This is a genomic window from Turicibacter sanguinis (assembly GCF_013046825.1).
GTDB lineage: Bacteria > Bacillota_I > Bacilli_A > MOL361 > Turicibacteraceae > Turicibacter > Turicibacter sanguinis.
Genome location: NZ_CP053187.1, coordinates 1,837,509 through 1,895,179 on the forward strand (window position 1 = coordinate 1,837,509; position 57,671 = coordinate 1,895,179).

Sequence of the window (57,671 nt, forward strand, 5' to 3'; positions counted from 1 at the left end):
TTTAAACTTGTAACTAGTCCCCCTAATACAGGATATCTTTGCTTTAAACGTTTGGATAGATTCCAACAATATCCTGTTTGCAAATAGAAAGAGTGATAGATATGGTCTTAATTGGATTTTTGCATCATAATAAAAATCCACAAAACGTAGAGAAAGCTGTATATGTAGCCAAAGCAGCCAAAGCACAGCAGGTAGAAATGATTTATTTCGGTACTGAAGATGTTGATTTAAAAGAACAGACAATTAATGGGTATATCTTACAAAAAGATGAATGGGTAAGAGTGACATCTCCATTTCCACAGGTGATTATTAATGCAGGAAGCCCTCATAAATTTGATAATAACATTATCAGTGCTTTAAAACAAAAAATTCCTTTTACAAGTGTTCCAATCGGTAATAAAATGGAAGTTTACACGCGAATTAAACAATCGAAAAAGTTTACATCGTATTTAATTCCAACAGAAAGTGTGTATAAAGTAGAAGATGTTCAACGATTTTTATCAAAGCATCATCAAGCCATTTTAAAACCAATTAATGGTCATCAGGGAGAAAATGTATTATACATAGAGAAAAAAGGGCACGAATATATCATCAATGATAAAGGATATATTAATCAATACAATGAAAGATGGTTCGCTTCTTATATAAAAAAACGATTGGCTAAACGTAAATATTTAATTCAGGTTTATATTCATTCAACAACAAAAGATGGTTTTGCTTATGATATAAGGTTACATATGATTAAAAATAAGGATGGAGAGTGGCAAACTCCTATCATATTTCCACGGGTTTCAACGACAAAGAGTGTTGTAACAAATTGTGCGAGTGGTGGAAAGTATGTAGAACCTTATGAATTTTTATCACAAAATTTTTCGATAAAAAGATATCAAATAAAGCGAACACTTGAAGTGTTTGGAATTGAGTTATCAAAACATTTAGATCAGTTACAGATCCAACAAAAAAAACAAGTCTTTGATGAACTTGGAATTGATATTGGGATTGATAGTCGAAATTATATTTGGATTTATGAAGTCAATTGGCGTCCAGGATTTATTTATCCTACAGAAAATGAAGATAGCGTGATTGCTAAAAATTTAGTAGAGTATGCTATCACCTTAATTAAATAGGCTTAACAAAGAAAGTCTTTTAAGACGAGTTTCGTTTTAGAAGATTTTTTTTGTTAAATCTAATTAAAATTGTCTGAAAAAACCGTATAAAAACAAATTAAATACAAATTTAGACAAATCAAGCGCCTGGCTTTAGATATAATAAAAAAGATGTTTAAAAGGGTATCTTAAATAAAAACATGTAAATGTTTACAATTTAAAAGGATACCTTTACAGGGATGATATTAGTTATAATAAAGATATATTCTGTAAGCAGAATGATGAACAAGGGGGATATCAATTATGATTGAATTTACATCAGGTGATCGTTATTTATTTAATGAAGGAACACATAAACAACTATATAAGAAGTTTGGATCTTTTGTTGTTCGTGATAATGAAGAAGTGTTGGGAACGTATTTTTGTGTTTATGCACCACATGCTTCAAAAGTTTGTGTAGTAGGGGATTTTAATCATTGGAATGGAACGCATCATGAGATGCGAAGAGATGATGGGATTTGGTCATTGTTTATTCCAGGAATTGGTGAAGGTTCTATCTATAAGTATGAGATTGTAACGGCTTTTGGTCAAACCATTTTAAAGGCTGATCCATATGCCTTTTATGCGGAACAACGTCCAAATACGGCTTCTATTGTTTATGATATTGAGGGGTTTGAATGGACAGATGCAGAGTGGGCGAAAAAACGTCAATTTTCGAATATTTTTGAGGAGCCATTAAATATTTATGAACTTCATTTAGGATCTTGGAGACGTAATAAAGAATTAGTAGAGTCTGAAACGTTTCATAGCTATACTGAAATTATGGATGAGTTAATTGAATATGTTTTAGAGCATAGTTATACGCATATTGAATTGATGCCTTTATATGAGCATCCATTTGATGGGTCATGGGGATATCAAGCAACAGGATACTATGCGGCAAGTAGTCGTTATGGTGAACCAAAAGATTTAATGATGTTAATTAATCGTTGTCATGAAGCGGGAATAGGGGTCATTATGGACTGGGTACCAGGACATTTTTGTCGTGATGCTCACGGTTTATTTAAATTCGATGGAGAAGCAGTCTATGAGTATCCATATGAGGATGTAGCCGTTTCAGAATGGGGAACAGGAAACTTTGATTTAGGTAAAGGAACAGTTCGCAGTTTCTTAATTTCAAATGCTCTTTTTTGGATGAAGTATTATCACGTAGATGGTTTCCGTGTCGATGCGGTTGCGAATATGATTTATTGGGATGGAAATAAGTCTCGCGGTGTGAATCATGGCGCTGTAGAGTTTATTCAAAAGTTAAATGAGGCAGTTTTCTTAGAAGATGATAAGATTTTAATGATTGCTGAAGATTCAACCAGTTATCCGTTAGTAACAGCACCAGTATCGGTAGGTGGACTTGGTTTTAGTTATAAATGGAATATGGGATGGATGAATGATACGTTAGATTACATTGAATTAGATAATATTTATCGCCCATATCACCACAATTACATTACTTTTGCAATGGCTTATGCTTACAGTGAAAACTTCGTTCTTCCATTCTCTCACGATGAAGTAGTTCATGGAAAGAAATCATTAGTGGATAAGGCACCAGGTGATTACTGGCAAAAGCTTGCACAATTTAGATTGCTATGTACCTATCAAATGACGTTGCCAGGGAAAAAATTGAACTTTATGGCGAATGAAATTGCACAGTTTCATGAGTGGAAAGATAAAGAACAGGTGGATTGGCATTTATTAAAATATCCGGCACATGATGCTTCGAATCGTTATATTAAAGATTTAAATAAATTGTATTTAAATGAGCCAGCACTTTGGGAACTTGATCACTCATTTGAAGGATTTGAATGGATTGATGTGAATAATAATGAGCAGAGTATTTTCTCTTATATCCGTAAATGTAAGAATGCGGATGAATTTGTTGTAGTGGTACTAAACTTTAAACCAGTTCCATATCATCAATATAGAGTGGGGGTTCCATGCTTTGGAGAGTATACAGAGGCCCTAAATAGTGATCGTGATTATTATCATGGTTCAAATCAATATAATGGATTGCCATTAGTGGCGAAAAAAGGGATGACACATGGGAAACCATATTATATTGAAGTAACGATTCCACCTTATGGAGCAACGATTTTTAAATATCGTCCACTCGAAGAAGAAACAGAGGTAGAAGAAGGGTTAGAAGTTGAACTAGCTTAACACACAAGAAATGGGGGATGGGGTTGGCTGTCAATGTTGTGGCGATTATATTAGCCGGGGGAAAAGGGACGCGCTTAAAAGAATTAACGATTCATCGTCCAAAACCAGCTATTTCGTTTGCTGGAAAGTATCGATTGATTGATTTTGTTTTAAGCAATTGTACGAATTCAGGGATTGAACAAGTAGGGGTTCTAACACAGTATGAACCCCTAGAATTAATTAGTTATATTGGAGAAGGTAGTTCGTGGGATTTAGATGTTCATGGAGCATCTGTTACGGTTATGGGACCATATACTTCACGTGATTATGGATTTTTATGGCAAGGTGGAACGGCCGAAGCTGTCATTATGAATATGCCGTTTATTGAGCAGTATGATCCTGATTATTTACTTGTCTTATCTGCAGATCACATTTATAAAATGGACTATCGTAAACTTATTGACTATCATATTGAAAAGCAGGCTGAGTTAACGATTTCAACGATTCGTGTTCCAAAAGAGGATACCAGTCGTTTTGGAATGTTAAAGGTTAACGATCAAAATCGAATTATTGAGTTTGAGGAAAAGCCAAAGGAGACGGATAGTCAGTTAGCTTCAATGGGAATTTATGTTTTTAATTGGAAGAAGTTTAAAGAGGAGATTGTCCATAAATATTACAAGCATTTGTATGAAGGTGTTGATTTTGCTCAAGATGTGATTCCACATTTTATTGAAGCAGATAGCGCTGTTTATGCATATGAGTATGAAGGGTATTGGCGTGATGTTGGAACAGTAGAAAGTTATTGGAAGGCTCATATGGATTTACTTGGCACTCAAGATGAGCTACAATTACACGATTATAGCTGGCCAATTTTTTCTAAAACACCAAATTTACCCCCACATCATATTCTTCAGGGTGCTAAAGTGAAGAATGCTTGGGTGAATGAAGGATGCATGATTTTTGGCGAAGTGTATAATTCGATTGTTGCTCATCGATGTGTGATTGAAAAAGGTGCTGTTGTTGAAGATAGTGTGATTTTAACGAGCGCATTTATCGAACATGATTGTTATATTAAGTATGCAATTATTGGAGATGAAGTCGTTATTCCGGCGCATACTGAATTGATTGGTCGTGAGGATGAAATTTTACTTGTGACTCATGATAATCTTGAGGAAATACTTGAAACTCAAAGTAGGGGGGATTGAGAGTGAAGAATAAGGCCTTGTGTGTAATTGATGGAACCAATACGTCTCAATCGTTGCAGAATTTATTAAATCAACGTTGTGTAGCCGCCTTACCATTTGCAGGACGCTACCGATTAATTGATTTTGCTTTATCTAATGCAGTGCATTCAGGCATTACGAACGTATCAATCTTTCCAGACGGTGACTATCATTCCTTAAGTGATCATATTCGTTCCGGCAAGTTTTGGGGCCTTGATCGTAAGGTGGATGGCCTATTTTTATTGCCTCCCAAAAAAGAAGTGAGTGCCGTGGCCAATACATTGACATTTGCGAGAATGAGGGAATATATTGAGTATTTTATGCGATCACGGCAACAATATGTTGTGATGTACCATGCGAATATTATTACATCTATTCCTTTTGAAAAATTACTACAATCTCATATTGAATCGAAAGCAGATGTGACACAAGTTTATTATCGAAATCGCTCAGTTGGTATTTTTGTACTATCTCGCGAGTACTTAATTGATTTAATTTTACGGTATGAGATTTCTCCGTATCAGACAGTGACAGATTTAGTCGAAATGTGTGATGGTTTAAAAGTTAATCATTATCACCATTCTACTTATACGAGAACGATTGAATCCATTGTGTCGTATTATCGTGCTAATTTAGATATGTTACATTATGAGTATGGATTTCAAATCTTCTTGTTAGAGCGACCTGTATTAACGAAAACAAAGGACGAATCACCAACGTTTTATAAAAAACAAGCCGATGTTTCAAATTCCTTAATTGCAAATGGGTGTAATATTGAAGGAAAAGTTGAAAATTGTATTATTTTTCGTGATGTAACGATTAAACGAGGTGCGGTTGTTAAAAATTCGGTTATTTTACCAAGGACCATTATTGGTGAAAATAGTATTATTAATAATGTGATTACAGATAAGCATGCTTATATTAATGATGGAGCTCGATTAAGTGGTCAAGATTATGCACCTGTTATTATCGGTAAGGGGCAACGTGTGATGGGGAATAAAGGCATTAGTGTAGCCCAAATTTCAACTGAATGTGTTCCCTTTTATAAAACAGGTGGTTTAGCGGATGTGACTGCTGATTTAACGAAAGAATTGATTAATCAAGGATTAAATGTGGATGTTATTTTACCCTATTTAAGCTCTTTAGCTGAACGTTATAATGAAAATTTAACTCATCAATTTCAATCCTTAATAGCAATTAATGAGTTAGAGATTCCTTATGATGTTTATCGTTATTCAAAAGAAGGGGTAAACTATTTCTTTATTTCATATGGCGAATTATCACGTGAAAATTTATATGGCTATTCAGATGATTGTCGTCGATATGAATTATACTGCTATGTGGCACTCGATTTTATTGAGAAGAGTGGGCTGAAGTATGATGTCATTCATTGTCATGACTGGTTAACAGGACTTGTTCCGTTTTTTATGAAAAATATATTTATGAAGCAGTCTGATCATTTTGCTTATACTAAAACAGTTTTCACGATTCATAATATTCATTATCAAGGGATTTGTGATGTGTCTGATTTAGGGGTTATTTCAACGCTAGCTACGATTCCAAATGAAATTATGCTATTTGAAAAAGTGAATTTTATGAAGACCGCTATTGTAATGAGTGATGAAATTACAACAGTGTCCGAAACGTATTGTAATGAAATTTGTTATCCTTATTTTGCTGAAGGATTAGACCGTTTTATTGTCGCAAGAAAAGATCATCTTCACGGAATTTTAAATGGAATTAACTATGATTATAATAATCCAGCTACTGATTTAAGTATCTTTAAGCGCTACTCTTTTAAAACAATAGAAGTTAAAAAGGAAAATAAAATGCAGATGCAACGTGAGCTAGGATTAGTCGTGAATGCAAATGTACCGATTATCGGGATGGTAACGAGAATGGTAGAACAAAAAGGATTCGATTTGATTTTAAAAGTATTTGAAGAATTAATTCGTGAAGATATTCAGTTTGTTTTACTTGGAGATGGAGAGGCGAAGTATACGAGCTTCTTTAGGAGAATGGCCGAAAAATATCCAACTAAGGTATCTGTTAACATAGGGTTCCATTCCTATAATTCTCAGATGATTTATGCGGGAAGTGATATTTTCCTCATGCCATCACGCTTTGAACCATGTGGCATTAGCCAGATGATTGCACTCAAGTATGGGACCATTCCCGTTGTGCGCGAAACGGGTGGTTTGAAAGATACGATTATTCCGTATAATGAGTTTATTCAATATGGAAATGGATTTGGTTTTGCGCATTATAATGCGCATGATATGTTGTTTACGCTTAAGCGAGCATTAGGATTTTATCGGATGCCAGAACACTGGGGGAAATTAGTTAAAAGTGCAATGGAACAAGATTTGAGTTGGAAAAAATCAACGGAAAAATATATTAATTTATATCGTCATTTAGTAAATGAAGAATAGTTTAGAGGAACTTGTGATTTAATACGGTAAGAGATCGTGTTAAATCATGAGTTTTTTATTTTCAGAATTGTTTCTTAATGAGTAATCTTTAAAATGTTAGGGTTATCATAGAAACAAGTGTTTTATCAAATAATATCGAATCTTCACTATAACAAGAAACGCGTTACATGGGTTAAAACCCTTTATTATCAATGTTTATGTGCTATAATGAGTTTATGAAATGGAAAAAAGTGTGTAACTGTTACATATGTGTTACATAATAATGGAAGGGAGTCATCTCGCTATGGCTAATGTATTTGCTAATAAAAAGACATTTAAGGAAACATTCCAAACACGTGTTGAACAAATTTATGGGATTAAGTTTGAAGAAAGTACACCACACCAACGTTACTTTACGTTAGGAACGCTAGTTCGTGAATATATCTCATCTAACTGGATTGAAACGAATGAAGCAATTGTTGAGGGGAAACACAAGCAAGTTTATTATTTCTCTATGGAATTCCTAATGGGGCGTTTATTAACAAATAATATTATGAACTTAGGAATTCGCCCGGTGATTGAAGCTGGATTAAAAGAGCTAGATATAGAATTAAATGAATTAGAAAAAATTGAAGCGGATGCAGGACTTGGAAATGGAGGTCTTGGTCGTTTAGCAGCATGTTTTATGGATTCAATTGCTTCTTTAGGATTACCAGGACACGGGAATGGTCTTCGTTACCGTTATGGATTCTTTGAACAAAAAATTATCGATGGATACCAAGTTGAAGTTCCAGATAAATGGTTACAACGTGGGTATGTATGGGAAGTTCGTAAATCAAATGAATCAGTTGAAGTTCCATTTTATGGATATGTTAAAGTTGAAAAAATAGATGGGCGTGAAGTTTATACTCATATCCCAGAAGAATATGTTCGTGCTGTTCCTTATGATGTACCAGTTGTTGGAGATATTTCAAATGGAAATAAAACAGTTGATACCTTACGTTTATGGTCATCTGAACCAACTGAAAATGAATATCCAAAAAATATGTCAGCTGTTGAATATGAAAAAGGAGTTCGTAACATCTCTGAATTCTTATATCCAGATGATTCAACAGAAGAAGGAAAAATCTTACGTTTAAAACAACAATATTTCTTCGTTGCAGCGGGAGTTCGTTGGGCAGTTCGCCAACATAAAGAAACATTTGGAACATTAGATAACTTCATGGACAAAAATGTATTACACATCAACGATACTCATCCAGCTTTAATTGTTCCTGAATTAATGCGTATTTTAATCGATGAAGAGGGTTATGATTGGGATAGCGCATGGGCTATTACAAGTAAAACGTGTGCGTATACAAACCATACTATCTTAGCTGAAGCCTTAGAAAAATGGCCTGTACGCTTATTCCAACCATTATTACCACGTATCTATATGATTACAGAGGAAATCAACCGTCGTTATTGTTTAGAATTATTAAATCGTTATGCGGATCAACCACAAAAAGTTGCTGAACTTGCCATTATCGGACATAATCAAGTGCGTATGGCACACTTAGCAATTGTTGGATCATTTAGTATCAATGGGGTAGCGCAATTACATACAGATATCTTAACTCAAATTGAGATGAAAGATTTCAATGAAATGTATCCAGAACGTTTCAATAATAAAACAAACGGTATTACTCACCGTCGTTGGTTATTACACTGTAACCCTGAGTTAACCGCTCTTTTAGATAAAGAAATCGGAACAGGGTATCATACGAATACATTTGAACTTGCGAAGTTTGAAGAAAAAATTAATGATCCAAAAGTTCAAGAGGCCATTGCTTCAATGAAGCATGCAAGAAAACAAGCCTTAGCAGAACGTATTTATCGTGAGCAAGGGGTTCAATTAGATCCAAACTCAATTTTTGATATTCAAGTTAAACGTCTACATGCTTACAAACGTCAGCTATTAAATGCAATGCATATCATGTATTTATATAACCGATTAAAAGAAGATCAAGAGTTCAAAGCTAACTTCCACCCACAATCATTCATCTTCGGTGCTAAAGCAGCTTCAGGATATTACTTTGCGAAGAAAGTTATTAAATTAATTAATTCAATTGCTGAAAAAGTAAATAATGATCCAGATACAAATCAGTTATTAAAAGTTGTATTCGTTGAAAACTATAACGTAACTTATGCTGAATTAATTATGCCGGCTGCAGATTTATCAGAACAAATTTCAACAGCATCTAAAGAAGCGTCAGGAACAGGAAACATGAAATTCATGATGAATGGTGCGATGACAATTGGAACGATGGATGGAGCAAATGTTGAAATTCATGAGTTAGTTGGAGATGAAAATAGCTTTATCTTTGGATTAACTGCTGATGAAGTAAATAATTATTATCAAAATGGAGGATATAATCCATGGGATCTTTATAACTCAGATGCACGTATCCGCCGCGTTCTTGATCAATTGGTTAATGGATTCTTAACACCAGATACAGAAGAATTCCGTGATATCTTCAATGCAGTAACACATAATGGGGATGAATACTTCGTATTAAAAGACTTCGATTCATATGTTCGTGCTCAAGAAAAAGCAAACCAAGCTTATAAAAACCGTCAACATTGGATTGAAATGTCTATCCGCAATATCTCACGTTCAGGTAAATTCTCATCAGACCGAACTATCCAAGAATATGCTGATCAAATTTGGCACGTGGAACCATTAAAATTTAAAAAATAATCCGTAACTTCCTTTTTTAAAAATAAATTTTTTCTAATAAATAAACGTTACATTGTGATAGCTTCCTTTAACTATATAAGTTTAGATAAAAGTTTTTCATAGGCGAAAACTTTTATCTCTCTCCTAGTGAGTAGAGATGATCTATAATTATCACTAGGTGAACAGATAGAAAAAGCCCCTGTAGAACTGATCCACTACAGGGGCTTTTTAAAATACGATAAAACCCCTTCAGATTAAATGAAGGGGTTTTAATTACCAATCAACGGTTACATCGTTATAATATAGAGCAAGATGATACATTGTACTTGGTTCGTTTAAAATAACATAACTCATATTTAAGACTTCAATCGTGCCGTGTTCCTCAATCCAATGATTCACTTTTGTTTCTAATGATTGAGGACTTGAATCGGCAAAAAACTTAATCATATGACCATCTCCTTTGCTATTAGTATGGAAAAGTTTGAGCATTAATATGATAAAACTTAATACTAGTATATGATTAAATGAAAGAAGTCGTGAGAGTGATTATTTCAAGCTTTGATAAAAATCTGTTTTAGCAGTTAGATATGTTTGGTATTGATCGATGTAACGGTGTTGAAGGACTTGAATATTATTAAAATTTTCTTGTATATTTAGCACATAATCTCTCGCTTGAACAGGTTTAGCGGTATGAACGATTTCCTCAAGATTACTAAGATCTTTAATCAGTGTTTCAATTGCTTGAGTTAATGCCTCTAAGCTTGTTAACCTTTCTTTTTCAAGATGACCAAGATCATTATTAGGAAGTTTGTTTAGTGATGCCTTTAATACCTCGGCTAAATTTTGATTCATACGTGATAGAATAGCAAATTCACTTTCGTACGATTCAAATGAAATTTGATCTTGATTTTCAGAAGTGGTTGCTTGTTCAATAATCGTGTTAACTGTTTGATAAAACGTATCAAGTCGTTTTGTAAGAGTAGTGTCTTCGTGAACTAAGGCAGTCTGAATACTTTCATCAATTTTATTTAATTGATTATATTGTTTCATGCCAGGGGTTTGAAAATTAAATCCTATGAAAATTCCGATTGCTGTTAAAATAATAATGGTAATGAGTGGTTTATTTCTCATAAATAATTCCTCCTAAATGTCATCGTTGTGGAAAAAGTTTTTACTAAAGTGATGATTTGGATTATAAGCTAAAAATTCATAACCTAAATCACGATAGTATTCGATAACGCGAGGTAAAACCTCAATGGTACTATTTTTTTCATGGAATAACACGACGAGGTTTTCTTTCTTAGCATTCATTTCCGTATAGTATTTAACATTATCCATGACTTGGTCAGGATTGCTATATTTCCAGTCCAAGGAATCAACATCCCAATCCCAACATTTCAATCCATTATCTTTTAAAGCTTGTACATGTCCATCTTTAAATGTTCCCCCACCTGTTCCATAAGGCGCGCGACATAATTGACTTTCAAACCCATTGGTTAACGACGCGATTAATTGTTGTTCTTCTTTTAATTCATTCACAAAATTTTGTGGTGCTGTAGCCCCTTTGTAAAGATAATCATATTGGTGTGTCATCGTATGCATTCCGATATAATGTCCCTCGTCTAACATGCGATTTAAAATAGCCTGTGAATCTGTATTGTTATTAATTGACGTTCCAAGAACAAAGAACGTAGCAGGAACATGATTCTCTTTTAAAATATCTAATACTTTTTCAGCATTATGAGAAGGTCCATCATCAAACGTTAAGTAAACGAACTTTATATCTTGATTATGCCATTTTTTTATTTCTTTCATTGGCTCAAATGAAACGTAGTCAATATCTTCTTGAGAAAGTGAGAGGTGACTACTTTGAAGTTGTAAATGAATGAGAAAACTTCCAGCTACTAAAAGGATAGCAATCAAACCTGATAACACATAAAATCGTGGTTTATAGCTTTTTTTACTTCTTCGATACTGATTTTTCATAATTTTATCCTCATTTCTTTATGATTGCAAAATTCGACAATTTGTTTTAAAAAGTTTACCTACCAGTGGTAGGTAAAGAAGATGAATGGATTGTAAATTCAGGGAATCCCATATAACCAGGAGCAATGGAGTATTTATCAAAGACAACCACTACATCTCCTGATGAATTAATATAAAAGGTTTGGTTATCAGCAATGCTTTTAAATTCATTTTCATTTTCATGGAAGAATAGTTGATAACCATCTTTTTCTCGATCAACAATTTGTTGTTTAATTTGAGGGTCAATAATCTCTTTATATTGATCACCCAAAATATCTTTAAGCGTCACTTCTTTCCCAGTGTTCAAATCAATATTATAGAAATATTTTTCAGTTCCAACACTCACGTAGTTTTCACTTTTCGTAATAACAAATGATACAAAGTGATCATCACTATACTTAATTTCATAATCAACATTGACCAAAACAGGTAGAAACTCTTGTCCTTCTGTATTCGTGGCCATGAAAGCATCGTAATATTCTTGAGCTCGTTTTTCCGACTCTGCGACACTTAAATTAATTTTTTCTAAAATCTCCTGGTTGATTTGATTTTCAAGTTTTGTATTGCCAGTATCTTTTAATCCCGGAATTTTAACATCAACTAATTTCACTGTATCCTCATGATAGTAACTACTAATGGTAAAGATTTTTGCTAGTTGGCTAATAATAGGAATATCTGAAAGGCTTGCAGCAAAGGTTGGAGAAGTGTTTAGTAATAAAATAAAAACCGTTGAAATAGATAAAAAAATGGCTATGAAAGGAGACCTAGAGTTAATAGGACGGGAGCCCTGAGCCGACGCATAAATAGCCTCATTGACAACATCGGTTAATTCTTTTGGAATAGGAGTTTCATCATAAATTTTTTTGGTGCCTCTTAGTCTATTCATAAAAATCACTCTCCTTGAGTTCAAGTTTTAATAGTTTTAAGGCTTTGTATAACCTCGATTTTACTGTACTGAGATTCAGTTTAGTAATCGTTGCGATTTCTTCTAAAGACATTTCCTCATAAAAACGAAGAATGATAATGACCCTTAATTTATCTGGTAATGCATTGACGTTTTGATACAGATTTAATTCATCTATGTCATATTGATGTTGATATCCCATGACAAAATCAATTTCCTCAATGGCGAGCATTCTTTTATTTTTACGAAGATAGGTCATGCTTTCATTTATGAGAATACGATAAAACCATGTTTTCAAATGGTTCATCTCGCGTAAATTTTGATATTTAGTTAAAGCTTTATATACGGCGTTTGATACAACATCGAGCGCCGCTTGTTCATTTGGAATATAACGATAAGCAAACCGATAAAATTGAGCTTGATTGGTCGTTATAAATTCAACTAGTTGTTTGTATACTTCCTCATCTTGATGTGGTGCCACGGCCGTCGGCTCCCTTCTAACCCTAATTTGTTCCCATTCATTAGACGCATATAAGTTTAAAAAAGTTTAAAAAATTTTTAAAAAGTGTATATTTTTAATTATTTAGAATGGAAAGGAGTCATAGTAATGACCTGTGCTCTTGGCGAATAGGACTAGCTGTTAATGGAGTAGTATGATTTATCCCATGAATTTGCGTGAATCATATTGTGTCAAAATAAAAGACCACTTCTAATGAGTTGAAGTGGTCTCTTGATCAACTATAAATTCAGGAAAACCCATATAGCCAGGCGCAATGTCATATTTATCAAAAACAATGACAATTTGATTTTGCTCATTTAGATAAAATTTTTGATGATCTGAAATGGATTGGAATTCATTTTCATCATGAAAGAATAATTGATTTTCATGTTTTTCTCGTTGTGCAATTTGTTGTTTGATTTGAGGATTGATAATTTCTTTATAAGTAGGGCCAAAAAAATCTTCGAGTGTGAGCATTTTTCCAGTGGTTAAATCGATATTGTAAAAGTATTCTTCTGTTTGAGCACTCAAAAAACTTTTAAATAAGGTTAATTCAAATGATAACACATCAGCATTTTCTTTTTTTATGTCATAAGTCACCAAAACTTCAAGTGGGATGAACTGATCTTCTTTTGAATGAGAGGCCATAAATGCTTCATAATATTGCTCAGACTCATGTGTCACTTCCTCTATTTTAGAATTGACTTTATGTAAGATATCGTTGTTAATATCTTTTTCGAGTTCAGGAAAAGATGTGTTTGAAAGACCTGGAACCGTTAAGTCGATTTTAAGTAGAGGGGACTCGGTGTGTTCTTCTTTGACGGTATTGACGTAGTTGAGAGAGTCCTTGGCATAAATTTTAATCTCACAAAGTAAACACATGGCGATGAAACTTAGAAATAACCATCGTTTTTTCATGGTAATCATCCTCCTTTAACTTTAATTTGTTCGAATTAAAAGAAAGTATACAAAAGAAAAAAAGATGCATAGACATCTTTTTAGATATATGAAAGTTGATAAACGAGAAATCGTTCCCGATGATTTTTATGATGATTTGGAAGCGGGATGTTATGAATTAAGGAAAAGGCTGTTTTGTGCTCTAAATAGTAAAGATAGTCATCAGATGGATAGTAGAAGATGAGTTCAACACATCGTGGATGCTCTTCAAGGGATATTAAAATTTTTTCGATGACTTTTCGAAGGATTTGAATCGAGAAAGGATTAAAAAAATAAAACTTGTTATCGAGTGGATCGATGTTATATTCTTCTGCATAACAGCATAGAAACTTTATTTTCTCTTCTTTTAATGGGTATTTTTTTTGGTAGTTAAGTTGATTATGAATCGCATCCTGATAATACGTTTCATTCATTTCAATGCCAGTCACATAAGCCTGGAATTGATGATGAATATAAAAATTTAAACGGCCCTTTCCGCAACCAAAATCAACAATGTGATCATTTTTAGTTAATTGATAGTGATTAAATAACGTTTCAAGAACGTCATAAGGGGTTGGTTCGTAGCGATGATATTTAGCAGAGGTATGATATTTGTCTTCTCCACTCGTTTGAATATTTAATAAAGTTTCATATTTTTTTTCGTTCATGGTGATTACCTTTCTATGTGGTCTCTTGCCTTTATTGTAGGACTTTATAGGCAATTTATCAAGGTTGGTTTCAAAAAACGACTTTATTTGCCCACTTAAGCGATTAAAGTGATAGTAACTAAGGGGGGATTGTGTGTTATCCATTTTAATAAAGCCAGCATCAAGTCGTTGTAATTTAAAATGTAAGTATTGTTTTTATGAGGATGAGAGTTTGAATCGGAGCCAATCTGATTATGGGATGATGAAAGTAGAAACTCTAGAAGTAATTATAAAAAAAGCATTAGAGTATGAAGTGGATGTTTGTTCATTTTTATTTCAGGGAGGGGAACCCACGTTAGTAGGACTTCATTTTTATGAGCATGTCATCAAGTTTCAACAACGTTATAATGTGCATCACGTAAAGATTATGAATTCGATTCAAAGTAATGGTTTGCTCCTAGATGAATCATGGGCGCACTTTTTTAAACAGCATGACTTTTTAGTCGGTCTTTCGATTGATGGGATTAAAGTAACGCATGAATGTTATAGAGGGAAGAATTTTGATCAAGTGGTGAAGGCAGCCGAGTTATTAAAGCGATTTGAAGTGCCATTTAATGTATTAACAGTTGTGACGGATGAGGTTTGTGAGCAGATTGCAGCGATTTACACGTTCTATAAACAGCATCATTTTAGATATTTACAATTTATACCGTGTCTAGATTCACTTGATAATCACAATTATCTTAGTGTGGACTCCTATACCACTTTTTTAAAGACGTTATTTCAGTTATGGTTTGACGATGCAACGAAGGGAAATTTAATTTCTATTGGCTATTTTGATGATTTGCTACATCTTTTATGTGCAGAGTTTCCGAAGACGTGTGGAAGACTTGGACGATGTGGAATGCATTATGTTTTGGAGGCAGATGGTAGTGTTTATCCGTGTGATTTTTATATGATGGATGCTTATTATTTGGGAAATTTGCTTCAAGATAATTTTGAAGTGTTAAATGATAAACGACGAGACCTTCAGTTTTTAGAACCGATTTTTTCTAAGACGTGCAAGAAGTGCAAATGGTATCGTTTATGTTATGGGGGATGTCGTCGTGAGCGAGTATCACAATTAGGTGTCAATAAGTATTGTCAGGCCTATCAAGCCTTTTTGGAGGAAGCTTATCCGTTACTTCAGTGGATGGCAAATAGGATTTTAATGACTAACATATAGACAAAACTGAGGTGGGGATTTTAGGGTGATATAATAAGGTTAGCGCATACAAGTGGAGGGGGATTTATGCAAAGACCGAATATTGTGTTTTTATTTTGTGATCAGCAGCGTTTTGATACACTAGGTGTGAATGGGCAACCGCTTGATATGACACCTAATTTGGATGCTTTGGCGTTTGAGGGCGTAAATTTTTTACATGCTTATACACCACAACCTGTTTGTGGACCTGCGCGTTCTTGCTTACAGTCGGGATTGTTTGCAACAGAAACAGGGTGTTTTGTGAATGGAATTTCGTTACCAGAGAGGCAGCCAACGCTAGCCAAGTCACTTCGTGAGGCAGGATATGAAACGGCCTATGTTGGAAAGTGGCATTTGGCAACGGATCGTGAACAGAATTATGAGACGGTTGCCATTCCAAAAGAACGTCGCGGTGGTTATGAGGATTATTGGATGGCATCCGATGTTTTAGAGTTTACGTCGGATGGTTACGGTGGTTTTGTTTTTGATCGAGAGGGGAATAAAGTGGAATTTGAGAAGTACCGTGTCGATGCAATGACAGACTATGTGATAGATTACTTAATGAATCGAAATAAAGAAGTGCCATTTTTCTTATTTGCTTCTTATATTGAACCACATCATCAAAATAATCATCATGCTTTTGAAGGTCCAATAGGGAGTAAAGAGCAATTTGCTAACTTTGTAAAACCGGATGATTTAGCAGAGGGAAGTGGAGATTGGGAAGCTCAGATGCCTGATTATTTAGGCTGTTGTCACTCTCTTGATCAAAATGTCGGACGGATTATATCAGTGTTAAAAGAACAAGGTATTTATGAAAATACACTCATTATTTATACGAGTGATCATGGGTGTCATTTTAAAACGATGAAAAAGTATATTAATCCGTTTGGAGCGGATGACTATAAGCGCTCACCTGATGAGAATTCAATACATATTCCACTTGTGATGAGAGGACCAGGATTTTTAGGTGGGGTTATGGAAGTGAAACTCGTCAGTCTCCTTGATTTACCGAAAACGATATTGAGCCTAGCAAAGGTGGATTCAGACTTTATGCAGGGGCGTGACCTTCAAACTATTTTTACGGATGATGAGTGGGAGAATGAAGTTTATATCCAGATTAGTGAAAGTATGGTCGGACGGGCACTTAGAACGGAGCGTTATAAGTATGTAATTCATGCTCCGCATAAAAAGCCGTTTGAAGATTTTGGAAGTGATTACTATGTTGAGGGATGGCTCTATGATTTAAAGAAAGATCCACTTGAGAAGCATAACTTGATTGATGATTTGGACTATGAAGAAGTTAAAAAAGTGTTGCGTGAGAAGATAATGAAGCATGGGAATCGTGCTCATGAGGTGTTCAATATAGTTGTGAATTAAAAAAAGAGTGTCGCCATTGCAGCGACACTTTTTGGTTATTTAACGATAATGTATTGACCTTTACGTGGTCCACGAGATGGAGTATTAACACGATGACCTAGTGCAATACTTGTTTGGAATTCGTATCCATCAGGGAGATTGAATTCTTTTTTATAGTGTTCGAATTTATCACTGTTATTAATCGCCAGAATTCCATCAACCCAACACGCTGCAAGATTTAAGTCTTCGGCTGCGAGTAGGATGTTTTGTGTACACGTTGCAGCGTCAACAATAGGTGTTTTAGCTGTTTTATTGACGGCAACTAAAATAGCAGCAGGAGCGTAGAAGAAGTGTGCTTTTGTGTCTTGATGAATGGCTTGAATATCTTTGTCAAGTTGTTCAACTTTTTCTTTGTTTAAAATACCAACAAGGTACCAAGGTTGTTCGTTTTCACTACTTGGGGCATATAGGCCAGCTTCTAATAATACTTTAAGTTGGTCTTCAGTTAAAGGTGTGTCTTGGTATTCACGATGGCTACTTGATTTTGAGATTGCTTCTAATGTATTCATCATCAATCAACTCCGTTATCTAAAATTTTCTTTGTTAGTTTTAACAATTAAAAGTTAGCTCATGCATGGAATAATGGGTGGAGTGCGAGTTTTGGTTTCATTGACGCTTGAGGAGAAGATTTAGTATAATAAAAAAATCTGTATGATTTTTTTGTCTATAGAAAGAGGAGTATCATGAAAGTTTTTGGGACGGTAAAGGTGATTCCTAAAAAGAATCCACGAGAGTTATATGAACACCAGTTAGAAGCAATCAGTTGTTTAGATGAGATGGATGAACAATCATCTTTTCGTACGCTCGTAGTCATTCCAACCGGTGGTGGGAAAACGTTGACAGCTAGTTGGTGGTTACTTAAAAAGGCGTTGAATGAGGGAAAGAAAGTGTTATGGATTGCGCATCGTCAAATGTTACTTGAACAGGCATTGATGACGTTTAAACAGAATGCATACGCTACTTGTATGCCAACGCGTTGGAGTTTTGATTATCGAATTGTTTCTGGCATTCATGATAAAGTGAGTCAGATAAAAAAAGAGGATGATTTGTTAATCATTAGTAAGGATAGTTTAGTTAGTCGTCTAAATGGATTAAAATCTTGGTTAAAGGATCAAAAAGAAGTATATGTCGTGATTGATGAGGCGCATCATGCACCTGCGAAGTCGTATCAAACTATTTTAAATTATATAGATTCACAGGTTGAACAGGTCAAATTGCTGGGATTAACGGCGACACCTTTTAGGACGGAAGAAAAAGAGTCCGGTATTTTAGCTCAGATTTTTAGGGATGATATTTGCTATAAAATTGATTTAACAGATTTAATTAAGCGTGGCATTTTAGCAAGGCCTCATTTTGAAGAGTGTACAACGGATTTAACTTTTACAGCAACACCCAAAGAGTTACAAAAAATGAAGATTTCCGATATTATTTCCGGGGAAATCGCCACAAAATTAGTCGGACATAAAGTGCGAAATGCGATGATTGTCAACCATTATAAATTGAATCAAGACCGTTATCAACAGACGATTGTGTTTGCGATTAATCGGATGCATGCTCTTGTTTTGAAAACTTTATTTGAAAAAGCAGAGATTAGATGTGGAATTGTGATTTCTCGTGATTTGATGGAATTAGCACATCAAAATCAAGAAGTTATCACTGCTTATCAACAGGGAAAAATTCAAGTTTTAATTAACGTCAATATTTTAACTGAGGGGATTGATTTACCTTGTACAAAAACGGTCTTTTTAACTAGACCTACGGTTTCGAGTATTTTGATGACGCAAATGATTGGTCGTGCATTAAGAGGAGAGGTCGCTGGAGGCACAAAAGATGCGTATTTAGTTAGTTTTGTAGATGATTGGCAGGATCAAATTGCGTGGATTAATTCAGAAAGTATTTTTTATCAGTCTACAGATGTGATGGATGAGGAGCAGGTTTCAGAGTCTTTAAAAGTAGTGGAGATGATTTCGTTAAAGCAACTTGAGCTATTTGCACAGATGCTTGATGATAGTGTCGATACGAAAGAACTTGAGAAGATTCCATTTATTAAACGAGTCCCACTAGGTCTTTATAATGTGACGCTTGGGAAGAAGAGCCATCCTGTTTTAGTTTACGATAGTACAAAAAGACGCTATGAGCATTTGATTAAGCAATTGCCATCCTTTTTTGAGTATCATCAGATTAACGAAACTAGCTTATCAAGAGAGAAACTGAAAGAGTTAAGTTCGATTTGTTCGAGACGTTGTTTCACAGGTGAAATTGTTCCGGCTTACGATGAACGAGATATTATGGCGATTTTAAAATATTATGCGAAGTATCGAGTGAAACCGCCTTTTTTATCATTTGATGAACTCGATCGTGAGAAAATTGATCTTAAAGCGGTTGCCACCTTTATTATTGAGCAGGATCTGACTCGGTCACAGCAAGTAAGTTATATTGATGAGCTGTGGAATGATGCGACGAAGTTGTATTCTATTTATTTTCATAAGAAGTCCTTTTTTATGAGGCAGTTAAATCTTGAGTTAAGACGCTTGATGAAGGAGGGAATTAGAGGATGATGTATACACCAAAAGAAGTGGCACAGTTTTTAAGGATTTCTGATTTTCCGTATTCAAAAGAACGAAAAATCATCCACATGATTTACTCACAGGAAGCTTCAATTTATGAAAGGTTGGTGGATGTTGAGCTTGAATTATTAGTTGAAGGACGCGAATTAATTAAAAATCAGGAGGAGGCTTTGTGGAGTTTTTTCAAGGTTATCAAGTTGCGGCTTGTGTACAATGAAGAGTGCGAGTTTGTCCGCATTAAGCTTCGAACTGTCTTAAAAGAGTTTGGTTATAAGCGTCGTAGTGACAAGTTGATGAGTGAAATTCAGTTGATATTGGATACTTTAGAATTAGACACATTTTTGAAGGGATATGTGGGGTGTGAGTTAAAGGAAATCGATTTAGATGACTTTGTGATGATTAGGTTGCAAAATAAACATTAAGAGTGGAATAGTTATGATAGAATACAAAAAGATAGGAGTGAACTTGATGTATAAGAATCAAATTAAAAGGTATCAGCCGATAAATGAACAAGAAGTTCAAGATCAAAAGGTGATGCTTGATTATATAGAGGCATTTTCTCACAATCTTTTAACACGTGAAAATGAATTTGCACATTTAACAAGTTCTGGTTTTATTTTAAATGAAACATTGGATAAAGTTTTAATGATTTATCATAATTTATATCAAAGCTGGGCTTGGACAGGTGGCCATGCAGATGGAGAAGCTGACTTATTAAAAGTTGCGATAAAAGAGGCAAAAGAGGAAACTGGCGTGGTGAATATTCGTCCTCTAAGTGAGGAAATAATGGCGCTTGATATTTTGCCAGTTTGGGGACATATGAAAAAAGGTCAATATGTTAGTTCACATTTGCATTTAAATGTTTCTTATTTATTAGTCGCAAGTGAAGCCGATATTTTAAGAATTAAAGAAGATGAAAATAGTAATGTTGGGTGGTTACCGATTGATGAGTTAGCATCGTTTTGTGATGAACCACAGATGTTACCTGTCTATGAAAAACTGGTGAATAAATCAAAAAAAATTACAAAATAATCTACAAAAATGAAGGGGGATTATTTAATTAAGGTTCTTTGTCAAATAGTGTTGCTGATTAATTTGTAACCTATTATAATGAACGACCGAATTGAAATCCTAGTAGCTATGCTGCTAGGATTTTTCTTTTGGGTTTAGTTAGATTTTGAATCATAAGAATTCTTGATTTGAAATGATAGAAGCTGCGATATCCAAACGCGATACGTTTGATGACTTTAACGCGATACGTTTGATGACTTTAATTTTATTATTGATTCCTTCAATAGGACCATTAGTATAGGGAGTAGTCAGAGTATTGTAGATATAAGAAGTATAGGTTTTAAAGGTTTGAAAAGATGTTTGAAGTTCGGGTGAAATCATTGGATGTTCTGTTTCAAGTAAGTGATTAAATCGATTCACATTTTTCGATTGAATGGCGAATAGTAAATCTTGATAAAGCTCATAAGTTGCTTTTAATTCAGGTGATAAATCGAGAAGGAAGTTTAAGATATCTATTTCACGCATCGGTTGCTTAAAACAATAAACAGATCGATAAGTTGTGGTATCGAGTAGGGTATGTGATTTTAAAAATAGTCGCCAGTAACGTTTGAATTTACGACCATGTTTTTTGAATTTTTTCATTAATCGAATACGTGTTTTATTGAGTGCACGGGAGATATGTTGAACGAGGTGAAACTTATCAAGGACAATTTTGGCATGAGGAAAAAGCTCCTTAATCAAACTGATATAAGGGGCGTACATATCAGTGACAATATGTTTCACACGCGCACGAGCTTCTTTTGTGTATCGCTTGAAATAAGTCTGAAGAGAGGTTAAGCGTCGATCTTCAATGATATCAATAATCTGCTTGGTATCTGCATCACAAAAGATAAAAGACATATGACCCTCAGCCGATTTTACCGATTTAAATTCATCAAAACAAAGATTTTCAGGTAGATCATTAAAGTTCAAAGTTTGAGATTCATAAAAGCTATGAATGATCCGATTAACGGTTGAATGAGAAACTTGATGGCGACGGGCAATATCGCACTCTGAAATTTTATTTTGAGCTTCTAAAGCAATCGCGTGTTTCGTATTGTAAGAAATATAACAGTTCTTTTCAACAATAGATGTTTTTAATGTAAAGGTGGATTGACAATGCCCACAATAATAACGCTGTTTCTTTAAAACTAAATAGGTATCATGGAGTGATACTTTTGGAATGATAATTCGAGAAGTTTTAAACCCATGCTTTTTAAAATTGGAATCAAAAAGAGTTCCACAGTGTTCACAATGAGTGGGTTGGTAAGATAAGATTCCCTTAAAAACAAAGCTAGTGATCCCATTTAATTTAACTTCTTCAAAATAATCTTCAGGAAAGATGATATTTTTATCTTTAATATTTAAAAATTTTCTAGTAGAATATGAGTGAGACATCAAAAATTATCCTTTCAATATTGTTTTAGCCGATAACATTGTAACAGGATAGAGACTTGATGTCTCTTTTTTGATGCCATAAAAAAGGCGTTGCTTAGTTTGCAACACCAAATATTATAGAACCTTAATTAATCACTTTTTATTTTTTATATTTTTGTTAATTTTTATGTTAATTTGTTGATTTGATGGAAAAAAATGTGTATAATCTGGGTGTAAGTGAAAAGGAAAAATAGAGAAACAAATGTATGAAACAGGTATCAAAGGAGAAATCCTTTAATACATATTAAATTCAACGGCCATATTGAATTTTAGGGAGGACAAAAAAAGTGAAAAAATTATTAGCTTCGCTAACAGTAGTATTAGGATTATCAACAGTGGTAGCTTGCTCAAATGAAACAAAAGGAGAACAAGTAACACCTGAAACACCTACTACAGAAGAATCAACAGACACAACAAAAGAAACAGGTAATGACTTAGTTGTTACAATTAATGAACCAGTTTCAATCGAATTCTGGCATGCGATGTCAGGAGATAATGAAAAAGTTGTAAACGAATTAGTTGAAAACTTTAATTCAACAATTGGACAAGAAAAAGGAATTACGGTAACTCCTGTTTATCAAGGAGCTTATAATGATTTAAAATCTAAAACAACAGCCGCTATCAAAGCAAAAAATGCACCAGCTATTTCTCAGGCATATCCTGATTGGGTAGCAGAATATTTACAATCAGGTGCAGTTGTTGCTTTAAATGAATATATCGAACACCCAGAAGTAGGAATCACTGATTTTGAAGATATTGCAGAAGCATATCGCTTAGAAAACAGTCAATATACAACAGATGGAACGTTCTACTCATTACCATTTAATAAATCAACAGAAGTTTTATATTACAATAAAACATTCTTCGAAGAACATGGTTTAACAGTTCCAACAACTTGGACAGAATTAGAAGAAGTTTCTAAACAAATCACTGAAATTACTGGAAAACCAGCTTTCGGATTTGACTCAGCTCAAAATGCGTTCATCACATTAGTTCAACAATTTGGAGGACAATATACAACATCTCAAGGTGAAGTCTTATTCGGTGAAACTGATGCTGCAGTACAAGCATTAGAGATGATTAAACGTAATACAGATGCTGGATATTGGCGTTTACCAGGGGAAGATAAATATATGTCAGGACCATTCGTTTCTGAATTAGTTCATATGTTTATTGGATCAACTTCAGGATCGACTCATGTTGTGAATGATAACTTTGAATGGGATTCTGCTCCAATTCCACAAGTTTCTGACGATACAAAAGCAGTTATCCAACAAGGAACTAATGTTGTTGTTATGAACTTAGGTCAAACTGATGAGCAAGTTTATGCTGCGTATGAGTTTGCTAAATATTTAGGATCTTATGAAGCAAATCTTTTATGGGCAACGAACACAGGATACTTACCAATTCGTCAATCAGTTATTGATTCAGCTGAATATCAAGCGTATATTTCTGAATCAGGAAACTCAACAAAACAAACTGGACCAGCACAAGCAGACTACTACTTCTATGATCCAGCATTCTATACAGATACTTTCTCTTCTTATAATGTGCGTACAGAAGCAGGATTAGCCATTGAACGTGTTGTATTAGAAGGTATGGAACCTGCTGCAGCAGTTGAAGCAGCATTAAAAGCTTTAAAATAATTATAGTGACCAAAACACCGCTATTTAGCGGTGTTTTTTAATGTTAAAATACTTTCCTATTAGTTTTATCGAAATCGTATTTGATAAGCAGATTAGGATAGCAGGAGTTATTATTCTTTTCTTTAAATAATCAATAGAAGGTAGTCTTTTTTTATTTTACTTCGCGAAAGGTTGGATGGAATTTCAGAATTTGTCGTTTTCTGTTATAATGATAGAAGTATGAATTTTGTTAGGAGTTGTTTAAATGTTAGTAGATTTACATATGCATACGTATTATTCAGATGGCTCATTTTCGCCGCGTGAAATGGTTCAATTAGCAAAGAAAAAAGGATTAGGATTGATTTCAGTAACTGATCATAACACCATTGAAGCTCATGAAGAGTTTGAAGCTGCCTGTCAAGAGTTAGAGATGAATTATGTGGTAGGGGTGGAGTTAGACTGTGTGTTTAAAACAAAGTCTGTCCATTTATTAGCCTATAATTTTAACGTGAATGAGGAGTTTTTAGCGATTATTCAAAAATCACGTCATCAGTTAGATCAAATGGGGATTGATTTAGTCAAGTTAATGGAAAAGGATTATCCGCAAGTATCGTCTGAAGATTATGAAAATTATACGTATGACCGTACTAAAGGTGGATTTAAAGGCATTCATTATTTAATGGATCGCGGATTAACGGATAATTTAATGGATGGTTTTAAATTTTACAAAGAATATGAAGTATTTTACTGGAATTATGAGTTTCCTACTGTTGAAGAGGCCATTGTTCAAATTCATGCGTGTGGTGGTAAAGCGGTGCTTGCTCATCCTGGAAAGTATTATCGTTTTACACCATTAGATGAAGTCGTAGAAGATTTTAAACTTCTGGTGTCACAAGGAATTGATGGAATTGAGTGTTACTATCCGATTCATAGTGAAGAGTTGACAGCATGTTGTGTTGAGTTTTGTCAAGAACATGATTTAATGATAACAGTTGGATGTGATTGTCATGGTGAGATGAGTAAAAAAGAGGATGAATATGTGATGGGATGTATTAAAAAAGAGGATTCAGATTTAGTTTTAAAGTTTTAATACAAAATGATATCGCTTTCGACATAAAATAACATTAGCGATTTTTGGCGTGATTTTTGAAAAAATAATGGTACTTTTTCTTTATAAAAAGGAATAATTTATAATATTTTATAGGGTGTAACCGTTTGCTTATGATATTAAAGCTATTGTTTAATATAAAATCTGGTGTTATAGTCTTCTTGTAAAAGATTTTCTAAATTATGTCAGGGGGCACATATTAATGAAAAAGCTAGTATCATTAGGTTTAGTTGCATCGTTATCTTTCGCGGGATTAGTTGCATGTAGTGGGAATGAGTCAGAGACACCAGCTGAAACACCAGCAGGTAGTGACACAACGACTGAAGCACCAGCTGAGACACCGGCAACATCAGGTGAAAAAGTAGAGATTAAATTATGGTTAGATGACGATGATTACGCAGCAGCTATTGAACCAGCAATCGAAGCCGCTTACCCAAACATCGATATCGTTTATGAAAAAGTAGGAGCAGTTGATGCTCGTACAAAATTAGAATTAGACGGTCCTGCAGGGTTAGGTGGAGATGTATTCATTCAACCTCATGATGGAATGAGTGAATCAATCATTTCTAATATCTTATTACCATTAGGATCAGATATGGGAGCAATGATTGAAGAGCGCATGTTAGAAGGAGCTGTGGGAACAGTTAAGAAAGATGGTAACTATTATGGTGTTCCATTAGCAACTGAATCAATTGCGTTATTCTATAATAAAACATTATTAGATGAATATGGATTTGAAGTTGCAACTTCTTTTGAAACAATTAAGGAGCAAGCTGCAGTTTACAACGATAATGCAGCAAATAAATTCTTAATTCGTTGGGAACCAGGTAACTCTTATACGAACCAATTCTTCTTAACTGCAGCAGGATTCCAATTATATGGTGAAAATCATGATGATGCTTCTCAAGTTAACTTAAATACTCAAGAAGTTATCGATGGTTTAACATTCTTCCAATCAATGAAAGAATATTTACCAGTCCCATATGCAGATTTAAATTGGGATACTATCCATGGTGAGTTTATTAAAGGAAACGTTCCTTACATGATCTCTGGACCTTGGTCATTAGCTGAAGCAAAAACTGGAGCTGAAGACAATGGATTTGAATTCGGGGTAACAACTATCCCAACAATCAATGGTGTTCAAGGGGAAACATTCTCAGGAAATATCATTGCTTGCGTTAGTGCATACACACAACACCCAACAGAAGCTAAACAAGTGGTTGACTTCTTAGCATCTGAAGAAGGATTACAAATTATGTATGATGTTCAAGGTAAAATCCCAGCATTAAAAGATTCATCTGTTATTGAAGGTGTAGTAGAAGATCCATATATCGCTGGAATTTTAGCTCAAGCTGAATACTCTCAACCAATGCCAATCTTACCAGAAATGTCAAAATACTGGGGTGCAGCTGAAACAATGTATCGTTCAGTATGGGAAGGTTTAGCAACTCCTGAAGAAGCAGCTGCTAAAGCTTTAGACGATTACAATACTGCATTACAAATGACTGAATAGTTAACACACTTAAAACTCCTCGGATTCCGGGGAGTTTTTTTATGATAAGAAAAAAGGTTGTTCGATGAGAGCAACCTCTTTTTTACATATGTTATTAGGATAAATTTGTAAAGGGTTAACTTGAGAAAGTAACCTTTATCGGGAATTAGCATATCAATATTAAAGAATGAATGTTGATTGGAGTGATGAGTAAATGGATTCTTTAGTGTCAGGTGAAACATTGAAAAATTTAAAAGGGACGAAGACGGAACAAAATTTAAAAAATGCCTTTGCAGGGGAGTCACAAGCAAGAAATAAATATACATTTTATGCAGAAGTTGCAAAGGATGAAGGATATGAACAAATTGCAGCCTTCTTTACAGAAACAGCAGGAAATGAAAAAGAACATGCCGAGATGTGGTATAAACTTTTACATGATGGTGGGTTAGGAACAACAAAAGATAATTTAAAAATAGCAGCCTTTGGAGAAACCGGAGAATCAGAGGATATGTACCCTGATTACGCAAAAATTGCCAAAGAAGAAGGGTTGCCTGAGATTGCTGCTTTATTTGAAGGGGTAGCTAAAATTGAAAATGGACATAGTATTCGTTATTCTAAACTATTAAATAATCTTGAAAATAATCAAGTTTTTGAAAAAAAAAATCCCGTCGTTTGGGAATGCCGAAATTGTGGACATCGTCAAGTTGGTAAAGAAGCTCCAGATTACTGCCCAGTCTGTGGGTATCCAAAAAGCTATTTCCAAATGCCATGCCATAATTATTGATAACAAAAAAGACTTGCTCAAGGGCAAGTCTTTTATTATTTTATTAAATCTACAACTTGTTGAATGACATAATTAAAATCTTCACGATTATTTTCAAAATAGAGATAAATGAATTCATCATCTTTTTCAGCTACAATAAATAGGTCTTGATTGTCACAAACATATAAATTAAAGGATTTGAATTGAGCAAAGAGATAAGGATATATTCTGAATGGATCATGCTGTTTTATTTGTTGAGTAAAGTAATAGTTTAAATAAGTTTGTAGTTGGGAAGATGAAGTTTTAAACGATTTAAAATCTAATTGATGTAAAGAAGAACTCTCACTATAAATTTTTACTTCTTCGAAGATAGGTCCAATATGATTGGAATACTGGCTGTAATAGGTTAAAACCTCATGAGGGGTTAAATCAGCTATTGTGATGATATCTTTGACGTCGACTTCATTATAAGGATGAGACATATCAAAAAAGGCACTCCAAAGAAGTAACAAAAGTGGAAGAATCCAACTTAAGGCATTGAATTTTTTAGTAGACAATTGAAGTGGACTATACTTTTCTAAGACTTCACTTATAAATTGAATACCAAAGGGAAGACCCAGAAATAAAAGTGTTTCTTGAGAGGGTTGTTTATTTAAAAGAATGCCGATGCAACAAAGAGGAAGAACAATCACAACGTTTAGGATAGAGAAAATGGTTGTGATGGTAGGGAGCTGATGCCTGTATTTTTTGAACGAGTCATTAAAGGGGGAAGATTGTAATTCGTTGAAGGTGCATAAATACTTTATATTGATTAGGATTTGAAGAAATAAGGCAATCGAAATGAGTATCATCATCAGGAGAAGCGCAAATGTATCCCAGTTTATTAAAAAATTGAGGTCCATCAGAAAAAACGCTAGAATGAAAGAGATGGCAAGAAGTGATAGAGTCGCGCTGAATAAATCGTGAACAAGATAAGTTTTAAACTGTTTAAATTTCATTTGTTCAATTTTAGGGATGTAGGCAAATACATCGCTAGAATAAAATAAGTAATGTGATTGATAGTGAGCAACATAGTGCCAACCCTCTGTTTCAAATGCATCTAAATATGAGGGGAACTTTTTGTTTAGTTTTTCAATTGTTGAATAAGTATATGGGAAAGTGTCGAAATGGAAAATAACATCTTGAGGTTGTGATTCCTCTAATATAATGTAGGATGAAGAAAAAGATGTTGGAAACCACCCTTCACGTGCTTGTTGCCTTAAAAAAGCATAAAGTTCTAACTCAGATAATTGTTTTATTTTAACCTTCTTCATCATATCATCTCCCTAACGACTTTATTTTACTATAAACTGTAAAAAAAGCGTGCTGTTAAGGTGTGATATAATTAAAAATAAACATTATTAAAGGAGTTATAAAATGGATTATCGAGTGAATAAAGCGATTGAAAAACATTGCAAAGGCTATAATTGTTCTCAGGCTGTTTTGTGTGCCTATCATGATTTAATTGGTTTAGAAGAGGAACAAGCCTTTCGATTAGCTGAAGGATTTGGAAGTGGAATGGGAGGCTTACGTGATACTTGTGGTGCGGTGACGGGAATGTTTATGGCTGCTAGCTATCTAGCATCAGATGGTGATCGTGAGAAAAATGCTTCTCGTAAATCATGCTATGAATTGATTCACACATTAGGAGATAAATTTAAAGAAAAGAATGGCTCTTTAAGGTGTGATGAATTATTGCAATGTGAACAACATAAGCGTCATGAAAAATTATGTACGTCATATGTTGAAGATGCCGCACAACTCCTTGAGGCATACATAAAAAAAACGTCAGTCTAGATGAACTAGATTGACGTTTTTTTTATTATTTTACTTCAGTGTAATAAGCTTTTTCATCTAAACTGTTTTCTGATTTTGCCACAACAACAGCTGTTGCAGAATCTCCAACGACATTTAGGGCCGTCACTAACATTTCAACTGGACGGTTGATTGCTAAGATTAATGAGTAAGCTAGTAAAGCAGCATCATTTTGATATCCCATTCCTGATAATACCGTAAACAAGATAACAGCACCAGCACCAGGAGCAGCAGGCGTTCCGATTGAAGCGATTAAAGCTAGGATAGCGATTAATGAAATACTTCCAAATGTGACTTCATATCCAGCACTTGAAGCGATGAAGATGGCTGCAATGACTTGCATAATGGCAGTTCCGTTCATATTAATAGTCATTCCAAGTGGTAAGATGAATGAAGCAATTTCTTTGTTTACTCCAAGTTCTTCTGTTGTTGTCTTTGTGTTTAAAGGTAATGTTGCAGCAGAAGATGATGTTGAGAATCCAAACATCGCAACTTTAGAGATTTTCTTAACGAATGGCATTGGATTTAAACGAGTTGCAATTAAAATGAATAATGCATAACCAAATACTAAGAAGAATAATAAGGTTAAAACAACTGTTACGACATAAGCTAAGGCAGGTTTCAAGTGTTCAACACCATAAATGGCGAATGTTCTCGTTAATAAGACGAAGATAGCAAATGGACCGAATTTTGTAATTAAGAATGTTAAGAAGACCGTGATAATTTTATTAACATCTTCAAGAAGTTTCTTTAAAACTGAAATTTGATCACCTAAATGATTAATTGATAAACCTGTTACAACAGCTAAGAATACGATTGAAAGAATGCTTCCGTTTGTTGAAAAGACTGATGTAATGTTATTTGGGATAGCTTTAACGAAGATTAATAATGGGTTAGAACCTGTTGTGCCTGTTTGAGCGGTAATATTATCGATGCTTACATTAAAGATTCCAAATTTATTAGCAACTAATCCAACAACACCAGCAAGTAATAAGGCGAAGACTGAAGTTGCTAAGAATCCACCGATTGTTTTGTAAGATAAGCGTCCAAGTGTTTTCGTATCAGAGATACGGCACATTGCTAAAGCAATTGATGTAAATACCATTGGAACAATCACAAGTTGCATTGAATTTAAGAATAATTGACCTAAAATATAGAAGATTCCAAATGCATCTGTTGCTCCTTCAGCACTGATATCTTGGAATAAAATTTTATTAATGGTTGCCCAAAGATCGGCATTGCCACCTGCTAATAAATTTTCACGTAAAATTAAGAATAATGATCCTGTAATTAATCCAGCAACTAAGGCAATTGCCATATGAATCGCTAAACGATTATTTGATTTTTTTTGACGCATTGTTAAATCCTCTCCTCATATAAGATGCTAGGACCCAGTAAAAAAAGCCTTAATTTCATGAAGGATGTCACGAAATTAAGGCTCAAATGAATACAACGATATAAGTAAAAAAGCAACATAGAAGTCATGCATTTTCACACTTTATAAAACGTATTATTTTACCTTAATAGCTTCTCGTGAGCTATCTTAAAGGGTTCCTATTTGTAAATAATATACCGACTAATGATTTTAAAGTCAATAAAAAAGTAGAAATTTAGCGAAAAAAAGACATAAAAATATTTTTTTGAAGGGATGTTGAGTGAAGTAATTTAAATAAATAGATGAATAAAGTCCTAAATTTAATGAGATAGAAGGCTAATGACTAACAAAGAGTGGTACAGATCCTGCTAAATAAGCAGTATATGAATTTATGGATGAACGCAAAGTGATATCATGAGAATATTTTATCAACTAAGTTAAAAGAAATTGGAATTGGAGTGGGTGAAAAAGCAGGAAAAGGTTTAGCAACACCGGATTTTTTTGAAAAATAATTAATTTAAAGAGCGATGATGTCACGCTTTTTGAATATTTTAAGTGTAAGAAGTTTACAATAGAATAAATTTTATGAAAAATGGAAGGGAGTGAAGACGTGTCACATTTAGTTGCAAAAGATGCCTATAAAAGTTTAGAAGAGAGAATTAATAAATACCCTCAAGGAGCTCCAAAAAGTGAAACATTGAATGAAATTTTAAAACTGTTATTTTCTGAACGTGAAGCAGATTTAGTTTCTAAATTACCGGTTCGTCCATTTAACTCAGCAAGAGCCTCGAAGGCGTGGAAATTACCACTAGACGAAACGGAAAAAATCTTAGAAGAACTAGCTTCTCGTGCCATTTTATTAGATATGGAAACAAAAGAAGATCGTCTTTTTATGCTACCTCCTCCAATGGCAGGTTTTTTTGAGTTTTCATTGATGCGAATCGGAAAAAATGTGAATCAAAAAGCATTGGCTGAATTATATTATCAATATTTGAATGTAGAAGAAGATTTTGTTAAGGATTTATTTTACTCAACGGACACCAAACTTGGACGTGTTTATGTCAATGAATCAGTCTTAAGTCGTGAAAATACTGTTTCAATTTTAGATTATGAAAGAGCCTCACACATTATTAAATCGGCTTCACATATTGCCTTAGGTGATTGTTATTGTCGTCATAAGATGTTACATATGAATCAAGCCTGTAATGCTCCACTTGATGTCTGTTTAACGTTTGGTGGTGCGGCCCAATCATTAATTAAGTATGGTTATGCAAGGGAAATTGATGCTTCTGAATGTCTAGACGTTTTAGAGCGTTCCTATGAATATAAACTAGTTCAATGCGGTGAGAATGTTCAAAATAATCCAACCTTTATTTGCAACTGCTGTGGTTGCTGTTGTGAGGCTTTATTAGCAGCGAAAAAGTTTGGAAATCTTCATCCGGTTGAAACAACAAATTTTATTCCATCAATTAATCATGAAACGTGTGTGAAATGTGGACGATGTTTGCGTGATTGTCCAATTGATGCAATTTCGAAAGTAAAAGTCGATGAAGGAAAGTCAACAGAGCGCTTTGAATATCAGGTGAATGAAGAAGTTTGTCTAGGATGTGGTGTTTGTGTAAGCGCTTGTTTTAATAAAAGTATCATGCTTAAAAACCGTGGAAAACGTGTGATCACACCTGTTAATTCTGTCCATCGTGTTGTCTTACAAGCGATTGAAAAAGGGCAGTTACAAGATTTAATTTTCGATAATCAAGCGTTTGGTTCACATCGTGCAATGGCGGCCATCTTACAGGCTATTTTAAACTTACCGCCACTTAAACAAGCGATGGCAAGTGAACAAATGAAATCAAAATACTTAGCTAAATTACTAAAGTAGCTAGGAATGGTTGACTCTAGGGATGTTTTAGTATTCAATAAAAGTTAAAGTGCTAGACTTAGAGGAGATATCATAATGAAAATTTTAGTGTTAAATGGACCAAACTTAAATATGATTGGGATTCGTGAAAAAGGAATTTATGGAAGCCGTAGCTATGCTGATATCGTTGGCTATCTTAAAGAAGAAGGAACAAAGCGTGGTCATGAAATTGAAGTTCTTCAAAGTAATTATGAAGGACAGATCATTGAATGGTTACAAAAGGCATACTTTGAACACTATGATGGCGTGATCATCAATCCAGGTGCCTTTACTCATTATAGCTATGCTCTTCATGATGCTATTAAAGCAATCGCAGATGTGCCAACGGTTGAAGTTCATCTTTCAAATGTCCATGCTCGTGAAGCGTTTCGTCATCAATCAGTTACAGCGCCGGCTTGTATTGGACAAATATGCGGATTTGGTGAGTTTGGATACATTTTAGGAATCATGGCATTAGAAAATAATAAAGCAAAAAATCAAAAATAATCACATTTAACCCTCAAAGTCTGATTAGATTTTGAGGGTTTTTATAAAAAGAAAAGGTTTAGAAGATTAAGAGGCTATCTAAGGACAGTCTTTTTTTGTGATTAAAAATCAAAAAAATCCATATAAAAAGAAATGATTTCGATATTTTTTGTAAGCGCTGTGTGCTAAGATGAGCTTAATAATAAGATTGGATACCTCATCAAGATTAGGAAAAAATTAAGGTTTTATTTCCTATGATTTGGGTAAGTTAGAAAAGATGTTCAAATTTAATAAGGAAGTGAAGCGACATGAAAAAAATCATGCTTGTAATGGGACTGATTTTAATACTAGGAGGATGCCAAAATGTAGAACTCAAAAACGAAGAAAGTGAAAAGCAAACACTAGAAAGTCCACAAGCGGAAAAAGAGCATTTTAGATGGAGTTTAATTTATTAGTTAATGGGGGAGCGGAGATGGGAGCAGTCAAAGTTGATTTGAAGCAGTATATTACGAATGGGTTTGTACGATCAGGGGTTAGTTATTTCGGATATGGGATTATTTTAGGCGTGATAACGGCAGGTTTAGGATATGGAACTTATATCATTCATCAAAAAAATAGTTTAAATCCGGTTCAAGGTTTCTCCCAGATTGTTGGCTATTTATTGCTTGTGATGGTTGGCATTTTAGTATTAGTAACTTTTTCATTACTTTATCACGGGATTAAATTATTTAAACAATTTGTAGCTTTTATGAAATCAGATGAAGTAGTGTTGATTTCACATGAAGAACCGATGTCAATTGGGATTGCGCTTGATTATTTATCAGAGGAAACCATCATTTATGAAAATCGTCAGTTAGTGTTAACTGAAAAACACATTATTATATTAGAGGGGGAACCTTGTATTAAGCCCAAATCCTTATTAAGGGCAGCGAGTCTTGATACTCGTGGATTAAAAGAGGGACAGAGAGCGCGGTTAAATCAATTGAAGACGGTTGTATTAGAATTTAAAAATCATGAATTGAAAAAAGTAAATTGCCACTATATTCAAGAAGCGAATGATATTTTACAAAAATTAAAAGAACAAGGAATTAGAATGATTTAAAGTGTAGAATTTGTATGAAATCGAAAAAAAGCATTGAAGTCTACAATGACTTTAATGCTTTTTTTGATATAATAAATTATATTTTTAATAGAAGAAGGGGTCATTTTCGATGTATCTAATGGCAGGTCGTGTAAGATATAGTGAAGTCGGATTAGATGGGGGCTTGACGCTGCATCATTTAATTAATTATTTCCAAGATTGCAGTACATTTCATTTAGAAGATATTGGCCTTGGGTTGGATTATTTTCAGTCTCAAAACTTAGCTTTCTTTATTTTGTCGTGGCAGATTGAAATTAATCGTCTACCAAAGGAAAGTGAAAAGATTAAAGTCGGAACACAAATTTACGAGTGTAAAGGTTGCTTTGGTTACCGTAATTATGTGTTATATGATGAGGCGGATAACGTCCTAGCTTATGCCAACCTTGGAGGCGTATTTATGGACACGATTTCGGAAAGTTTTGCTAAATTATCAACGGAAGAAATTGCTAAATATCCGATTGAAGAAAAGTTTGAAATGGAGTACTTGCCTCGTAAGATTAAAGCACCAAAGGCAACGGATACATTCCCGAAGGTTACCATTCGCCCGTGTCAAATTGATACAAACGGCCATGTTAATAATAGTCACTATGTAGCATTAGCACTTGAATGCCTTCCGCAAGAGTTAGAGATTAAACGTGTCCGTGTTGAATACAAAAAAGCAGCTAAATGTGGTGATATCATGATTCCAGCATCAGTCTCTTTAGATGGGATATACTATGTATCATTAAATGATGAAGAAGGACATCCCTACGCGATTTTAAGTTTCAACGAGTAAAGGGAATAGGAGAGTTTAATATGAGTATTAAAATGATGCATCACGTTTGTATTCAAACAGAAAAGTATGAAGAATCTCTTGAGTTTTATATGAGAATTTTAGGATTTGAAATCGTACAAGAAACACCAAACTTCCATAACCGAGCGTTTAATACCTGGTTAAAACTTGGAAACTTTATGATTGAACTTCAAACAGCTAAACAAGGCGAGACGCTAAATCCTTGGAGTTCATTAAATGAAGGAATCGTTCATCTGTGTTTTTTAGTTGATAATGTTTTTGAAGAAATTGAGCGAATTCAACAATTAGGATATGAACATTTCAAAATCAAAAATGGTGAGATCGTTTATAAAGTTGAAGAGGGATATCTCTTTAAAATTAAAGCACCCGAAGGAACAGAAATTGAAATTAGAGATTTATAAGCTCAGATAAGTGTTTCACACTTGAAAAACTTTTATCCTGCTAGTGGGGAAGGGGACCCCTAGACTATGGTTATGTCTTTGTATTAAAAAGACTTAGGTAATGAGACTATTTGATAATAGTGAAATACATGTTTTGTTTCAATATAGAAATTAAATCGTTAAAAAGCAGGTGAGGATTGAATCACCTGCTTTTTTTTGATGTAATTCGTCATGATAAATGACGTTTTTTCATAAAATGTAAGGTGTAGAGAAATGATTGACCTTAAATAAAGTGGGTGAGAAGAAATGATGAAAGTTAAGGATGAATTAGAAAAAAAAGAAGTGATAAAATCATTAAGAATAGCGTTGGATGAAACGTTAAAACAATGTGATTCTTGTGAAGACCGAGTCCATCAATCTATTAAAATAGCAAACTGTGTGTTAAGCAAGGAAGAATATTATGAATTGTTGAATGAGTATCAACGATTCGAAAATAATTTTGGTATATTAGAAAGTTTATCGGTGCAAATCACAGAATTGAGTTCTATTTTACAAGCCATGTCAGTCGCCGCAGCTCTTAAAGAAGTTCGAAATAGCATCGATCAATTACTTGATATTATGGAAAAAATTAATTTTAGACTAGATGTTCAAAAGTTTGATCTACTGATGGCCCAACTCATGGAAGAGTTAATGGGGGTCATTGACTTTGATGCGATCGAATATGAAACCTTAGAGGCGGCACTGGGCGCACCTTTTATCGTCTTAGAAACCCTAGATGTTTTAGATCGTGAATATCAAGATATTTATTATCCTTTAAACGTTTTGAAAATACAATCATTTAATAGTAAAACCGCTGCCTATCAATATGCACTAAGTCGCGGTATTAGAAAAGAATTCGTCATCAAAAAAGCGTAGCGACATCGCTACGCCTTTTTTAAAAGTTCTTTGATTTTTAAAATTTCCTTCGATAAATCCTTACGCCCCATCGCATAAATCGGTTCTAAATTCTCTTTATGTTTTTCAAAACGACTAATCGTAATGGGATGACTTGGTGCGATGACCAAGGCTTTCCCTTCGCTTTCAAGTTCTCTTAAATAAGCAAGTGTTTCATTATAATTTTTATGCCTATTGTCTAGTAATTCAATCATTTTGGGATACTTTTTAAACACGCGTTTATAAACAAATCTAAATTGTTCTGGTGACTTTTGATAATGTCGATCACGTGTTAAAATCACCACGACTTTATCACAGCCATCTTCTAATGCTTTTTTAACAGGAATGGCATCAGATGTTCCTCCGTCTAAATATTTTTTCCCTTTATACTCAACAATAGGAGAAAATACTGGAATAGAAGAGGAAGCTTTTAAAACAGTACAATCATGATCAAGTGCCGTTTTATCAAAATAAACCGGTTTTCCAGTTTCAACATCGGTTACACCCAGTTTAAATTCACAGGGGGATTTAAAGAAAGTGTCATAATCGAATAAGTCTAGTTTATGAGGAACTTCATCAAAAATAAAATCCATCCCAAAAATAGATCTGGTTTTAATAAAGTTAGAAAAGCTAATGTAACGTTTATCACCTAAGTAATTTGTATTAACACGATAACTTCGTTTAGCTTGATTTGAAACGTAAGAAACACCGTGACAAGCCCCAGCTGAGACGCCAATGACATAATCAAAAAGTATCCCTTGTTCCATCAGATAATCTAGTGCACCCATTGTATAAAAGCCGCGCATCCCGCCACCTTCAAGTACTAAACCTACTTTCATTCATCATCATCCTTTTTAATTGATTGTGTCTTTTATTCTAACTAATTTGGAAATGATTGTCTATGGACAGTGGTGGGATTGAGTTTGAAATGTGAGATAGCTGTGCTAAAATAAGTGTAGATTATTTAAAGGAGAGGTCCTATGCCCCGATTTAAAAAGATATATGTCGAAATAACGAATCGTTGTAATTTAAAGTGTGATTTTTGTCCAAGTGCTACACTCGGGCGAAATGGAAAAGTCATGAATGAAGACGATTTTAAACATATTTTAAAAGAAGTTAAACCTTATACGAATTATTTATATTTTCATTTACTCGGAGAACCTTTCTTAAATCCTCGAATTGGGCGTTTTTTAGAAATGAGTCATGAAGCGGGAATTCAGGTTAATTTAACGACAAATGGTGTTTTGATTGGAAAAGTAAAAGAAACGTTAATTCAATCACCGGCACTTCGTCAAATTAACTTCTCGGTTCATTCTTTCGAAGCCAATGAATCAACGCAAACGTTAAAAGACTATCTGATGCAAATTGCTTCTTTTATTGATGAAATACAAGCAGTGCGTCCTGTCTACTGCAATCTACGACTTTGGAACATGGATGGCGAAGCATTACAGGCGAAAAATACACTTAACCAACAGATTTTAGACTTGATTGAAGAAGCCTTTCATCTTCCGTATCGCCTAAACGAAAAACTCATGGAAACGAACAATGTTAAAATTCGTGATCGCGTGTTTATTAATATGGCGGATAAATTTGAATGGCCAAGTTTAGAGCGCGAGGTGATTAGTGAGAAAATGTTCTGTTACGGTCTTCGCGATCATATTGGAATTCAGGCGGATGGAACAGTGGTGCCTTGCTGTTTAGATAGTGAAGGGAAAATTCCTTTAGGAAATGTATTTGAAACACCGCTGCATGATATTTTAGAAAGTGAGCGTGCCAAGGCGATGTATGATGGCTTTTCAAATCGTGTAGCAGTCGAAGAACTCTGTAAGAGATGTGGTTACGCGAAGAGATATTAGGAGGTAGACAATGATTAGACCGATTATGAAAGATGAAAAATTTTTAGCACAAAAATCAGTTCCTGCAACAAAAGCAGATTTAGCGGTTGTTGAAGATTTAATCGATACGTTACGAGCTAATTTAGAGCGATGTGTGGGCATGGCCGCCAATATGATTGGGATTAAAAAACGCATCATCGTCTTTGCGATTGGGGAGATCATTGTTCCAATGATTAATCCCGTTATCGTAAAAAAAGAAAAAAGTTATGTGACAGAAGAAAGCTGTTTATCACTTGTTGGATTTAGAGAAACAACACGATATGAAACCATTGAGGTAGAATATTTAGATAAGCAATTTAATAAACAAAAAGGAACGTTTACCGGATTCGTTGCACAAATCATTCAACATGAAATTGATCATTGTAATGGAATCATTATTTAAATTAAAAAAGCTAATTCAAGTGAGATGAATTAGCTTTTTTTGATGGGGTAAAATGAAGTATCGTGTAAGTATCACAGGAGAATATCCTTTGTGTTTTTAGTAGTGATAGGTCAAGTGTATTTAGTACGTTAAGTTTCTGGTAGAAGTATTAAATGAAAAAAATGATTCGTGATGGTTAGTTAGGATACTTATTTAATTTTGAATAAAGTTTTTAAGTTTGAAGCTTCCAGCACTTAAGAAAGCCACACCAAACAGCAAAATGATGATTAGATTCGGCCATAATGTTAGATTAAGGGCTGTATCAAATGCCCAGTAAATCGGGAATAGCTTCGCGATATTCATCATGAGCGTTGGTTCAAAACCGAAATCGAACAGGTTAATACTAAGCATCGATAAAATAAACCCGAAGAGTGCATACATAACGATTGACATCTCAATTAAACTTGGATTTTTCACGACACGTGTGACAAAAATAACAAGACTCGACGCAACAAACGACATACTAAACATCAATAAAAGTGGAAGCAATGGATTTGGCATTGACACATCCAAGACCATCATCCCAATATAATAGACAATCGTAAAACAAATTCCCTGAATGAAACACATCGCCAAAATTAACCCACCAAATATCTCAATATCCTTGTTCGCCGTACTCAACGCACGATGTAAAACCTTTTGTTGTTTTAATTGATACACATCCTTTGCGAGTGAGGTGGCACCGATGAACATGAAATAAATGATCATCACGATAAACATCGTCATACTCATATCAACAGGCTTTTCTTTGAACTCGATTTTTGTCGTTATCAGTGAAATCGGATTCAGGTTATAGTAGTCAGTTAGCCAAGTGTTAATTTGTTGTTCAATTTGAATTTCAACTTCTGCTGTTCCAGCGCCCTCCGTTGTTTTTAAAATTTCAACTTGCGGTTTGACACCACCTTCAATGTCAGTTGAAAACGTCTTTGGAATGATAATGACACCTGCTAACTCATTCGCCATTAATCCCTCAAGTGCAGATTCTTGATCGTGATAAATAAATTTTTCTTCAACGCCTAAATTTTCTAACAGTTCTATTTCATAAATGCCATTTGATTCTAAAACATAAGCAACATTTGGAGTTATTTGATCACTATCTGAAAAAAATAGAGAACCGAGGACAAGAAATAAAGGAATAGGTCCCATCATTAACAATAAGATAGGATTTTTAAGATAACGTCTAATATGAACTAAAGCTAATCGAATCATCTTTTTACCTCCCAAAAACGATATTTTTCTTTTAAACAGGTCATTAAATATAAACTAAGCGCAATTGCTATCGTCATTAGGAATGGTGTTTTTAAACTTTCCCACGTTCCATATAAAATATAGTTTTGAAACATTTTAGTAATCGAATAAGACGGAGAGAAGGTTGCGACACTGTCAGTCGGTAAGAAGGTGCCACCGATAAAAATTTGTAAAAAGAATAAAATTAACGCCAACATGTTTCCATATTTAGCGGAGAAAAAGTGACCAATAAATGATCCGACACTTACCATAAAACAAGAGGTTGCCAAAATAGGTAAAAGTAACAGAGCAATAGGTCCCTCAAATGAATATCCAAGGACTCGGTAAACCAAAACGTAAAAGCTTAATAAAATAACACAATATAGTAAATTTGCTAAATAATCATAATTAAACATACGGACTCGTGTAAGCGGGGCTGAATACATTCGCTTATCAAGTCCAAGCTCCGCACTTTTATAACTAGCTCCTGAAATGTTCATGATCATCATGAAGACAAAGAAAGACATCATTCCAACAGAGTAATACGTGGTTGAGTTTAAGGCAAGAGCAGATTCGATATAAACAGATTTTAAACTGGTGTTATCATAAATTAAAGATAATTGCTCGGGATTATCTGTGGATAAACTTCTAAAAAGACCTTCGTGGTACTGATCGAGAATTGACTTTGCTACAGTAAGAGATAACATATGTTTATTCGTATTGAGTTCTTCTAAAACTAACTCACCACCCATTCCCGTTAAAAGATTTTCTTCATAACCATCGGGGATAACTAAAGTCGAAGCACGTTCATCATTTGAAATGATAAAGTAGGAAGACATTGACTCATCGTTTAAAAATGAAATCAACTGATTCGATAAGGTAGATTGATCCTCATCTATGATTTGTAGAGGTAAAGGTTCCATCGAATTTGGATTTGCAAACAGGATGGTCATCATATTCCCCATTAAAAGTCCAATGAATAAGGGCAGTCCAAGCATATACAAAATCGTCATTGGAAACTGCTTAAAAACGACTTTCAAATTCACATAAAGCCACATTAATAATCGCATCACTCTTCCTCCTTAGTCGCGTAACGATTTCCCAGTTAACCATAAGAACACATCTTCAAGACGAGGTTCTTCGTAACGAATCCCTTGTAACTGCGAAGAATATGACTCAAGTAATGCAATAGCGGACGTTAATTTGAAGTCTTTATTAATCGTTAACGTCACTTGATTACCTTCTTCCGTTACTAATGAAACACCCTCAAGTCCTCGTAACTTTAGAACGATTTCCCCACTTAGATGACCGACCGTTAGAATGACCTTTGTTTGTTCTCCAGATAAGGATTTAATTTGTTCCTGACTTCCAGACGCAATTTCTTTACCTAAATCCATGATGAAAACTTTTGAACAAAGCTCCTCAATCTCTTCCATGTAATGAGAGGTATAAATCACTGTTGTGTTTCGTTCCTTACAAATCTTTTTCGTAAACTCAAAAATATGATTACGAGATTGTGGGTCAACCCCAACAGTGGGCTCATCCATAATTAAAATTCTAGGATGATGCATCAAAGCAGCGGCAATATTTAATCGACGTTTCATCCCTCCTGAAAACTTTTTAACTTTCTCCTTTTTACGATCCATTAAACCGGTTGCCATTAAAGCCTCATTAATACGTTCCTTTAGCACCTTGTAACTTAGACCATAAAGAGAACCGAAAAATAACAAATTATCATAGGCCGTCATTTCCTCCATCAACGCTAACTCCTGAGGAACAAGACCGATTAAAGACTTCGCCTCAATCGGTTGCTTCACAATATCATAGCCCCCAATTTCAACACTTCCATTTGTCGCCTCAACGAGTGTCGTCATAATATTAATCAACGTCGATTTTCCGGCTCCATTCGGTCCGATAAGTCCAAAAATTTCACCCTCTTCAATTTCAAAACTGATATTATCTAAAACAAGTTTGTCATTAAAACGTTTCGTTACATTACTCACCTTAACAATACTCATGTTATTTCCTCCCTGATTTTATCATCTGATACCTTCATTATAGTCATAACTGGATATCAATTCCATAACCCATCGTCATAGTAGGGGGTGACTTAAGTCACTTACTTAGAAAAAATGACCTTATAGGGAAATAAAAAAACATCAGTCTAAGTAGAAACTGATGTTTTTTTATGCTAATCCATTCTTAAATGCAAAAATGGCGATTTGAGTGCGATCTCGAAGCTCAAGTTTAAATAAAATATTCGTGATATGATTTTTGATCGTTCCTTCGGATAAAAAGAGTTTGGCGGCGATTTCTTTATTTGTTAATCCTGTTGCAATCTCACGAATAATCATCAGCTCCTTTTCGCTTAAACGATACTGCTCATAAAATTGTGCATCACTTTTAATTGAAGTCGTTTGCGTATTTAACAGTTGAGTTGCAACTTCCGGATGAAAAATAACATTCCCCATGATGGCAGATTTAATTCCCTCATAAATCACCTCATGCGAACTATCCTTTAATAAGTAGCCACTTGCACCGAGTTGCATCGCCTCTTGGATATAAGATTGATCTTTAAACGTGGTTAAAATCAACACTTTTATCTTTGGAAAAGCTTCTTTAATCAAACGTGTTCCAAGAACTCCATCGTATAAAGGCATGCGAATATCTATCAAAACAAGATCTATATCCGGGTGTGATTGACAGGCCTTCAGGGCTTCCTCACCATTTGACGCTGTTGCTACGACCTCAATATCTTCAAATAACGACAACATTAAACGAAGTCCATCACGAATTAGCGCTTCATCATCAACAATTAAAATCCTAATCATAACTTTCACCCTTTCCCTTTGGAATCGTAATTCTTATTTTAAAGCCAACTGTAGAAGGGATAAAGTGAACCTTCCCATTGACCTCACTGACACGCTCGCTCATACTCGTTAAACCGACCCCTTTTTGAAAATTAGGACAGCCAATTCCATTATTTTCAGCCGTTAACACCACATGATCAGGTGAAAAATGAATTGAAATGGACGCATCCGTTGCTTGACCATGACGGAGTGCATTCGACAATGTTTCTTGAATGGCACGATATAGTGTCAATCCCATTTTCGGGCTTAGTTCCCATTTTTGTTTAGAAATCGTCAGTCTGACATTCATCCCAGATAACTTTTTAAAATTCTCAATTAATTCTTCAATCCGATATAACTCTTGATACGTTTGATACTCACTCGGTTTTAAAGTCGAAATGGCCTCACGAACTTCTTGTAAACAATTTTTTAAAAATTCACGTAAATTTAAAGCCAGAGGAGCAACACTTGAATTCTCTTTTGAGGCGATAACTTCCATCGCATTCAATTGAATGATGGCTGTTGAGAGAGCATGTCCGACACTGTCATGAATATCACGTGAAATTCGATTTCGCTCTTTTAAAACGGCAAGTTCTGTTATTGAAGCCCCGTAAAGTTCTAATTCTTCTTTAGCCTGTTTTAATTTTTCTTCAGAAATTCGAAGTTCATCATATAAAAGTTGAGCATCTAATTTCTTCTCATGTTCTTCTTTAATATAAAGCCCTAAAAAAGCAACGATGAGAAACACAAATAAAGAAGTTATCTGATTTAATGTGAAAGAGTGAGAAATTAAAAATAGCAAGATCATTCCGATTAAACAAGACAAGGAAAGATGATAACGTCTTGGTAACAGTAAAATACTATCAAGTATCGGTAAAATAAAATAATAGGCTACCATTTGCGGTTGATACGAACTTAAACAAATAAATAAGATTAAATCAACAACTAACGAACATATAATATAAGGTGCTTGACGAAGCGAGAAAAAACGAAACTGACTATTGATAAGTAAGCATAACAGCATTAAGATAATAAAAATCGATAATGTTTCATTCAAACTAATGAAAGAAAAAATAACCGTGAGTAAACTTAAGTAACGAACAGTAATTAATAGTTTGTTTTTTCTCATAAGATACCTCCTGTTTATTTTTGTATTGTATCATGCAAACAATTGGTAAATAAAGTTACGAGGTGATATTTTGAAAAAAGTTATCGCAATTTCAAGTAGTGGGCGTCAAAAAAATACATATCAACTCATTCAATCGGCGGCTCCCTTATTAAAGGAAGCGGGAATTTCTTTGCAAATCATTCATCTGTCAAATTACTTGATTCAAGATTGCAAAGGGTGTGAGGCTTGTATCTTAAGTGACCGGTGCCCGATTAAAGATGATGTGATCGGGATTTTAGAAAAACTGGGGCAGGCGGATGGAATTATTTTAACGTCACCTGTTTACATGGCAGGCGTGAGTGGACAACTTAAACGATTTATTGACCGTACCTGCAAGTGGTATCATCGTCCAGAATTAGTAAAAAAACCAGTTTTATTAATGACCACAACAGCAGGGGGATATGCCGATGAAGTTCTAGACTATATGGAAAAAGTCGCAACTTTTTGGGGGATGCATCTTTGTGGTCGAGTGAAGCGGAACGTAAAAACTTGGGATGAAGCGGTCAGTAGAAAAGAGTTGAAATTTTTTATTAAAGCGGTGGAAGAAGGGGAGGAAACGGAGTGGATTCCAACAAAGGATCAGGTTATCGCATTTCAGGTGCAGAAAACATTAGCCATGAATATCCTTCCAAGAGATCGAAAGTATTGGATAGAACATGGTTATGATGTACAAGTTTACTATGAAGAGAATGATGTGCCCTTTTATTTAAAGTGGATGGGGAACTCTTTTTATAGTTTCTTTAGCCGTATTATTAAAAAAAAATCCTCTTAATAGGAGGATTTTTTAATGATGATGAGAAGCTTTTGAGATTAAAAATCCAATGGTTGTTGAAATCAAGTCGCGAAGTTGAATAATCCCTTCTTGATAACTTAGATTATTCGTTCGATTAGCAATCATTAAAACAATGATACAAATGATGCACACCGTTGTTGAAAACAAAATTCTAACGTGAGTTGCTTTATTCAAATTAATATCTTTATTGAATACAAACTCTTGTTTCTCATGATCTTCAGATTCTTCAGAAGGTGGCGATGCTTTTTTAGTTGAATAGCTATGAGCCATCCCAAGAATAAAACCAAAGATACTTGAGGTACTTGTTCTAAAGACAATCTGAGTGGTGGAATCTAGCGCATTAGCTGGAACAAAAATAGCATAAATCAGTTGGAAAAGAAGGAGGATTCCAATGAAAAAAATACATTTAGTGGCAAAGTCGAGGTGTCCCCATTCATACTTGAGTTTTTTATAGAGTTTATAGATGCTTGAATTTTTATTCATCGTCATCACTCCTTTATTTAAGTTACTATAGAGTATGAAGATTAAACAAAATAATAAAGTGGTAGTATCACGATATTTTAAATATGTTAAAATAAACTGAAACTATAAAAGTGAGGACTTCTATCATGAAAGAGACAATGAAAGAAATTATCAAATTTAGAGATGATCGTGGCTGGAAACCTTATCATACTCCAGAAAATTTAGCAAAATCTATTTCAATTGAAGCAGCTGAATTGTTAGAATGCTTTCAGTGGAATAATGACTTTGATGCAGAACATGTTTCTGAAGAATTAGCAGATGTGATGATTTATTGCATGCCAATGGCTGATGTATTAGAAGTAGATGTCAAAGACATTATTTTAAAGAAATTAGAAAAGAATGCGATTAAATATCCAAGTACAAAATAAAACCCGTGATTTTCACGGGTTTTATTGATGAATGGCGTAAACCATGGTTGTATAAGTTTCATAAAGGACGTAAAGTACCATACTGATTAAGAGCATTTGACTGATGAAACGTTCACCTTTGGCACCTGTTTTAAAGTTGGCGAGTTTAATTTTTTTCTTACACGGATAAAATAAGCAAACCCCTTGATGCGTGAATAAATCAAGTACAATATGTGAAATATGACCAAGCATTAAGCCGCAGGTAATAATAATATAAAACTCATTTCCGACGTCTAGTAATGGAGCGCAGGCAATTAAAACAAAAAAGAAGGCGATAGAAAGAAAGCTATGAGTCAGTGTTCGATGTTTAAAGTTTTTAGCAATGAATTTTGAGATAAAGGGAAAAAGTTTTCCCATTTGAGATCCTGTCATGTCGATATCGGGTAATAATGACCCGACGGTGGTCGCAAGACAATAAAGGGTGATAATGAAAATTTTAGAATAAAGATTAGCCTCCTCGTAATAAGGGGCAATAAAAAGATGGTGGGTCACAAGTCCGCAAAGTAGGCCACCTCGTTGATGCGTTCCGGCAGTCATAGTTAAAAGTCCTCCTGTATAAACCTGATGTCGAATTTAAAAGATTAATGTCATCTATTTTATATTATACAAGAAAAAAACGAATATTCGTTTGAATTCTATGAGGGAAATAATGGTATATTAGATATAGGGAGAGAGAGACTTGCATAAAATGAAAGGATAGTGTTAAGGTAAGAGGAGATAGAAGTCTAGAGCATTTTTTTAAGCCTCTTTTTATTAGACTATAGGATCCTCGATACAAAAGGGTTTAAGGGTTTAAGAACTGATTATGATTTTAAAATGTTGCGTCTTAGTATTTTGTTTGAGCAACCCAACATAACTGCTAAGGAACAATCGTTTTGTATCGGGATAGATAATGAAGTGAGAGTGATGTTTCATGAATTTAGAAGAAGAGTTAACGGGTTTAAATGACGCACAATCTGAGGTCGTTTCTAACCTAAATGATAATTTATTAGTCATGGCTCCGGCAGGAACAGGGAAGACGAAAGTTATTTCATTACGAGTAGCGGGATTTATTAATCAGGGGATTGAGGCGAAAGAGATATTGTGCTTAACCTTTACGAATAAAGCTTGTCATGAATTAGCAGAACGATTGCTAAAAGTAACGAATGGGTTGGCCAAAGAGGTTTTCGTTAAAACGTTTCATAGTTTTTGTTTTCAACTCATTAAAGAAGAAGCGAAAAACTTCGGTAAGATTTCGCGTGATTTTTCGGTGATGGATGAAGAGGATGGAAAGTTTTTAGTGCGTCAGTTAATGAAAGATGATTATGTCATTGCCGATTTGGCCTATCAATATTTGCAAGAATTGAAACTATATCGCTTAATGATTCCAAAAGCGTATCGTGACGATTATAAAAGAGTGGTCGCCTCTTTTCATCAATCTGAAAAAGCACAAAAACTTCAATATTCGAATAGAAGAAGTGATGCTGGAGCATATACCCTTGGATTTTTAGCTCAGTATGGTTGTTGGTTATATGAAACATATCAAACGTATCTTCTTGAAAATCACCTTGTTGACTTTAATGATTTGATTGTTTATGCTAGCGAATTACTAGAAGATGAGGAGATTTTAGAACGTTGGCGTGAGCGATTTAAGGTGGTGATGGTAGATGAAGTACAAGATACCTCCCAATTTGAATATCAACTGATTGAAAAATTAGCAAAAGGAAAGCAATTTAGTGTTTTTGGGGATTTCAATCAAACCATTTATGAGTGGCGTGATTCAAATCCAGAACTGATTTTGTCACAAATTATGACGACATTTAATCCAAAACGATTGGAGTTATCCCTAAATTATCGGTCTTTGAAACGATTAGTTCAAATGAGTGCCAATTATTTACAAAATGCGAAAAAAGCACGCTTAATTAATCCGAGGCTATCCCCACGCGTGATTGAGGCAGCGAATGAGGAAGTGGGAGGTCGGCCTGTCTTTTATGAAGCACAGACCCAACAAGAGGAAATGGATTTTATTATCGATCACCTAAAGCATTATCGATTAGATGACCTCGCTAATACTGTGATTCTAACGCGAACAAATAAGCAAAATATTCAAGTTTCAAACTTTTTAAGAAATGTGGGGATTCCCTGTTATTTGATTGAAGATTTAAGTTTATTTAGACGCAAAGTCGTAAAAGACTTACTTGCCTTTGTCAAATTTCAACTTAATCCATTTGATCATTTATCACTTGAACGATTGTTGCCACTTATTTGTCCTGAGGTATCTCCTGAGTTATTTAATCAAACGTATCGTCAACGATATGTTAGTTATGGGATGAGAATGATTGATTTGTTTCAAGAAGCTGCTTATGAGTATGAAGAACCGTATGGATTATTAAAGAAGCAGTTTGAAAAGGGACGAATTGTCATTTTTGATGTGGAATCAACGGGTCTTGATGTGACTCAAGATGAAGTTATTCAAATTGCAGCTATTGAATTGGTGAATGGTGAGTATACTCGTTCATTTGAACGATTTATTAAACCGAGCCACTCGGTTGGAGACTCAGCTTTGGTGCACGGATTTAGTGATGACTATTTAAACGAACATGGCGAAGAGGCGAGAGAAGTCTTTTTACAGTTTCAAGCGTTTGTAGAAGGCGCTTTATTGATTGGTCATAATGTTCAATATGATTTAAAAATTGTGAGTAGTCAGATGAATCGTTTAGGTCTGATGTTTGAAAATTCAATGGGCTATTATGATACCTTAGATATTGTTAGGCGCCTGTATCCAGATTTGAAAAATCATAAGTTAGATACCGTCAGCGCCTATGTTGGTGTGAGTCATGAGCCGACGCATAATGCGATGGATGATATTTTAGCAACAAAAGATGTGCTCGTTAAAAGTATGGATTTGTTAATGACGCATCATGAAAACCGTAAAAAAGTCATGAAATTTTATGAACCTCATTTATGGGGAGCGATTCAAAGGTTAAAAGAAATTCAAGACTGTTTTGAAACACAGCCGCCACATGTTGCGATGAAAGGTTTAATAGATGCTTTTGAGTGTGAGGATGAAGCACATAAGCAAAGTATCATAGAGTTACTTAATTACATTGGGGCGACCTATCATCGCCTGCATCATACGAATCCACATCAACCAAATTTAGAAATTTGGATTCAAATGCTTAATTTGATGGCGTTATCAAGCAGTGAACTTGATCGTGTCATGAAAGAGGAAAATAAGCTTGCAATTATTACGGTGCATCAGTCAAAGGGGCTTGAGTTTGATCATGTGATTATTCCATTTATGAGTCAGGGGATGTTCCCGCTCGATTTTGATGGGATTAATCAAGAGGAAGAATGCCGATTATTTTATGTTGCGATGACTCGTGCGAAGCAGAGCTTATTATTGACGCGCCATATGAAAGAAACCTCTTCATCTAGAAGGGTGAAAGAGCGAAGTCAATTTATATCGTTTTTATATTCATAAAGAAGAATGAGCCAAAAAGTATGAATGAAAGGGTTAAACGATTATTTGAAATAAAAAAAGAGTCTCAGTTACCTGAGACTCTTTTTTATTCTGTCACTTTGTCAACAACGATGAAGGGTTGTAATTGATAAGGTTTAGGTGCGACTTTACGATCTTGCCACATATAGAAGAAGCGTTCAAGTGGAAAAATAGTATATCCATCTTGCCAATGGTCTGATGTATCATAAGGATCAGCAAAAATTAAGGTATCATCTCCAATACTTGGTGTTCCATTGTTATCATATCCAATAATAGAGACCCAATGACCATCCCAGTCTCCCCATTCAACCATAACGGGTCTTCCTGCTTTTAAGTGTCCTGTTAGCCATGTGACGAAGTAAGAATCTTTAGCATCGTCAACCCAAGCTTCAGTATCGTCACTATTTTCTGAAGCGTATAAAGATGATGAAGAGAAGGTCGGTTTTAGATTTCCGATATTAGAAGGGGTTGCTCCATCCTCTTCGCTTACCAAGTCAGCCTCGGTATAATCAGCGCGATAACTTGTTTCTAATACTTTAAATCCTTCTAAATTAGAAAAGAAGTTGTACATGTCTTCAACGGTTGTGCCATATTCATGAAAGTTATTAGCACTTCCAGGAAGAGCGCCTTCCGTATCATCGTCAACACTTGAACCCATGGCAAGTGCGATATCCCATTCTGTTAAATCAGTTTTTCCCATATTCCAAAGTGTCATTAAAGAAACGGCGTTTCCACATGACCATTCCGTTGTTTGTTGCATCGTTTTAAAACCTTCAATGAGGGTTAAGGTTTCGTCTGATTTTAATCGATAAAAATCGGGATTAACATAAAATCGTGAAGTAGCGTTATCACCTAAAAAGTTATAAGAATCTGCTCCCCCCAATTCATCGTAATCTTCTCCCTCAATAAAATCTGGTTTTAATTTAACTGTCTCAGAAACGGTTTTAACTGCCTCCTCTTCAAGTGGTTCAATGGCAGGTATTTCATTTTGATTTTGGCATCCTGTCATCACCCCTAATGCCATAATTAAAGTTAATAATGAAATTTTTTTCAAAAGTAATCATCCTTTCAAATTTTGATTTTCGTAATTTTATTCAACATTATGTTTAGTATTTATAAACTTTTTGAGCAAAAATAAAATGTTTAGATGAGAATCATCGAAACAAAAGAGAGGGGGAATAGCTAATTTATTAACGTTTTATTGCTCATTAATCATATATTAAACGATTTTTAAGGATAAATCAATCATTTTTATTTAAAAAATTCATAATTTTTTACAATTTATATAAGTAAACATTTAGATTATTATTTTTGTTCTACAAATGGAGAAGTTTCATCTCAAGAGATGAATAAAAAGAAGTAAAAAAAGTAAAATTGTTTTAATTGAATTGGTAGATTTATAATCTTAGTTATTGTATGATTAGCTATAAAGCATTGATTTTTGCGATGTAGATTTAAAAAGTAAGGACGATGGTAGATGAATGATAATTACCAAGCATTTTATTGGAGTAAGCTTGATAATGTGGCGAAGTTATATTCACTCGTATCGAGTACAAAGGCAACAAATGTATTCCGAATTTCGGTCAAAATGACAGAACCAATTCAAGCGGATTACTTATCAGAAGCTGTCGTGGGGGCACTTCTTGAAATGCCATCATTTAGTGTACGTCTAAGGATGGGAATTTTTTGGTACTACTTTGATATGAATATTCAAAAACCAAGAGTTCGTAAAGAGTTTACGTATCCATGTTCAAAAATGACGAAGTACACTAATAATGGTTATTTATTTAATGTCACCTATTATGAAAACATGATGCATCTAGAAGTTTTTCATGCTTTGGCTGATGGAGCAGGCGCATTACAGTTTTTACAGGTTCTATTGTATCAATATTTAAAAAGAGTTTATCCTAATTCAGTCAATCAACATTTACAGTTAATGAGTGACCAACAATCTCAACGTGCAATGGATGAGGACAGTTTTTTAAAAGTTGTGTCGGATCGAGATGGAAAAGTTATTCCAACGACTTCTAAAGCATATAAAATACTAGGAATTAAAAAACGTCCTCAAGAATTAAAAGTGATTCATGGAATGATGCCAGCAAAACAGATTGTTAAATTATCAAAACAATATGGCGTTAGTATGTCTTGTTTTTTATCTTCTTTATTAATTTATTCGATTTATATGGAAAATGAGAAATTCACAAAGAATAAGCGACCAATTACGGTGACAATTCCATTTGATTTAAGAGCCCGTTTTGAGTCAAATACTGTGCGTAATTTCTTTTCTAATGTGACGGTATCGGTTAATGTTTTAGAGGAGATGAGTTTTGAAGATATTTTAAAGCAGGTATCCATTCAATTAATTGAGGGGCAAGATCAACAAGTTGTGACGCATAAAATTAAAGATAATGTGAGTGCTCAAGAAAATTTAGCCATCCGTTTTGCTCCACTGTTTATCAAAAATACGGTGATGAGACAAATTTATTTAAAGGCCGATCAAGGGGTGACAACCACGTTATCGAATCTTGGGCGTATTGTCTTTTTAGATGAAATTTCACAGTATGTCGATCAAGTACGCGTCATGCTTCCGGTGACACCACATCAACGAATTCGTTGTGGGGTTTGTTCATTTAAGGAGACGTTAGTCGTTAGTTTTACATCATCATTAGAAGAAACTGATATTCAACGATTCTTCTTTAGATTTTTAAAAGATCAGAAAGTTGAAATTACAATTTCATGTAACGAGGAAATAAATAATGAGATATTGTTCTAAATGTCAAATGAATGTAGAAAATGAATTGAAAAGATGTCCTTTATGTGGGGAAATATTGGACTTAGTTGAAATTGAAGTGGTTCGAGATTATCCATCCCGATTTGCAAAGAAACGTCGCGTGCCGATTCGTAAACTGATTGTATTTATGGCCATGGTGATTATTTCGTATTCTTTTATCATCGGAATTTTTCATGATTTTAATTGGAATTGGGTCTTTATTATTGTGTGTTCTACTTTATATTTGTCAGTGAGTGTTATTATTGGCTTAAGAGTGAAAAAAAATATTGGACCAAATATTTTGACGCATGTCTTTGGTGGAACTGTATTTGCCGTTATTTTAGATTATTTACTTGGCTATCAAGGGTGGTCATTGAATTTTGTGTTTCCATTGGCACTGATGGCAGGAACATCTGTCTTTACATTGTTAATTATTTTAAGACCAAAGCGTTTTACAGATTTTGCAAGTTATCAGTTACTGCTTGGCGGTATTGGATTGTTTTTATTAATGCTCGTTTATTTTGAGTTAATTAGTTTTCCAGCGGTTGCAGTGGTTGCAGGATATTACGCCTTAATAACGTGTGTTGGGATGTTTATGTTTGCTGATCGTAAACTGATTCATGAAATAAAAAAGAAATTTCATTATTAAAAAGACTTTACATTCCATAAAATGGATGGTATAGTATCCGTAAGTTAAAAAAGAAATAAAAATGGATTCCTTATCAAGAGAAGTGGAGGGACAGGCCCTATGAAGCTTCAGCAACCGGTACAGTCGTACACGGTGCTAAATCCGACAGATTAATTCTGGCAGATGAGGAGCGCGAGTTGTAAGTTAGACTAAGCGTTCTTCAAATTTTTGAAGGATGACTTAGTTTTTTTATTAATTAAATATAAAACCTTATCAAGAGAAGTGGAGGGACAGGCCCTATGAAGCTTCAGCAACCGGTACAGTTGTACACGGTGCTAAATCCGACAGATTGATTCTGGGAGATGAGGGGATTGTTTATTAGAGGACTCTAATGAGACGGACCCCAGCTTTTGATAAGGGGTCCGTTTTTTTATTTCAACTGACAAGGAGGGAGATAGAAGATGATTGAGTTAAGACAGGTAAGTAAGAACTTTGAAAGTCAAGGGCAAGTGGTTAAAGCTTTACAAAATATAAATTTAAGGGTGAATAGAGGTGAAATCCTTGGAATCATTGGGTATAGTGGAGCAGGAAAAAGTACGTTAATCAGATGCTTGAATTATTTAGAAATTCCAACAGAGGGAGAAGTGTTGATTAATAATTTGGTTCTGGGGCAATTGAATGCGAAGCAATTAAGAGAGGCTAGACGAAAAATCGGAATGATTTTTCAACATTTTAATCTCATGAAATCACGTAATGTTTATGAAAATATTGCTTATCCGCTAAAAGGTCAAGGATTGAATCGTGATGAAATAAAGGAGAAGGTTGATCGTTTATTAAAGCTTGTTGGATTAGAGGAAAAGGCTAATGTCTACCCTAATCAGTTGAGTGGGGGTCAAAAACAACGTGTGGCAATTGCTCGGGCATTGGCAAATGATCCAGAAGTGTTGCTTTGTGATGAGGCGACATCAGCTCTTGATCCTCAAACGACTAAATCGATTCTTAGGTTGTTAAAAGAAATTAATGAACGGTTAGGAATTACGATGGTATTGATTACGCATCAAATGGAGGTTGTTAAAGATATTTGTCATCAAGTGGCGGTGATGGAAGAAGGTGAAATTGTTGAAGTAGGACCTATAGTTGATGTTTTTTCAAATCCTAAAGCAACTATTACAAAGGATTTTGTGGCCAATGTATTTCAGGATGAACGGATTTTTGAGTTATTAGAGTCGAGAGGTTCGTTTGAAGAATTAACAAAACTTGAAAAACTTGTGAAGATTTCATTTGTTGGACAACAGACAGGTAAAGCCTTTATTTCTAATATTTCAAAGTTGTTTGATATTGAGGCGAGTATTTTATTTGGAAGTGTGGAGATGATACAAAAAACGCCCATTGGGCATCTAATTGTCAGTTTACATGGCGATGAGAAATTGATGAGTCAGGCACTACAGTATTTAAATGATAATCAGATTAAAGTGGAGGTGTTAAGTGATGGTCGAGTTCTTTAATCAAATTTGTCCAAATGTGGTCGAGTATTTTCCTGATTTATTAAAAGCACTTAACGAAACGTTATTAATGGTTAGTATATCGGGGATTTTTGCAACGATGATTGGATTGCCAATTGGGGTTGTTTTAGTGGTGACAAGGCAAAATCATTTGGTTGAAAATAAATGGGTCTATTATATCATCGGAAAATTAATGAATGTTTTGAGATCCATTCCTTTCATTATCTTGCTTGCGTTTATTATGCCATTTACGAAGTGGATTGTTGGCACAACGATTGGGTTAAAAGGGGCTTTAGTTCCGTTAATTGTGGGGACGACACCGTTTGTAGCGAGACAAGTTGAGTCGGCACTGTTAAATGTTGATGATGGGGTAATTGAAGCAGCAAAAGCGATGGGATCGAGTCCATTTGAAATTATCTATCGTGTCTTGTTAAAAGAAGGATTACCAAATATCATATATGCACTCACGATTACGATCGTAAGTTTGATTGGATTTTCAGCTATTGCTGGAAGTGTTGGTGGAGGTGGTCTTGGAGATTTTGCCATCCGTTATGGTTATCAATATTTTAAAGGAGACATCATGTTTGTGACTGTTGTCGTTTTACTTGTGTTAGTGTCACTAGTTCAAAGTGCCGGGGAATGGCTCCAACGGAAACTCAGTCATTAAAATAAATCATATTAGGAGGAATTGATCATGAAAAGAAAATTATTAGGGTTAGTAATGTCAGTTTGTTTAGGATTTTTATTAGTTGCATGTGGTAATGAAGTGGGAAGTGATTCGGTTATTAAGTTAGGAATTAATGGCGAAGTTAATTCCATTTGGAAAAGTGTTCAAAGTCGTCTTGCAGAAGAAGGGATTATCCTTGAGTTTGTGACTTTTAGTGATTATAACTTACCAAATACCGCACTAGCCGATGGAGAAATTGATGCGAATGCTTTTCAAACAATCGCATTTTTTGAAGAATTTAAAAGCAATCATAACTTAGATCTAACATCAATTGGATATACCGTTTTAGCCCCAATGGGAATTTACTCATCGCAATTAACGGATGTAGCACAATTACAAGAGGGAGATAAAGTGTCAATTCCAAATGATGCTTCAAATGGTGGTCGAGCTCTATTATTACTTCAAGATGCAGGTTTAATTACATTAAAAGAAGGAGTGGGGATTACGCCAACGGTGAAAGATATCATTGCCAATCCTAAAAAGTTAGAAATCGTTGAATTAGTTGCTCAACAATTACCGCGTTCATTTGAGGATGTGGCAGTCGCAGTCATTAATAATGGGGTCGCTGTTCAAGCTGGCTTATCACCACTTGATGATTCGATTTATGTTGAGAATACAGAAAGTGAAACGGTTGTAAATTACTACAATATCATTGCGGTTCGGACAGAGGATCAGGATAAAGAAGCATTAAAACGTTTAGTGGAAGTCTATCAAACGGAAGAAACTAAAAAAGCTATAGAAGAAGAATACAAAGGGGCATCGATTCCAGCATTTTAGTGAATAGGAGAGAGAACGTATGGAAAATCAAATTCGTCAATTTATAAAGGAACAAGAAGCTTATTTTATCAACCTGAGTCATCAAATCCATGAACATCCTGAAATTGCAAACGAGGAATATTTTGCGTGTGAGTTGTTAACGAATGTTTTAAAAGAAAGAGGATTTGATGTAAAGACAAATATTGCGGGGCATGAAACAGGATTTGTGTCACGATATATTGCTAAAAAACCTGGTCCGGTGATTGGTTTTTTAGCTGAGTATGATGCTTTAGCGGGACTTGGGCATGGATGTGGTCATAATATTATTGGGGTAAGTAGTGTATTAGCTGCTTGCAGTTTAGCACCTTTATTAGAATTAACTGGAGGAGAAGTCATTGTTTTTGGGACACCGGCTGAAGAAGGTGGAAATAATGGGAGTGCGAAAGCTTCGTTTGTTAGAGCGGGATTGTTTGATGATGTAGATGCTTGTATGATGATTCATCCAGGTAATAAAACAGCAATAACAACTAGCTCTTTAGCCAATCATCCCATTGAGTTTGAATTCTTTGGACGTCCCGCTCATGCAGCAGGATGTCCGGAGAAAGGAATTAATGCATTAGATGCCATGATTTTATTTTTTAGTGGGGTGAATGCTTTAAGACAACATGTAACATCTGATGTTAGAATTCATGGAATTATTACACACGGAGGAGATGCACCTAATATTATTCCAGAGTATACGAAAGCGAGATTTTATGTTCGTGCCAATACGATTGCAACCTGTGAAGAAATCACGAATAAGGTCATTCAAATAGCGAAAGGTGCGGCATTGAGTACAGGGTGTGAGGTGAAATATAATACGTATCAAAATATTGTGGAAGATTTAATTGTGTATCCCTTATTTAATGAATTATTTAAAAAGATTGCAACTGAAGTGGGATTGATTGTAGAGGACATCAATCCTAATGAATCAAAAGGTTCAACCGATGCTGGGAATGTCAGTCATGTCATTCCAACGATTCATCCATCTGTAAAAATCTGTGACTCTGAGGTAGTGACTCATACTGAGGAATTTAAGCAGGCAGCGATTTCTAAACAGGGGGATGAAGGGTTGCTTCAAAGCACAGAAATTTTAGCTCGAATAGGATTACGATTATTAAGTGATGGTGAGTTGTTAGCACAAATTAAAGAGGAGTTTGAGTTGAATAAAGTGAGATAACATCAAAAGTTGAATTTATAGTTATATCACTAAAGCACTTGAATATAATAAAGTGATTTAATAATTATAAATTTGAAGATGAGGTGAGAGGATGGGCACTTTTTTCGAACAGTTTGGTAAGAAGGTTACTCAAACAAGTCAAGATGCGATGAAAAAGACAAAAGAATTTGCGGAAATCGCAAAATTAAACACACAGATTAGTGACGAAGAAAAACGATTAAATAAAATATATATGAATTTAGGTCGCTTATATTATCAACTTTATGGAAATCAACCTAGTTTGGAATTTAAAGATTTATGTCTAGCAATTGAAGGAAGTTTAAAGAATGTTGAGCATTATGAGGTAATGGTTAATGAATTAAGAGGGATTAAACGTTGTGAATCTTGTGGGACAGAAATGCCGATTGATTCAACGTTTTGTCAAACGTGTGGAAGTCGCTTAAATGAAGAAAGAGGAAGTGTCGTTGCTGTTGTTTGTGCTAAATGTGGAATGGAAAATGGAGCACAAGCTACATCTTGTATTGGTTGTGGACAACCTTTATAAAAGAAAAATCCCCGGTGATACCTTTCACCGGGGATTTTTCTATATTACCATTGGAATTCTTTCCAATCTTCCGCGTATTTAGAGAATAATTCGTTAACTGCTTTACCAATTTCAGCGTATTCTTCATCTTTTAAGTTAGCTAAGGAAACACGGATTGACCAAGATGGCCCTTCGAATCCACTACCGTTTAATAAGACGATACTGTATCGATCGGCTAATTCGAATAAGAATTCTAATGGGTTACGTTTTTCTTTTAAGTATTTAACGAACTCCTCACCGTATTTTAATTTTGCCCAAACAAGAAGGTCAATTTCATTGTAGTATGACGTACTATATGGATCTTCTTTATAAGATAAGTTATCAAAGTTATCATATAGTAAATGTTTACGACGACGGCAAATTTCTTTCGTTTGTTCTTTATAAACATTTTCTTTATCTAATAAGGCAAAGATAGAGAAGATTGCCATTTGGACCTGACAAGGAGTGGATAATCCAGCAGTGTGGTTAAGTGCAACCTGACGGCTATCTGCTACGATACG

General features: G+C 34.6%; 55 protein-coding genes and 2 riboswitches (1 of these 57 only partly in view). Of the genes, 34 read left to right on the plus strand and 21 right to left on the minus strand.

What is annotated here, in order from left to right; translation table 11 throughout:
- Positions 1-101 precede the first annotated feature (101 nt).
- From HLK68_RS08885 to HLK68_RS08905, 5 genes are all read left to right on the plus strand, one after another.
- Positions 102-1,127, plus strand: a complete 1,026-nt coding sequence (locus tag HLK68_RS08885; RefSeq protein ID WP_006784327.1) for a YheC/YheD family protein — start codon at positions 102-104, stop codon at positions 1,125-1,127.
- Between the two features lie 282 nt (positions 1,128-1,409).
- Entirely contained in the window at positions 1,410-3,320 is a 1,911-nt protein-coding gene (gene glgB, locus HLK68_RS08890; RefSeq protein WP_006784326.1) for a 1,4-alpha-glucan branching protein GlgB, read from the plus strand.
- A gap of 17 nt (positions 3,321-3,337) precedes the next feature.
- Positions 3,338-4,504: a glucose-1-phosphate adenylyltransferase gene (locus HLK68_RS08895; protein ID WP_229059702.1), complete on the plus strand. Its 1,167-nt coding sequence runs from the start codon at positions 3,338-3,340 to the stop codon at positions 4,502-4,504.
- Positions 4,505-4,506: 2 nt separating this feature from the next.
- Complete coding sequence (locus tag HLK68_RS08900) at positions 4,507-6,954, plus strand: glycogen/starch synthase (RefSeq protein ID WP_055165436.1); 2,448 nt, start codon at positions 4,507-4,509, stop codon at positions 6,952-6,954.
- A gap of 283 nt (positions 6,955-7,237) precedes the next feature.
- A complete protein-coding gene (locus HLK68_RS08905) occupies positions 7,238-9,673 on the plus strand; it encodes a glycogen/starch/alpha-glucan phosphorylase (protein WP_006784323.1) in 2,436 nt (811 codons plus the stop codon).
- A gap of 252 nt (positions 9,674-9,925) precedes the next feature.
- Here the strand turns inward: HLK68_RS08905 and HLK68_RS08910 are convergent, their stop codons facing one another.
- The 7 genes from HLK68_RS08910 to HLK68_RS08940 all read right to left on the minus strand — a co-directional run bounded on the left by HLK68_RS08910 (position 9,926) and on the right by HLK68_RS08940 (position 14,684).
- Positions 9,926-10,099, minus strand: a complete 174-nt coding sequence (locus tag HLK68_RS08910) for a hypothetical protein (RefSeq protein ID WP_006784322.1) — start codon at positions 10,097-10,099, stop codon at positions 9,926-9,928.
- Positions 10,100-10,198: 99 nt separating this feature from the next.
- On the minus strand, positions 10,199-10,783 hold the full coding sequence (locus tag HLK68_RS08915; RefSeq protein ID WP_006784321.1) for a hypothetical protein: 585 nt from the start codon (positions 10,781-10,783) through the stop codon (positions 10,199-10,201).
- 12 nt (positions 10,784-10,795) lie between these two features.
- A complete protein-coding gene (locus tag HLK68_RS08920; protein ID WP_009607022.1) occupies positions 10,796-11,638 on the minus strand; it encodes a polysaccharide deacetylase family protein in 843 nt (280 codons plus the stop codon).
- A 55-nt stretch (positions 11,639-11,693) separates the two neighbouring features.
- Positions 11,694-12,563: a DUF3298 and DUF4163 domain-containing protein gene (locus HLK68_RS08925; protein ID WP_006784319.1), complete on the minus strand. Its 870-nt coding sequence runs from the start codon at positions 12,561-12,563 to the stop codon at positions 11,694-11,696.
- A complete protein-coding gene (locus HLK68_RS08930) occupies positions 12,556-13,062 on the minus strand; it encodes an RNA polymerase sigma factor (protein WP_006784318.1) in 507 nt (168 codons plus the stop codon). Before HLK68_RS08930 ends, HLK68_RS08925 begins: the two co-directional genes overlap by 8 nt.
- Positions 13,063-13,290: 228 nt before the next feature.
- Positions 13,291-13,998: a DUF3298 and DUF4163 domain-containing protein gene (locus HLK68_RS08935; RefSeq protein WP_006784317.1), complete on the minus strand. Its 708-nt coding sequence runs from the start codon at positions 13,996-13,998 to the stop codon at positions 13,291-13,293.
- Positions 13,999-14,078: 80 nt separating this feature from the next.
- On the minus strand, positions 14,079-14,684 hold the full coding sequence (locus tag HLK68_RS08940; protein ID WP_006784316.1) for a class I SAM-dependent methyltransferase: 606 nt from the start codon (positions 14,682-14,684) through the stop codon (positions 14,079-14,081).
- Between the two features lie 133 nt (positions 14,685-14,817).
- Here HLK68_RS08940 and HLK68_RS08945 point away from each other — a divergent pair, with 133 nt between their 5' ends.
- Together HLK68_RS08945 and HLK68_RS08950 are read left to right on the plus strand one after the other, a co-directional pair.
- Positions 14,818-15,888, plus strand: coding sequence for an anaerobic sulfatase maturase (locus HLK68_RS08945; protein ID WP_132942750.1), 1,071 nt, complete (start codon positions 14,818-14,820; stop codon positions 15,886-15,888).
- A 66-nt stretch (positions 15,889-15,954) separates the two neighbouring features.
- Entirely contained in the window at positions 15,955-17,283 is a 1,329-nt protein-coding gene (locus tag HLK68_RS08950; RefSeq protein WP_006784314.1) for a sulfatase-like hydrolase/transferase, read from the plus strand.
- A gap of 35 nt (positions 17,284-17,318) precedes the next feature.
- Here the strand turns inward: HLK68_RS08950 and HLK68_RS08955 are convergent, their stop codons facing one another.
- Positions 17,319-17,834 (minus strand): nitroreductase family protein, encoded by a 516-nt coding sequence (locus HLK68_RS08955; protein ID WP_006784313.1) that lies wholly within the window; start codon positions 17,832-17,834, stop codon positions 17,319-17,321.
- Positions 17,835-18,005: 171 nt separating this feature from the next.
- Here HLK68_RS08955 and HLK68_RS08960 point away from each other — a divergent pair, with 171 nt between their 5' ends.
- Genes HLK68_RS08960 through HLK68_RS08970 form a run of 3 tightly spaced genes read left to right on the plus strand, consistent with a single transcriptional unit; the run spans position 18,006 to position 20,921 of the window.
- Positions 18,006-19,880 (plus strand): DEAD/DEAH box helicase, encoded by a 1,875-nt coding sequence (locus tag HLK68_RS08960; protein WP_132942749.1) that lies wholly within the window; start codon positions 18,006-18,008, stop codon positions 19,878-19,880.
- On the plus strand, positions 19,877-20,311 hold the full coding sequence (locus HLK68_RS08965; protein WP_006784311.1) for a hypothetical protein: 435 nt from the start codon (positions 19,877-19,879) through the stop codon (positions 20,309-20,311). Before HLK68_RS08960 ends, HLK68_RS08965 begins: the two co-directional genes overlap by 4 nt.
- A gap of 46 nt (positions 20,312-20,357) precedes the next feature.
- Complete coding sequence (locus HLK68_RS08970; protein WP_009606983.1) at positions 20,358-20,921, plus strand: NUDIX hydrolase; 564 nt, start codon at positions 20,358-20,360, stop codon at positions 20,919-20,921.
- A gap of 150 nt (positions 20,922-21,071) precedes the next feature.
- Here the strand turns inward: HLK68_RS08970 and HLK68_RS08975 are convergent, their stop codons facing one another.
- Positions 21,072-22,337 (minus strand): ISL3 family transposase, encoded by a 1,266-nt coding sequence (locus HLK68_RS08975; protein ID WP_202983260.1) that lies wholly within the window; start codon positions 22,335-22,337, stop codon positions 21,072-21,074.
- Positions 22,338-22,663: 326 nt separating this feature from the next.
- On the opposite strand from HLK68_RS08975, the gene HLK68_RS08980 reads away from it, so the two are divergent.
- The 4 genes from HLK68_RS08980 to rbr all read left to right on the plus strand — a co-directional run bounded on the left by HLK68_RS08980 (position 22,664) and on the right by rbr (position 27,385).
- Complete coding sequence (locus tag HLK68_RS08980) at positions 22,664-24,022, plus strand: ABC transporter substrate-binding protein (RefSeq protein ID WP_006784309.1); 1,359 nt, start codon at positions 22,664-22,666, stop codon at positions 24,020-24,022.
- Positions 24,023-24,266: 244 nt separating this feature from the next.
- Positions 24,267-25,091 (plus strand): PHP domain-containing protein, encoded by an 825-nt coding sequence (locus tag HLK68_RS08985; protein ID WP_006784308.1) that lies wholly within the window; start codon positions 24,267-24,269, stop codon positions 25,089-25,091.
- Positions 25,092-25,311: 220 nt separating this feature from the next.
- Positions 25,312-26,622, plus strand: coding sequence for a sugar ABC transporter substrate-binding protein (locus tag HLK68_RS08990; protein ID WP_055165053.1), 1,311 nt, complete (start codon positions 25,312-25,314; stop codon positions 26,620-26,622).
- 193 nt (positions 26,623-26,815) lie between these two features.
- Positions 26,816-27,385 (plus strand): rubrerythrin, encoded by a 570-nt coding sequence (rbr, locus tag HLK68_RS08995; protein WP_006783472.1) that lies wholly within the window; start codon positions 26,816-26,818, stop codon positions 27,383-27,385.
- A 35-nt stretch (positions 27,386-27,420) separates the two neighbouring features.
- Here rbr and HLK68_RS09000 read toward each other — a convergent pair whose 3' ends face one another.
- The gene (locus HLK68_RS09000) at positions 27,421-28,677 is read right to left on the minus strand and encodes a DUF2812 domain-containing protein (protein ID WP_170837674.1); all 1,257 of its coding nucleotides are present in this window, start codon (positions 28,675-28,677) and stop codon (positions 27,421-27,423) included.
- A 103-nt stretch (positions 28,678-28,780) separates the two neighbouring features.
- Between HLK68_RS09000 and HLK68_RS09005 the strand changes: the two genes are divergently transcribed.
- A complete protein-coding gene (locus tag HLK68_RS09005) occupies positions 28,781-29,200 on the plus strand; it encodes a C-GCAxxG-C-C family protein (protein WP_006783475.1) in 420 nt (139 codons plus the stop codon).
- A gap of 25 nt (positions 29,201-29,225) precedes the next feature.
- Here the strand turns inward: HLK68_RS09005 and HLK68_RS09010 are convergent, their stop codons facing one another.
- Positions 29,226-30,575 carry a dicarboxylate/amino acid:cation symporter gene (locus HLK68_RS09010; protein WP_129821198.1) on the minus strand — a complete coding sequence of 450 codons (1,350 nt, stop codon included), beginning with the start codon at positions 30,573-30,575 and terminating at the stop codon, positions 29,226-29,228.
- Between the two features lie 628 nt (positions 30,576-31,203).
- On the opposite strand from HLK68_RS09010, the gene HLK68_RS09015 reads away from it, so the two are divergent.
- The 7 genes from HLK68_RS09015 to HLK68_RS09045 all read left to right on the plus strand — a co-directional run bounded on the left by HLK68_RS09015 (position 31,204) and on the right by HLK68_RS09045 (position 36,205).
- Positions 31,204-32,472 (plus strand): 4Fe-4S dicluster domain-containing protein, encoded by a 1,269-nt coding sequence (locus HLK68_RS09015; protein WP_238526652.1) that lies wholly within the window; start codon positions 31,204-31,206, stop codon positions 32,470-32,472.
- Between the two features lie 75 nt (positions 32,473-32,547).
- Positions 32,548-32,997 (plus strand): type II 3-dehydroquinate dehydratase, encoded by a 450-nt coding sequence (gene aroQ / locus HLK68_RS09020; protein WP_006784968.1) that lies wholly within the window; start codon positions 32,548-32,550, stop codon positions 32,995-32,997.
- Between the two features lie 287 nt (positions 32,998-33,284).
- The gene (locus HLK68_RS09025; RefSeq protein WP_170837675.1) at positions 33,285-33,431 is read left to right on the plus strand and encodes a hypothetical protein; all 147 of its coding nucleotides are present in this window, start codon (positions 33,285-33,287) and stop codon (positions 33,429-33,431) included.
- Complete coding sequence (locus HLK68_RS09030; RefSeq protein ID WP_132942939.1) at positions 33,413-34,078, plus strand: hypothetical protein; 666 nt, start codon at positions 33,413-33,415, stop codon at positions 34,076-34,078. Before HLK68_RS09025 ends, HLK68_RS09030 begins: the two co-directional genes overlap by 19 nt.
- A gap of 109 nt (positions 34,079-34,187) precedes the next feature.
- The gene (locus HLK68_RS09035; protein ID WP_006784971.1) at positions 34,188-34,892 is read left to right on the plus strand and encodes an acyl-[acyl-carrier-protein] thioesterase; all 705 of its coding nucleotides are present in this window, start codon (positions 34,188-34,190) and stop codon (positions 34,890-34,892) included.
- Between the two features lie 20 nt (positions 34,893-34,912).
- Complete coding sequence (locus HLK68_RS09040) at positions 34,913-35,311, plus strand: VOC family protein (protein WP_132942940.1); 399 nt, start codon at positions 34,913-34,915, stop codon at positions 35,309-35,311.
- 285 nt (positions 35,312-35,596) lie between these two features.
- Positions 35,597-36,205, plus strand: coding sequence for a hypothetical protein (locus tag HLK68_RS09045; protein WP_129821197.1), 609 nt, complete (start codon positions 35,597-35,599; stop codon positions 36,203-36,205).
- An 8-nt stretch (positions 36,206-36,213) separates the two neighbouring features.
- On the opposite strand, the gene HLK68_RS09050 is transcribed toward HLK68_RS09045, so the two are convergent.
- Positions 36,214-37,062 carry a patatin-like phospholipase family protein gene (locus tag HLK68_RS09050; protein ID WP_006784974.1) on the minus strand — a complete coding sequence of 283 codons (849 nt, stop codon included), beginning with the start codon at positions 37,060-37,062 and terminating at the stop codon, positions 36,214-36,216.
- Positions 37,063-37,203: 141 nt separating this feature from the next.
- Here HLK68_RS09050 and HLK68_RS09055 point away from each other — a divergent pair, with 141 nt between their 5' ends.
- Complete coding sequence (locus tag HLK68_RS09055; RefSeq protein ID WP_006784975.1) at positions 37,204-38,079, plus strand: radical SAM/SPASM domain-containing protein; 876 nt, start codon at positions 37,204-37,206, stop codon at positions 38,077-38,079.
- Between the two features lie 10 nt (positions 38,080-38,089).
- A complete protein-coding gene (locus HLK68_RS09060; RefSeq protein ID WP_006784976.1) occupies positions 38,090-38,500 on the plus strand; it encodes a peptide deformylase in 411 nt (136 codons plus the stop codon).
- A gap of 192 nt (positions 38,501-38,692) precedes the next feature.
- Here the strand turns inward: HLK68_RS09060 and HLK68_RS09065 are convergent, their stop codons facing one another.
- The 5 genes from HLK68_RS09065 to HLK68_RS09085 form a co-directional block, all read right to left on the minus strand.
- Positions 38,693-39,748 (minus strand): ABC transporter permease, encoded by a 1,056-nt coding sequence (locus tag HLK68_RS09065; RefSeq protein ID WP_132942941.1) that lies wholly within the window; start codon positions 39,746-39,748, stop codon positions 38,693-38,695.
- Positions 39,745-40,836 (minus strand): ABC transporter permease, encoded by a 1,092-nt coding sequence (locus tag HLK68_RS09070; RefSeq protein ID WP_006784978.1) that lies wholly within the window; start codon positions 40,834-40,836, stop codon positions 39,745-39,747. The genes HLK68_RS09065 and HLK68_RS09070 overlap by 4 nt, the downstream gene beginning before the upstream one ends.
- Positions 40,837-40,848: 12 nt before the next feature.
- Entirely contained in the window at positions 40,849-41,784 is a 936-nt protein-coding gene (locus tag HLK68_RS09075; protein ID WP_006784979.1) for an ABC transporter ATP-binding protein, read from the minus strand.
- A gap of 168 nt (positions 41,785-41,952) precedes the next feature.
- Positions 41,953-42,597: a response regulator transcription factor gene (locus HLK68_RS09080; RefSeq protein WP_132942942.1), complete on the minus strand. Its 645-nt coding sequence runs from the start codon at positions 42,595-42,597 to the stop codon at positions 41,953-41,955.
- Positions 42,590-43,744, minus strand: coding sequence for a sensor histidine kinase (locus HLK68_RS09085; protein ID WP_006784981.1), 1,155 nt, complete (start codon positions 43,742-43,744; stop codon positions 42,590-42,592). Before HLK68_RS09085 ends, HLK68_RS09080 begins: the two co-directional genes overlap by 8 nt.
- 70 nt (positions 43,745-43,814) lie before the next feature.
- On the opposite strand from HLK68_RS09085, the gene HLK68_RS09090 reads away from it, so the two are divergent.
- On the plus strand, positions 43,815-44,555 hold the full coding sequence (locus tag HLK68_RS09090) for a flavodoxin family protein (RefSeq protein WP_006784982.1): 741 nt from the start codon (positions 43,815-43,817) through the stop codon (positions 44,553-44,555).
- Positions 44,556-44,567: 12 nt separating this feature from the next.
- Here the strand turns inward: HLK68_RS09090 and HLK68_RS09095 are convergent, their stop codons facing one another.
- Entirely contained in the window at positions 44,568-45,059 is a 492-nt protein-coding gene (locus tag HLK68_RS09095; RefSeq protein ID WP_006784983.1) for a hypothetical protein, read from the minus strand.
- A gap of 125 nt (positions 45,060-45,184) precedes the next feature.
- Between HLK68_RS09095 and HLK68_RS09100 the strand changes: the two genes are divergently transcribed.
- Positions 45,185-45,466, plus strand: a complete 282-nt coding sequence (locus HLK68_RS09100) for a nucleotide pyrophosphohydrolase (RefSeq protein ID WP_132942943.1) — start codon at positions 45,185-45,187, stop codon at positions 45,464-45,466.
- Positions 45,467-45,487: 21 nt separating this feature from the next.
- On the opposite strand, the gene HLK68_RS09105 is transcribed toward HLK68_RS09100, so the two are convergent.
- Positions 45,488-46,042 (minus strand): metal-dependent hydrolase, encoded by a 555-nt coding sequence (locus HLK68_RS09105; RefSeq protein ID WP_006784985.1) that lies wholly within the window; start codon positions 46,040-46,042, stop codon positions 45,488-45,490.
- Between the two features lie 376 nt (positions 46,043-46,418).
- Between HLK68_RS09105 and HLK68_RS09110 the strand changes: the two genes are divergently transcribed.
- Positions 46,419-48,968: an ATP-dependent helicase gene (locus HLK68_RS09110; RefSeq protein WP_132942944.1), complete on the plus strand. Its 2,550-nt coding sequence runs from the start codon at positions 46,419-46,421 to the stop codon at positions 48,966-48,968.
- A gap of 85 nt (positions 48,969-49,053) precedes the next feature.
- On the opposite strand, the gene HLK68_RS09115 is transcribed toward HLK68_RS09110, so the two are convergent.
- Entirely contained in the window at positions 49,054-50,040 is a 987-nt protein-coding gene (locus tag HLK68_RS09115; RefSeq protein WP_006784987.1) for a cysteine peptidase family C39 domain-containing protein, read from the minus strand.
- Positions 50,041-50,463: 423 nt separating this feature from the next.
- On the opposite strand from HLK68_RS09115, the gene HLK68_RS09120 reads away from it, so the two are divergent.
- From HLK68_RS09120 to HLK68_RS09150, 7 genes are all read left to right on the plus strand, one after another.
- Entirely contained in the window at positions 50,464-51,759 is a 1,296-nt protein-coding gene (locus HLK68_RS09120; protein WP_006784988.1) for a hypothetical protein, read from the plus strand.
- Positions 51,743-52,405 (plus strand): DUF6320 domain-containing protein, encoded by a 663-nt coding sequence (locus tag HLK68_RS09125; RefSeq protein WP_006784989.1) that lies wholly within the window; start codon positions 51,743-51,745, stop codon positions 52,403-52,405. Before HLK68_RS09120 ends, HLK68_RS09125 begins: the two co-directional genes overlap by 17 nt.
- A gap of 67 nt (positions 52,406-52,472) precedes the next feature.
- A riboswitch (SAM riboswitch) is annotated at positions 52,473-52,574 on the plus strand.
- A gap of 77 nt (positions 52,575-52,651) precedes the next feature.
- A riboswitch (SAM riboswitch) is annotated at positions 52,652-52,753 on the plus strand.
- A gap of 92 nt (positions 52,754-52,845) precedes the next feature.
- Positions 52,846-53,889 (plus strand): methionine ABC transporter ATP-binding protein, encoded by a 1,044-nt coding sequence (locus HLK68_RS09130; RefSeq protein WP_006784990.1) that lies wholly within the window; start codon positions 52,846-52,848, stop codon positions 53,887-53,889.
- Positions 53,873-54,553, plus strand: a complete 681-nt coding sequence (locus HLK68_RS09135) for a methionine ABC transporter permease (protein ID WP_006784991.1) — start codon at positions 53,873-53,875, stop codon at positions 54,551-54,553. Before HLK68_RS09130 ends, HLK68_RS09135 begins: the two co-directional genes overlap by 17 nt.
- Before the next feature lie 27 nt (positions 54,554-54,580).
- Positions 54,581-55,390 carry a MetQ/NlpA family ABC transporter substrate-binding protein gene (locus tag HLK68_RS09140; protein WP_006784992.1) on the plus strand — a complete coding sequence of 270 codons (810 nt, stop codon included), beginning with the start codon at positions 54,581-54,583 and terminating at the stop codon, positions 55,388-55,390.
- Positions 55,391-55,409: 19 nt separating this feature from the next.
- Positions 55,410-56,588, plus strand: coding sequence for a M20 family metallopeptidase (locus tag HLK68_RS09145; protein ID WP_132942945.1), 1,179 nt, complete (start codon positions 55,410-55,412; stop codon positions 56,586-56,588).
- A 91-nt stretch (positions 56,589-56,679) separates the two neighbouring features.
- Positions 56,680-57,132, plus strand: a complete 453-nt coding sequence (locus HLK68_RS09150) for a zinc ribbon domain-containing protein (protein WP_006784994.1) — start codon at positions 56,680-56,682, stop codon at positions 57,130-57,132.
- Between the two features lie 44 nt (positions 57,133-57,176).
- Here the strand turns inward: HLK68_RS09150 and aspD are convergent, their stop codons facing one another.
- Positions 57,177-57,671 carry the 3' portion of an aspartate 4-decarboxylase gene (aspD, locus tag HLK68_RS09155; RefSeq protein ID WP_006784995.1) on the minus strand. The gene runs 1,149 nt beyond the window's last position, so 495 of the gene's 1,644 nt are visible here — the last part of the coding sequence; its start codon lies beyond the right edge, outside the window; its stop codon occupies positions 57,177-57,179.

Excerpts from the sequence above, each read along its gene's own strand:
- HLK68_RS08885 (WP_006784327.1), top strand. The coding sequence starts at position 102 with ATGGTCTTAATTGGATTTTTGCATCATAATAAAAATCCACAAAACGTA.
- glgB (WP_006784326.1), top strand. The coding sequence starts at position 1,410 with ATGATTGAATTTACATCAGGTGATCGTTATTTATTTAATGAAGGAACA.
- HLK68_RS08895 (WP_229059702.1), top strand. The coding sequence starts at position 3,338 with ATGGGGTTGGCTGTCAATGTTGTGGCGATTATATTAGCCGGGGGAAAA.
- HLK68_RS08905 (WP_006784323.1), top strand. The coding sequence starts at position 7,238 with ATGGCTAATGTATTTGCTAATAAAAAGACATTTAAGGAAACATTCCAA.
- HLK68_RS08910 (WP_006784322.1), bottom strand. The coding sequence starts at position 10,099 with ATGATTAAGTTTTTTGCCGATTCAAGTCCTCAATCATTAGAAACAAAA.
- HLK68_RS08915 (WP_006784321.1), bottom strand. The coding sequence starts at position 10,783 with ATGAGAAATAAACCACTCATTACCATTATTATTTTAACAGCAATCGGA.
- HLK68_RS08920 (WP_009607022.1), bottom strand. The coding sequence starts at position 11,638 with ATGAAAAATCAGTATCGAAGAAGTAAAAAAAGCTATAAACCACGATTT.
- HLK68_RS08925 (WP_006784319.1), bottom strand. The coding sequence starts at position 12,563 with ATGAATAGACTAAGAGGCACCAAAAAAATTTATGATGAAACTCCTATT.
- HLK68_RS08935 (WP_006784317.1), bottom strand. The coding sequence starts at position 13,998 with ATGAAAAAACGATGGTTATTTCTAAGTTTCATCGCCATGTGTTTACTT.
- HLK68_RS08940 (WP_006784316.1), bottom strand. The coding sequence starts at position 14,684 with ATGAACGAAAAAAAATATGAAACTTTATTAAATATTCAAACGAGTGGA.
- HLK68_RS08950 (WP_006784314.1), top strand. The coding sequence starts at position 15,955 with ATGCAAAGACCGAATATTGTGTTTTTATTTTGTGATCAGCAGCGTTTT.
- HLK68_RS08955 (WP_006784313.1), bottom strand. The coding sequence starts at position 17,834 with ATGATGAATACATTAGAAGCAATCTCAAAATCAAGTAGCCATCGTGAA.
- HLK68_RS08960 (WP_132942749.1), top strand. The coding sequence starts at position 18,006 with ATGAAAGTTTTTGGGACGGTAAAGGTGATTCCTAAAAAGAATCCACGA.
- HLK68_RS08965 (WP_006784311.1), top strand. The coding sequence starts at position 19,877 with ATGATGTATACACCAAAAGAAGTGGCACAGTTTTTAAGGATTTCTGAT.
- HLK68_RS08970 (WP_009606983.1), top strand. The coding sequence starts at position 20,358 with ATGTATAAGAATCAAATTAAAAGGTATCAGCCGATAAATGAACAAGAA.
- HLK68_RS08975 (WP_202983260.1), bottom strand. The coding sequence starts at position 22,337 with ATGTCTCACTCATATTCTACTAGAAAATTTTTAAATATTAAAGATAAA.
- HLK68_RS08985 (WP_006784308.1), top strand. The coding sequence starts at position 24,267 with ATGTTAGTAGATTTACATATGCATACGTATTATTCAGATGGCTCATTT.
- HLK68_RS08990 (WP_055165053.1), top strand. The coding sequence starts at position 25,312 with ATGAAAAAGCTAGTATCATTAGGTTTAGTTGCATCGTTATCTTTCGCG.
- rbr (WP_006783472.1), top strand. The coding sequence starts at position 26,816 with ATGGATTCTTTAGTGTCAGGTGAAACATTGAAAAATTTAAAAGGGACG.
- HLK68_RS09000 (WP_170837674.1), bottom strand. The coding sequence starts at position 28,677 with ATGAAGAAGGTTAAAATAAAACAATTATCTGAGTTAGAACTTTATGCT.
- HLK68_RS09005 (WP_006783475.1), top strand. The coding sequence starts at position 28,781 with ATGGATTATCGAGTGAATAAAGCGATTGAAAAACATTGCAAAGGCTAT.
- HLK68_RS09010 (WP_129821198.1), bottom strand. The coding sequence starts at position 30,575 with ATGCGTCAAAAAAAATCAAATAATCGTTTAGCGATTCATATGGCAATT.
- aroQ (WP_006784968.1), top strand. The coding sequence starts at position 32,548 with ATGAAAATTTTAGTGTTAAATGGACCAAACTTAAATATGATTGGGATT.
- HLK68_RS09025 (WP_170837675.1), top strand. The coding sequence starts at position 33,285 with ATGAAAAAAATCATGCTTGTAATGGGACTGATTTTAATACTAGGAGGA.
- HLK68_RS09030 (WP_132942939.1), top strand. The coding sequence starts at position 33,413 with ATGGAGTTTAATTTATTAGTTAATGGGGGAGCGGAGATGGGAGCAGTC.
- HLK68_RS09035 (WP_006784971.1), top strand. The coding sequence starts at position 34,188 with ATGTATCTAATGGCAGGTCGTGTAAGATATAGTGAAGTCGGATTAGAT.
- HLK68_RS09040 (WP_132942940.1), top strand. The coding sequence starts at position 34,913 with ATGAGTATTAAAATGATGCATCACGTTTGTATTCAAACAGAAAAGTAT.
- HLK68_RS09045 (WP_129821197.1), top strand. The coding sequence starts at position 35,597 with ATGATGAAAGTTAAGGATGAATTAGAAAAAAAAGAAGTGATAAAATCA.
- HLK68_RS09050 (WP_006784974.1), bottom strand. The coding sequence starts at position 37,062 with ATGAAAGTAGGTTTAGTACTTGAAGGTGGCGGGATGCGCGGCTTTTAT.
- HLK68_RS09055 (WP_006784975.1), top strand. The coding sequence starts at position 37,204 with ATGCCCCGATTTAAAAAGATATATGTCGAAATAACGAATCGTTGTAAT.
- HLK68_RS09060 (WP_006784976.1), top strand. The coding sequence starts at position 38,090 with ATGATTAGACCGATTATGAAAGATGAAAAATTTTTAGCACAAAAATCA.
- HLK68_RS09065 (WP_132942941.1), bottom strand. The coding sequence starts at position 39,748 with ATGATTCGATTAGCTTTAGTTCATATTAGACGTTATCTTAAAAATCCT.
- HLK68_RS09070 (WP_006784978.1), bottom strand. The coding sequence starts at position 40,836 with ATGCGATTATTAATGTGGCTTTATGTGAATTTGAAAGTCGTTTTTAAG.
- HLK68_RS09075 (WP_006784979.1), bottom strand. The coding sequence starts at position 41,784 with ATGAGTATTGTTAAGGTGAGTAATGTAACGAAACGTTTTAATGACAAA.
- HLK68_RS09080 (WP_132942942.1), bottom strand. The coding sequence starts at position 42,597 with ATGATTAGGATTTTAATTGTTGATGATGAAGCGCTAATTCGTGATGGA.
- HLK68_RS09085 (WP_006784981.1), bottom strand. The coding sequence starts at position 43,744 with ATGAGAAAAAACAAACTATTAATTACTGTTCGTTACTTAAGTTTACTC.
- HLK68_RS09095 (WP_006784983.1), bottom strand. The coding sequence starts at position 45,059 with ATGAATAAAAATTCAAGCATCTATAAACTCTATAAAAAACTCAAGTAT.
- HLK68_RS09100 (WP_132942943.1), top strand. The coding sequence starts at position 45,185 with ATGAAAGAGACAATGAAAGAAATTATCAAATTTAGAGATGATCGTGGC.
- HLK68_RS09105 (WP_006784985.1), bottom strand. The coding sequence starts at position 46,042 with ATGACTGCCGGAACGCATCAACGAGGTGGCCTACTTTGCGGACTTGTG.
- HLK68_RS09110 (WP_132942944.1), top strand. The coding sequence starts at position 46,419 with ATGAATTTAGAAGAAGAGTTAACGGGTTTAAATGACGCACAATCTGAG.
- HLK68_RS09120 (WP_006784988.1), top strand. The coding sequence starts at position 50,464 with ATGAATGATAATTACCAAGCATTTTATTGGAGTAAGCTTGATAATGTG.
- HLK68_RS09125 (WP_006784989.1), top strand. The coding sequence starts at position 51,743 with ATGAGATATTGTTCTAAATGTCAAATGAATGTAGAAAATGAATTGAAA.
- HLK68_RS09130 (WP_006784990.1), top strand. The coding sequence starts at position 52,846 with ATGATTGAGTTAAGACAGGTAAGTAAGAACTTTGAAAGTCAAGGGCAA.
- HLK68_RS09135 (WP_006784991.1), top strand. The coding sequence starts at position 53,873 with ATGGTCGAGTTCTTTAATCAAATTTGTCCAAATGTGGTCGAGTATTTT.
- HLK68_RS09140 (WP_006784992.1), top strand. The coding sequence starts at position 54,581 with ATGAAAAGAAAATTATTAGGGTTAGTAATGTCAGTTTGTTTAGGATTT.
- HLK68_RS09145 (WP_132942945.1), top strand. The coding sequence starts at position 55,410 with ATGGAAAATCAAATTCGTCAATTTATAAAGGAACAAGAAGCTTATTTT.
- HLK68_RS09150 (WP_006784994.1), top strand. The coding sequence starts at position 56,680 with ATGGGCACTTTTTTCGAACAGTTTGGTAAGAAGGTTACTCAAACAAGT.